Annotated in this window: 58 protein-coding genes, 2 pseudogenes and 1 CRISPR repeat array (2 of these 61 running past the window's edge); of the genes and pseudogenes, 34 read left to right on the top strand and 26 right to left on the bottom strand. The window is 37.7% G+C overall.

What is annotated here, in order from left to right:
* Window positions 1-34, top strand: the end of a protein-coding gene (kdsB, locus tag A1D26_RS05210; protein ID WP_157403011.1) for a 3-deoxy-manno-octulosonate cytidylyltransferase. Its footprint begins 725 nt before the window's first position; 34 of the gene's 759 nt are visible here — the last part of the coding sequence; its start codon lies off the left edge, out of view; its stop codon occupies window positions 32-34.
* 88 nt (window positions 35-122) lie between these two features.
* The gene (locus A1D26_RS05205) at window positions 123-539 is read left to right on the top strand and encodes a YidB family protein (RefSeq protein ID WP_157403010.1); all 417 of its coding nucleotides are present in this window, start codon (window positions 123-125) and stop codon (window positions 537-539) included.
* A gap of 60 nt (window positions 540-599) precedes the next feature.
* On the opposite strand, the gene dsbB is transcribed toward A1D26_RS05205, so the two are convergent.
* Both dsbB and nhaB read right to left on the bottom strand, forming a co-directional pair.
* A complete protein-coding gene (gene dsbB, locus A1D26_RS05200) occupies window positions 600-1,139 on the bottom strand; it encodes a disulfide bond formation protein DsbB (RefSeq protein ID WP_157403009.1) in 540 nt (179 codons plus the stop codon).
* Window positions 1,140-1,151: 12 nt separating this feature from the next.
* On the bottom strand, window positions 1,152-2,693 hold the full coding sequence (gene nhaB / locus A1D26_RS05195) for a sodium/proton antiporter NhaB (RefSeq protein WP_157403008.1): 1,542 nt from the start codon (window positions 2,691-2,693) through the stop codon (window positions 1,152-1,154).
* A 177-nt stretch (window positions 2,694-2,870) separates the two neighbouring features.
* Here nhaB and fadR point away from each other — a divergent pair, with 177 nt between their 5' ends.
* The 7 genes from fadR to A1D26_RS05160 all read left to right on the top strand — a co-directional run bounded on the left by fadR (window position 2,871) and on the right by A1D26_RS05160 (window position 12,551).
* A complete protein-coding gene (gene fadR / locus A1D26_RS05190) occupies window positions 2,871-3,593 on the top strand; it encodes a fatty acid metabolism transcriptional regulator FadR (protein ID WP_157403007.1) in 723 nt (240 codons plus the stop codon).
* 262 nt (window positions 3,594-3,855) lie between these two features.
* Window positions 3,856-5,028 carry a phosphoglycerate kinase gene (locus tag A1D26_RS05185; protein ID WP_157403006.1) on the top strand — a complete coding sequence of 391 codons (1,173 nt, stop codon included), beginning with the start codon at window positions 3,856-3,858 and terminating at the stop codon, window positions 5,026-5,028.
* Window positions 5,029-5,098: 70 nt separating this feature from the next.
* A complete protein-coding gene (fbaA, locus tag A1D26_RS05180; protein ID WP_157403005.1) occupies window positions 5,099-6,178 on the top strand; it encodes a class II fructose-bisphosphate aldolase in 1,080 nt (359 codons plus the stop codon).
* Window positions 6,179-6,586: 408 nt separating this feature from the next.
* A complete protein-coding gene (gene cas9, locus A1D26_RS05175; RefSeq protein ID WP_157403004.1) occupies window positions 6,587-9,754 on the top strand; it encodes a type II CRISPR RNA-guided endonuclease Cas9 in 3,168 nt (1,055 codons plus the stop codon).
* Window positions 9,755-9,807: 53 nt separating this feature from the next.
* The gene (gene cas1, locus A1D26_RS05170; protein ID WP_157403003.1) at window positions 9,808-10,725 is read left to right on the top strand and encodes a type II CRISPR-associated endonuclease Cas1; all 918 of its coding nucleotides are present in this window, start codon (window positions 9,808-9,810) and stop codon (window positions 10,723-10,725) included.
* Window positions 10,718-11,044: a CRISPR-associated endonuclease Cas2 gene (gene cas2 / locus A1D26_RS05165; RefSeq protein WP_157403002.1), complete on the top strand. Its 327-nt coding sequence runs from the start codon at window positions 10,718-10,720 to the stop codon at window positions 11,042-11,044. The genes cas1 and cas2 overlap by 8 nt, the downstream gene beginning before the upstream one ends.
* Before the next feature lie 63 nt (window positions 11,045-11,107).
* Window positions 11,108-11,804: a CRISPR direct-repeat array (repeat unit 36 nt; unit sequence ATTATAGCACTGCGAAATGAAAAAGGGAGCTACAAC).
* Between the two features lie 186 nt (window positions 11,805-11,990).
* Window positions 11,991-12,551: a DUF5358 domain-containing protein gene (locus A1D26_RS05160; RefSeq protein ID WP_157403001.1), complete on the top strand. Its 561-nt coding sequence runs from the start codon at window positions 11,991-11,993 to the stop codon at window positions 12,549-12,551.
* 70 nt (window positions 12,552-12,621) lie between these two features.
* On the opposite strand, the gene manA is transcribed toward A1D26_RS05160, so the two are convergent.
* The 4 genes and pseudogenes from manA to A1D26_RS05145 all read right to left on the bottom strand — a co-directional run bounded on the left by manA (window position 12,622) and on the right by A1D26_RS05145 (window position 15,374).
* Entirely contained in the window at window positions 12,622-13,833 is a 1,212-nt protein-coding gene (manA, locus tag A1D26_RS05155) for a mannose-6-phosphate isomerase, class I (RefSeq protein ID WP_157403000.1), read from the bottom strand.
* Complete coding sequence (locus A1D26_RS05150) at window positions 13,833-14,288, bottom strand: DUF986 family protein (protein ID WP_157402999.1); 456 nt, start codon at window positions 14,286-14,288, stop codon at window positions 13,833-13,835. Before A1D26_RS05150 ends, manA begins: the two co-directional genes overlap by 1 nt.
* Window positions 14,230-14,424 (bottom strand): annotated as a pseudogene (locus tag A1D26_RS09755) (hypothetical protein); the annotation flags it as partial. The pseudogene A1D26_RS09755 and the gene A1D26_RS05150, both read right to left, overlap by 59 nt.
* A 2-nt stretch (window positions 14,425-14,426) precedes the next feature.
* On the bottom strand, window positions 14,427-15,374 hold the full coding sequence (locus tag A1D26_RS05145; RefSeq protein ID WP_157402998.1) for a bile acid:sodium symporter family protein: 948 nt from the start codon (window positions 15,372-15,374) through the stop codon (window positions 14,427-14,429).
* A 177-nt stretch (window positions 15,375-15,551) separates the two neighbouring features.
* On the opposite strand from A1D26_RS05145, the gene A1D26_RS05140 reads away from it, so the two are divergent.
* The 3 genes from A1D26_RS05140 (at window position 15,552) to A1D26_RS05130 (ending at window position 18,395) form a co-directional block, all read left to right on the top strand.
* Complete coding sequence (locus tag A1D26_RS05140) at window positions 15,552-16,364, top strand: 5'-nucleotidase, lipoprotein e(P4) family (protein WP_157402997.1); 813 nt, start codon at window positions 15,552-15,554, stop codon at window positions 16,362-16,364.
* A 103-nt stretch (window positions 16,365-16,467) separates the two neighbouring features.
* A complete protein-coding gene (gene pepB, locus A1D26_RS05135; protein WP_157403042.1) occupies window positions 16,468-17,751 on the top strand; it encodes an aminopeptidase PepB in 1,284 nt (427 codons plus the stop codon).
* Between the two features lie 206 nt (window positions 17,752-17,957).
* A complete protein-coding gene (locus A1D26_RS05130) occupies window positions 17,958-18,395 on the top strand; it encodes a LexA family protein (protein ID WP_157402996.1) in 438 nt (145 codons plus the stop codon).
* Window positions 18,396-18,407: 12 nt separating this feature from the next.
* Here A1D26_RS05130 and A1D26_RS05125 read toward each other — a convergent pair whose 3' ends face one another.
* Together A1D26_RS05125 and nfo are read right to left on the bottom strand one after the other, a co-directional pair.
* Window positions 18,408-18,956: a C40 family peptidase gene (locus tag A1D26_RS05125; RefSeq protein ID WP_157402995.1), complete on the bottom strand. Its 549-nt coding sequence runs from the start codon at window positions 18,954-18,956 to the stop codon at window positions 18,408-18,410.
* 117 nt (window positions 18,957-19,073) lie between these two features.
* Window positions 19,074-19,919, bottom strand: coding sequence for a deoxyribonuclease IV (gene nfo / locus A1D26_RS05120; protein WP_157402994.1), 846 nt, complete (start codon window positions 19,917-19,919; stop codon window positions 19,074-19,076).
* 70 nt (window positions 19,920-19,989) lie between these two features.
* On the opposite strand from nfo, the gene A1D26_RS05115 reads away from it, so the two are divergent.
* Window positions 19,990-20,559 (top strand): TorD/DmsD family molecular chaperone, encoded by a 570-nt coding sequence (locus A1D26_RS05115; protein ID WP_157402993.1) that lies wholly within the window; start codon window positions 19,990-19,992, stop codon window positions 20,557-20,559.
* A gap of 89 nt (window positions 20,560-20,648) precedes the next feature.
* Here the strand turns inward: A1D26_RS05115 and rlmD are convergent, their stop codons facing one another.
* On the bottom strand, window positions 20,649-21,968 hold the full coding sequence (gene rlmD, locus A1D26_RS05110; protein ID WP_157402992.1) for a 23S rRNA (uracil(1939)-C(5))-methyltransferase RlmD: 1,320 nt from the start codon (window positions 21,966-21,968) through the stop codon (window positions 20,649-20,651).
* An 87-nt stretch (window positions 21,969-22,055) separates the two neighbouring features.
* Between rlmD and A1D26_RS05105 the strand changes: the two genes are divergently transcribed.
* Together A1D26_RS05105 and rapA are read left to right on the top strand one after the other, a co-directional pair.
* Complete coding sequence (locus tag A1D26_RS05105) at window positions 22,056-23,396, top strand: anti-phage deoxyguanosine triphosphatase (RefSeq protein ID WP_198303086.1); 1,341 nt, start codon at window positions 22,056-22,058, stop codon at window positions 23,394-23,396.
* 115 nt (window positions 23,397-23,511) lie between these two features.
* Entirely contained in the window at window positions 23,512-26,427 is a 2,916-nt protein-coding gene (gene rapA / locus A1D26_RS05100; RefSeq protein ID WP_157402991.1) for an RNA polymerase-associated protein RapA, read from the top strand.
* A gap of 168 nt (window positions 26,428-26,595) precedes the next feature.
* On the opposite strand, the gene upp is transcribed toward rapA, so the two are convergent.
* From upp to rpmE, 6 genes are all read right to left on the bottom strand, one after another.
* Window positions 26,596-27,222: a uracil phosphoribosyltransferase gene (upp, locus tag A1D26_RS05095; protein ID WP_157402990.1), complete on the bottom strand. Its 627-nt coding sequence runs from the start codon at window positions 27,220-27,222 to the stop codon at window positions 26,596-26,598.
* Window positions 27,223-27,282: 60 nt separating this feature from the next.
* Complete coding sequence (gene ilvY / locus A1D26_RS05090; protein ID WP_157402989.1) at window positions 27,283-28,170, bottom strand: HTH-type transcriptional activator IlvY; 888 nt, start codon at window positions 28,168-28,170, stop codon at window positions 27,283-27,285.
* Window positions 28,151-29,164: a capsular polysaccharide synthesis protein gene (locus tag A1D26_RS05085; protein WP_157402988.1), complete on the bottom strand. Its 1,014-nt coding sequence runs from the start codon at window positions 29,162-29,164 to the stop codon at window positions 28,151-28,153. The genes ilvY and A1D26_RS05085 overlap by 20 nt, the downstream gene beginning before the upstream one ends.
* The gene (locus tag A1D26_RS05080) at window positions 29,157-30,215 is read right to left on the bottom strand and encodes a glycosyltransferase family 4 protein (RefSeq protein ID WP_157402987.1); all 1,059 of its coding nucleotides are present in this window, start codon (window positions 30,213-30,215) and stop codon (window positions 29,157-29,159) included. The genes A1D26_RS05085 and A1D26_RS05080 overlap by 8 nt, the downstream gene beginning before the upstream one ends.
* Before the next feature lie 6 nt (window positions 30,216-30,221).
* Complete coding sequence (locus A1D26_RS05075) at window positions 30,222-30,992, bottom strand: glycosyltransferase family 25 protein (RefSeq protein WP_157402986.1); 771 nt, start codon at window positions 30,990-30,992, stop codon at window positions 30,222-30,224.
* Between the two features lie 63 nt (window positions 30,993-31,055).
* A complete protein-coding gene (gene rpmE, locus A1D26_RS05070) occupies window positions 31,056-31,268 on the bottom strand; it encodes a 50S ribosomal protein L31 (RefSeq protein WP_123956433.1) in 213 nt (70 codons plus the stop codon).
* A 258-nt stretch (window positions 31,269-31,526) separates the two neighbouring features.
* Between rpmE and tkt the strand changes: the two genes are divergently transcribed.
* Window positions 31,527-33,524: a transketolase gene (tkt, locus tag A1D26_RS05065; protein ID WP_157402985.1), complete on the top strand. Its 1,998-nt coding sequence runs from the start codon at window positions 31,527-31,529 to the stop codon at window positions 33,522-33,524.
* Between the two features lie 322 nt (window positions 33,525-33,846).
* Here the strand turns inward: tkt and rluB are convergent, their stop codons facing one another.
* The 5 genes from rluB to rsmI all read right to left on the bottom strand — a co-directional run bounded on the left by rluB (window position 33,847) and on the right by rsmI (window position 39,063).
* Entirely contained in the window at window positions 33,847-34,857 is a 1,011-nt protein-coding gene (gene rluB, locus A1D26_RS05060) for a 23S rRNA pseudouridine(2605) synthase RluB (RefSeq protein WP_157402984.1), read from the bottom strand.
* Between the two features lie 54 nt (window positions 34,858-34,911).
* Entirely contained in the window at window positions 34,912-35,529 is a 618-nt protein-coding gene (locus A1D26_RS05055) for an L-threonylcarbamoyladenylate synthase (RefSeq protein WP_157402983.1), read from the bottom strand.
* A gap of 148 nt (window positions 35,530-35,677) precedes the next feature.
* Entirely contained in the window at window positions 35,678-36,163 is a 486-nt protein-coding gene (locus A1D26_RS05050) for a Dps family protein (RefSeq protein ID WP_157402982.1), read from the bottom strand.
* Between the two features lie 200 nt (window positions 36,164-36,363).
* Window positions 36,364-38,169: a monovalent cation:proton antiporter-2 (CPA2) family protein gene (locus A1D26_RS05045; RefSeq protein ID WP_157402981.1), complete on the bottom strand. Its 1,806-nt coding sequence runs from the start codon at window positions 38,167-38,169 to the stop codon at window positions 36,364-36,366.
* Between the two features lie 27 nt (window positions 38,170-38,196).
* Window positions 38,197-39,063, bottom strand: coding sequence for a 16S rRNA (cytidine(1402)-2'-O)-methyltransferase (gene rsmI, locus A1D26_RS05040; protein ID WP_157402980.1), 867 nt, complete (start codon window positions 39,061-39,063; stop codon window positions 38,197-38,199).
* Between the two features lie 92 nt (window positions 39,064-39,155).
* On the opposite strand from rsmI, the gene A1D26_RS05035 reads away from it, so the two are divergent.
* From A1D26_RS05035 to murA, 11 genes are all read left to right on the top strand, one after another.
* Window positions 39,156-40,907, top strand: a complete 1,752-nt coding sequence (locus A1D26_RS05035) for a penicillin-binding protein activator (protein WP_157402979.1) — start codon at window positions 39,156-39,158, stop codon at window positions 40,905-40,907.
* Window positions 40,882-41,253: a YraN family protein gene (locus tag A1D26_RS05030; protein WP_157402978.1), complete on the top strand. Its 372-nt coding sequence runs from the start codon at window positions 40,882-40,884 to the stop codon at window positions 41,251-41,253. The genes A1D26_RS05035 and A1D26_RS05030 overlap by 26 nt, the downstream gene beginning before the upstream one ends.
* Before the next feature lie 10 nt (window positions 41,254-41,263).
* Complete coding sequence (locus tag A1D26_RS05025; RefSeq protein ID WP_157402977.1) at window positions 41,264-41,857, top strand: D-sedoheptulose-7-phosphate isomerase; 594 nt, start codon at window positions 41,264-41,266, stop codon at window positions 41,855-41,857.
* Window positions 41,858-41,867: 10 nt separating this feature from the next.
* Complete coding sequence (gene dolP / locus A1D26_RS05020) at window positions 41,868-42,458, top strand: division/outer membrane stress-associated lipid-binding lipoprotein (RefSeq protein ID WP_157402976.1); 591 nt, start codon at window positions 41,868-41,870, stop codon at window positions 42,456-42,458.
* 137 nt (window positions 42,459-42,595) lie between these two features.
* A complete protein-coding gene (gene mlaF / locus A1D26_RS05015; protein WP_157402975.1) occupies window positions 42,596-43,396 on the top strand; it encodes a phospholipid ABC transporter ATP-binding protein MlaF in 801 nt (266 codons plus the stop codon).
* Entirely contained in the window at window positions 43,393-44,169 is a 777-nt protein-coding gene (mlaE, locus tag A1D26_RS05010; RefSeq protein WP_157402974.1) for a lipid asymmetry maintenance ABC transporter permease subunit MlaE, read from the top strand. The genes mlaF and mlaE overlap by 4 nt, the downstream gene beginning before the upstream one ends.
* Window positions 44,170-44,280: 111 nt before the next feature.
* The gene (gene mlaD, locus A1D26_RS05005) at window positions 44,281-44,787 is read left to right on the top strand and encodes an outer membrane lipid asymmetry maintenance protein MlaD (RefSeq protein ID WP_157402973.1); all 507 of its coding nucleotides are present in this window, start codon (window positions 44,281-44,283) and stop codon (window positions 44,785-44,787) included.
* 100 nt (window positions 44,788-44,887) lie between these two features.
* Window positions 44,888-45,523 carry a phospholipid-binding protein MlaC gene (gene mlaC, locus A1D26_RS05000; protein ID WP_157402972.1) on the top strand — a complete coding sequence of 212 codons (636 nt, stop codon included), beginning with the start codon at window positions 44,888-44,890 and terminating at the stop codon, window positions 45,521-45,523.
* A 7-nt stretch (window positions 45,524-45,530) separates the two neighbouring features.
* Entirely contained in the window at window positions 45,531-45,869 is a 339-nt protein-coding gene (locus tag A1D26_RS04995; RefSeq protein ID WP_157402971.1) for an STAS domain-containing protein, read from the top strand.
* On the top strand, window positions 45,869-46,126 hold the full coding sequence (locus A1D26_RS04990; protein WP_157402970.1) for a BolA family protein: 258 nt from the start codon (window positions 45,869-45,871) through the stop codon (window positions 46,124-46,126). Before A1D26_RS04995 ends, A1D26_RS04990 begins: the two co-directional genes overlap by 1 nt.
* A 77-nt stretch (window positions 46,127-46,203) precedes the next feature.
* The gene (gene murA, locus A1D26_RS04985) at window positions 46,204-47,478 is read left to right on the top strand and encodes a UDP-N-acetylglucosamine 1-carboxyvinyltransferase (RefSeq protein WP_157402969.1); all 1,275 of its coding nucleotides are present in this window, start codon (window positions 46,204-46,206) and stop codon (window positions 47,476-47,478) included.
* Between the two features lie 40 nt (window positions 47,479-47,518).
* Here murA and A1D26_RS04980 read toward each other — a convergent pair whose 3' ends face one another.
* Window positions 47,519-47,737, bottom strand: a complete 219-nt coding sequence (locus A1D26_RS04980) for a YgjV family protein (RefSeq protein WP_157402968.1) — start codon at window positions 47,735-47,737, stop codon at window positions 47,519-47,521.
* Window positions 47,738-47,909: 172 nt separating this feature from the next.
* Here A1D26_RS04980 and A1D26_RS04975 point away from each other — a divergent pair, with 172 nt between their 5' ends.
* Both A1D26_RS04975 and A1D26_RS04970 read left to right on the top strand, forming a co-directional pair.
* Window positions 47,910-48,845, top strand: coding sequence for an ABC transporter permease (locus tag A1D26_RS04975; protein WP_157394530.1), 936 nt, complete (start codon window positions 47,910-47,912; stop codon window positions 48,843-48,845).
* Window positions 48,846-49,643: an ABC transporter ATP-binding protein gene (locus tag A1D26_RS04970; RefSeq protein WP_157402967.1), complete on the top strand. Its 798-nt coding sequence runs from the start codon at window positions 48,846-48,848 to the stop codon at window positions 49,641-49,643. It begins immediately after the preceding gene.
* A 109-nt stretch (window positions 49,644-49,752) separates the two neighbouring features.
* Here A1D26_RS04970 and bioB read toward each other — a convergent pair whose 3' ends face one another.
* The 4 genes and pseudogenes from bioB to A1D26_RS04950 all read right to left on the bottom strand — a co-directional run bounded on the left by bioB (window position 49,753) and on the right by A1D26_RS04950 (window position 52,503).
* Window positions 49,753-50,757 carry a biotin synthase BioB gene (bioB, locus tag A1D26_RS04965; RefSeq protein ID WP_157402966.1) on the bottom strand — a complete coding sequence of 335 codons (1,005 nt, stop codon included), beginning with the start codon at window positions 50,755-50,757 and terminating at the stop codon, window positions 49,753-49,755.
* Between the two features lie 221 nt (window positions 50,758-50,978).
* A pseudogene (locus tag A1D26_RS04960) lies at window positions 50,979-51,181 on the bottom strand (hypothetical protein); the annotation flags it as partial.
* A 123-nt stretch (window positions 51,182-51,304) separates the two neighbouring features.
* Window positions 51,305-51,742: a DNA polymerase III subunit chi gene (locus tag A1D26_RS04955; RefSeq protein ID WP_157402965.1), complete on the bottom strand. Its 438-nt coding sequence runs from the start codon at window positions 51,740-51,742 to the stop codon at window positions 51,305-51,307.
* A gap of 308 nt (window positions 51,743-52,050) precedes the next feature.
* The gene (locus A1D26_RS04950) at window positions 52,051-52,503 is read right to left on the bottom strand and encodes a DIP1984 family protein (protein ID WP_157402964.1); all 453 of its coding nucleotides are present in this window, start codon (window positions 52,501-52,503) and stop codon (window positions 52,051-52,053) included.
* Between the two features lie 103 nt (window positions 52,504-52,606).
* Between A1D26_RS04950 and lysM the strand changes: the two genes are divergently transcribed.
* From lysM to A1D26_RS04930, 4 genes are all read left to right on the top strand, one after another.
* Window positions 52,607-53,050 (top strand): peptidoglycan-binding protein LysM, encoded by a 444-nt coding sequence (lysM, locus tag A1D26_RS04945; RefSeq protein WP_157402963.1) that lies wholly within the window; start codon window positions 52,607-52,609, stop codon window positions 53,048-53,050.
* A 332-nt stretch (window positions 53,051-53,382) separates the two neighbouring features.
* A complete protein-coding gene (manX, locus tag A1D26_RS04940) occupies window positions 53,383-54,363 on the top strand; it encodes a PTS mannose transporter subunit IIAB (RefSeq protein WP_157402962.1) in 981 nt (326 codons plus the stop codon).
* Between the two features lie 10 nt (window positions 54,364-54,373).
* Window positions 54,374-55,174 (top strand): PTS mannose/fructose/sorbose transporter subunit IIC, encoded by an 801-nt coding sequence (locus tag A1D26_RS04935; RefSeq protein WP_157402961.1) that lies wholly within the window; start codon window positions 54,374-54,376, stop codon window positions 55,172-55,174.
* Between the two features lie 13 nt (window positions 55,175-55,187).
* Window positions 55,188-56,024, top strand: a complete 837-nt coding sequence (locus tag A1D26_RS04930) for a PTS mannose transporter subunit IID (RefSeq protein WP_157395390.1) — start codon at window positions 55,188-55,190, stop codon at window positions 56,022-56,024.
* 86 nt (window positions 56,025-56,110) lie between these two features.
* Here the strand turns inward: A1D26_RS04930 and lexA are convergent, their stop codons facing one another.
* Window positions 56,111-56,746: a transcriptional repressor LexA gene (lexA, locus tag A1D26_RS04925; protein ID WP_157402960.1), complete on the bottom strand. Its 636-nt coding sequence runs from the start codon at window positions 56,744-56,746 to the stop codon at window positions 56,111-56,113.
* Window positions 56,747-56,888: 142 nt separating this feature from the next.
* Between lexA and plsB the strand changes: the two genes are divergently transcribed.
* Window positions 56,889-57,552, top strand: the 5' end (the start) of a protein-coding gene (plsB, locus tag A1D26_RS04920; RefSeq protein WP_157402959.1) for a glycerol-3-phosphate 1-O-acyltransferase PlsB. Its footprint extends 1,826 nt past the window's final position; only the first 664 of its 2,490 coding nucleotides appear in the window; its start codon is at window positions 56,889-56,891; its stop codon lies off the right edge, out of view.

Below are 57,552 nucleotides of genomic sequence, written 5' to 3'. Positions count from 1 at the left end.
AGAACGAGTACGCCAGATTTTATCTGAGCAGTAATATCAACCCAAGCGGTGAGAACAGCATAAACATTTGCAAATGTTGATTGGAAACTCACCGCTTATTTTTGTAATTTTTAGGAGCATTTATGTTAGGAAACATTTTAGGATCTGTTGCATCATCTGTATTAGGTGGCGGAGAAGGTCAAACCAAAGCATTACAACTGATTCAAGCATTATTACAATCACAAGGTGGAATACAAGGCTTAATTGAAAAATTCCAACAAGGTGGATTAGAGCAATTAGTGAAGTCGTGGATTAGTACAGAAGAAAACCAACCTATTTCAGCTTCACAGATTCTTGATGTTTTTGGTCAAAAGAATATTGATTCTGCTGCCGAAGAAGTCGGAGTAGCACAGCAAGAAGCACCTAATTTATTATCTGAGTACTTGCCTAAGATTGTTGATTCTCTTAGTCCAAATGGAGAATTAGATCTCAAAAATTTAGATACTGGTGCCTTACTACAACAAGGTGCGAAAGCGGTATTAGGTAAATTATTTAGTTAATTGAATTTAGGTGTGATGGATAGAATATAGCAACTATTTAGCACACCTAAATCCTTGAAATTAAGAAAATAAATTACGTTCTCTCATTCCTGAAGAGCGTTTAAACTGGCTTAATACAAGGCAAGCAAATAGCACAGTGTAAACTGCAAAAATAGCAATTAACCATTGTGGCATACTCAGCCCCCAAAATTGCCATACAATTTTTCCGCAATTACCAGATGCCTCGAAGATAGATGGGAACCAAACATTTAATGGTAAGGTTTCAGGAAATTCAACAAAAGGCGAGCATTGGTTCCAAGGTGCAGGGTTAAGTTGATAATCAGTATGTTTAATTGCAAGAGTTAACCCTTTGACTGCACCGTATGAACCAAGTAAAAGAGCAATCCAACGTGTAAGTATAAATCTAGGTGCTAAAAAACCTATCATTCCCGCCACTAAAATAGCGAGTAATGCCAGACGTTCATAAATACACATTACACAAGGGTTCAGACCCATTCCATGTTGGAAATATAGAGCAGTTGCTTCTAATGCAACACAGCTTGTTGTTAGGAGCAACCAAGCCCCTCTTGTGAATGAAAGCTCTTTTAAGTAATTGAACATAGCGGTTCCTATTTAACGGGTTACAATCCAACCCCATTCTAGTAGTAGTTCTGTAAATGGTTGGAGTAAAAATTCCATTGAAATGAAACCAACCACAGATAACACAATGGTATAAGGCAGTGCCATATAGACCATTCTACCATAAGATAAACGAATTAACGGAGCAAATGATGACGTTAATAGGAATAAAAAGGCGGCTTGTCCATTGGGTGTTGCAACAGAAGGTAAGTTTGTACCTGTGTTGATCGCCACAGCAATTAAATCAAATTGTGAACGTTCAATTGCACCAGACATAAGTGCTGATTTGGCTTCATTGATATAAACAGTCCCCACAAACACGTTGTCTGATATGCTTGAAAGCAACCCATTGAAGACATAAAACAGGGCGAGTTGCGAATCTTTTTCTGCCGCAAGAACTAGCTGAATGATAGGGTCAAATAATTTTAGATCGACAATTACAGCGACAACAGAGAAGAATACAACTAATAACGCAGTAAATGGGAGAGATTCTTGAAATGATTTTCCAAGTGCGTGTTCGTCATTGATTCCACAAAATGCAGTGCAGATAATAATAATCGTCAAGCCGATAAGTCCGACATCCGCAAGATGCAATGCTAAGCCGATAATTAACCATACGCCTGCTACTGCTTGAACGGCTAGTTTTAAGCGATCTTGTTTTGTCATTTTTCGCTCTTTTTGGATATTGTAATGTGCTAAAACAACCCAAACTTTGCGTGGTAAGCGGTCTCCATATCCAAATACTTTGTATTTTTCTACAAGGTAACAAGTGGCTATGCCGCAGAGTAATACAGTTATGCTGATGGGTGAGACTCGTAGGAAAAACTCACCGAATCCCCACTCTGCCTGTGCTGCAATAATTAAATTTTGCGGTTCACCCACCATTGTCATTACACCACCTAGAGCACTCCCCACCCCCGCGTGCATCAGTAAACTACGTAAAAAACCGCGAAATTGCTCTAAAATTGCTTTATTGTTCGCAATCTTGTCGTCATTGGTAATATCTGTTGAATCTTCAAAGCTATTACCAGAGGCTACTTTATGATAAACCCCATAAAAGCCTACCCCAACACTAATAATTACCGCAATAACCGTTAGTGCATCTAAAAATGCGGATAGAAATGCAGCACTTAAACAGAATGATAGGGAAAGTATTTTCTTAGAATGGATTGCAATGATCAATTTAGTAAATGCATACAAAAGAAGTTGTTTCATAAAGTAGATACCTGCCACCATAAACATCAGTAGCAGAATAACATCAAAATTTGCCACAATTTCGTGTTTGATATGGTGTGGGCTTGTCATTCCAATTGCAACAGCTTCGATAGCAAGTAAACCACCAGGTTGGAGTGGATAGCACTTTAATGCCATTGCGAGTGTAAAAATAAATTCCGCAACCAGTACCCATCCTGCGATAAATTCACTGATAAAGAAATAAATCAGTGGATTAATGATTAAAAATGCCAAAATAGCAATTTTGTACCATTCTGGCGAATTGCCTAAAAAATTTTTGAAAAAAGCGTCTAAATTCTTCATAAGATTTTCTTCTCGAAAGGTAATCAAAACAGATGAATTGTAATATACTTTAGATTGAACGATAATAGAGAATGTTATGATTTAGTTTTAGTAATTTTGATTTTTGATAACTAAGTCGCAAATTTTAATCTTAAGAGTGGAGTTCTTCTTCATTTTCCCAATTTGGAATACGCATCAATGGATAAATCTGAAATTTTAAAGGCTCAAAGCCCAGCAGCTCTCGCAGAAGAGTATATTGTTAAAAGTATTTGGAATAACCGCTTCCCTGCGGGATCAGATTTGCCAGCAGAACGAGAATTAGCTGATATTATTGGCGTAACCAGAACAACGTTACGAGAAGTGTTACAACGCCTAGCTAGAGATGGTTGGCTAAGTATTCAGCATGGTAAACCTACTCGAGTCAATAACGTGTGGGAAACTGCAGGCCCAAATATTATTGAAACTTTGATTAAGCTTGATCGCTCTACTATTCCAATGATTATTGCCAATGTTGTTTCTCTACGAACTCGAATGGCAGAATACTATATTCCTGAAGCAATTCGTTTAGATACAAAAAAATCATTAACACTATTCGAAGGATTAGATGAACTCGTAGATAATCCAAAAGCTTATGCGGAATTCGATTATAACCTATACCGTAGCTTTACTTTTGTGGCGAATAAACCAGTTTATGGGCTAATTCTAAATAGTTTTAAAGATCTCTACTATCAAGTTGCGACACTCTTTTTTTCAGAAGCACAATCTCGTCAATTAACCTTTAATTTCTATCAGTCTCTTAAGCAAGCTTGCCAAACAGGTGAATACGAACAAGCAGTAGAGTGTATGGCTCGTAATAGACAAAGTAGTACTGTGATTTGGGCTGAAATGCTAAAAAATTTACCTGAGCATTTTGGGGAATGAATTTCTGAAAGGAGGCCTTTTTAAGCGCTTTATTAATTAGCCTTCAATTTCACACTTAATTTTCCTTATTACAGTAATTTAAGCCCAAAACAAATAAAAAAACAATGTGATAATATTCGATATGGCATATTCTAGAATTCTGATAAAAGGCTGAAAAAACAGAGAAAATTGCAGAATAATTTGATCTATATTCGCCCAAATAAATGGGAAACTGATATAATCAATCCGTTTTTAATTTTTAAAATCAAAAGAGGAAATCACTATGTCTGTAAAAAAAATGGCAGATCTTGACCTTGCAGGTAAACGTCTTTTTATTCGTGCTGACCTTAATGTACCAGTAAAAGATGGCAAAGTAACGTCAGATGCTCGTATTCGTGCGACTATTCCAACACTTAAACTTGCTTTACAAAAAGGGGCAAAAGTGATGGTGACTTCTCACTTAGGTCGTCCAACTGAAGGCGTTTTTGAAGAAGCAAACTCTCTACAACCTGTGGTTGATTATTTAAATGAAGCACTTGATGTACCAGTTCGTTTAGTACGTGATTATTTGGATGGCGTAGAAGTCAGTGAAAATGAAATCGTTGTGCTTGAAAACGTACGTATTAACAAAGGTGAAAAGAAAAACGATCCTGAGCTAGCGAAAAAATATGCGGCACTTTGTGATGTATTTGTAATGGATGCATTTGGTACGGCTCACCGTGCAGAAGGCTCAACTTATGGTGTAGCTGAATATGCGCCAGTTGCGTGTGCAGGCCCATTATTAGCAGCAGAATTAGACGCGTTAGGTAAAGCATTAAAAGAACCGCAACGCCCAATGTTAGCGATTGTGGGTGGTTCAAAAGTATCAACCAAATTAACCGTTTTAGACTCTCTTTCTAAAATTGCTGACCAGTTAATCGTTGGTGGTGGTATTGCCAATACCTTTATTGCTGCTGAAGGTCATAATGTAGGCAACTCATTATGTGAAGTAGATTTAATTCCTGAAGCTCAACGTTTATCAAAAACAACAAGCATTCCAGTACCTGTTGATGTGCGTGTAGGAACAGAATTTTCAGAAGTGGCACCAGCAACTCACAAATCAGTAAATGAAGTTGCTGAAGGTGAATCAATCTTTGATATTGGCGATAAATCTGCGGAAGAATTAGCAGAAATTATTCGTAATGCGAAAACGATTCTTTGGAATGGTCCAGTTGGCGTATTTGAATTCCCGAACTTCCGTAAAGGGACTGAAATTGTTGCAAATGCAATCGCAGAAGCAACCGCTAATGGAGCATTCTCAATTGCGGGTGGTGGTGATACATTAGCAGCCATTGACCTATTTGGTATCGCAGACAAAATTTCTTACATTTCAACAGGTGGCGGTGCATTCTTAGAATTTGTGGAAGGCAAAATATTACCAGCAGTTGAAATTTTAGAAAAACGTGCAAATGACTAATTGCTCAAGGGGCGTATCATATACGCCCTATTTTTAACCTTTGATTTTTTAAATATATAAGGACTCCAAAATGGCTAAATTATTAGATATTGTAAAACCAGGCGTAGTAACTGGTGATGATGTACAAAAAGTTTTTGCATTTGCAAAAGAACATAATTTCGCAATTCCTGCAGTAAACTGTGTGGGTACAGACTCAGTAAACGCAGTCTTAGAAACAGCAGCTCGCGTTAAAGCTCCAGTGATCGTACAGTTCTCAAATGGTGGTTCACAATTCTACGCAGGTAAAGGTATCAAACCAGCAAGCGGTGTTCGTGCCGATGTTTTGGGTGCTATTGCAGGTGCAAAACACGTTCACGAATTAGCGAAAGAATATGGTGTTCCAGTTATTCTTCACACTGACCACGCAGCAAAAAATTTATTACCTTGGATTGATGGAATGTTGGATGCAGGTGAAAAATTCTTTGCAGAAACAGGTAAACCATTATTCTCTTCACATATGATTGACCTTTCTGAAGAGCCGATGGAAGAAAATATGGAAATCTGTAAAAAATACCTAGAACGTATGAGCAAATTAGGTATGACGCTTGAGATCGAAATCGGTATTACAGGTGGTGAAGAAGATGGTGTGGATAACAGCGATGTTGATGAGTCTCGCTTATACACCCAACCTGAAGACGTATTATTCGTGTACGATTCATTAAACCCAGTTAGCCCTCGTTTCACTATTGCTGCAGCATTCGGTAACGTACACGGTGTTTATAAACCAGGTAATGTAAAATTAAAACCTTCAATCTTAGGTGCATCACAAGAATTCGTTTCTAAAGAGCGTAACCTTCCTGCCAAATCAATCAACTTCGTATTCCACGGTGGCTCAGGTTCAAGTCGTGAAGAAATCCGTGAAGCAATCAGCTATGGTGCGATCAAAATGAATATTGACACAGATACTCAATGGGCATCTTGGGATGGTATTTTACAATTCTACAAAGCAAACGAAGCATATTTACAAGGTCAATTAGGTAACCCAACAGGCCCTGATGCACCAAACAAAAAATACTACGATCCACGCGTATGGTTACGTAAAATGGAAGAATCTATGTCTAAACGTTTAGAGCAATCTTTCGAAGATTTAAACTGCGTGAACGTATTATAATTTGTAAAATTTTGCATAAAAAAGACCGCTTATACGGTCTCACATTACTAACAAACCTCTAGACCTCTGGCTAGAGGTTTGATCTAATATGCATATAGAAAAAGCATACTAGAGAAATAGTTTCTAAAAAGTGCGTTAAGGTATTCTAGCAATAGACTACACATTTTTTAGTAGCCATTTTGTCCATTACCCAATAGATTAAGAATGAAAAAACGATGCCCCTTGAAACCAAAGTTCCAAGGGGCAGAGCGTTGCGAGAAATTCATCTCTTATTGTAACAACGTTTTTCATTTCGCAGTGCTATTACAACGCTGTAAATTTTAATCTCTCATTTTTTTATCGTCAATATTCTTTTTATTATAAAAATTGCTAAAATTTGCTCAAAGGCTAAATGATAGGAGAAACATTATGAAAACTTCATTATTAAATTATGTTTTAGGTCTTGACTTGGGTATTGCTTCTGTTGGTTGGGCAGTTGTGGAAATTGATGAACAAGAAAATCCACAACGTCTAATTGATGTGGGTGTTCGTACTTTTGAGAGAGCTGAAGTCCCTAAAACCGGCGAAAGTTTAGCATTAGCTCGTCGTTTAGCTCGCTCTTCTCGCCGACTAGTGAAACGTCGTGCACAACGAATTAAAAAAGCGAAACGTTTATTAAAAGCAGAAAATCTTTTACTTTCAATAGATGAGCAACTACCGAATGATGTTTGGCAATTACGAGTTAAAGGGTTAGATCAAAAGCTTGAACGCCAAGAATGGGCTGCAGTATTGTTACATTTATTAAAACATCGTGGTTATTTATCGCAACGAAAAAATGAAAGCAAAAGTGAGAATAAAGAACTCGGTGCATTGCTTTCGGGTGTAGCAACTAACCATCAAATTCTAAAAGACTCGAAATATCGTACACCTGCAGAAATTGCGGTTAATAAATTTCAAGTAGAAGATGGACATATTCGCAATCAACGAGGTGCTTATACACATACATTTAGCCGTTTAGATTTGTTGGCGGAGATGGAATTATTGTTCACTCGCCAATCTGAACTAGGCAACCTTAACACCTCTGCAAAATTATTAGACAATTTGACCGCTTTATTGATGTGGCAAAAGCCTGCTCTCGCAGGTGAAGCTATTTTGAAAATGTTGGGTAAATGTACCTTTGAACCAACGGAGTATAAAGCGGCGAAAAATAGCTATTCTGCTGAGCGTTTTGTATGGCTAACAAAATTGAATAATTTACGCATTTTAGAAAATGGGATTGAACGAGCTTTAACTGATAATGAACGTTTAACCTTACTTGAACAGCCTTATGAAAAAGCCAAATTAACTTACTCTCAAGCTAGAACAATGCTTACTTTATCGGATGATGCCATTTTTAAAGGTGTTCGGTATCAGGGGGAAGATAAAAAAACGGTTGAAACGAAAACCACTTTAATGGAAATGAAAGCCTATCATCAAATTCGTAAAGCATTAGAAGGTGCGGATTTAAAAATAGAATGGCAAACACTTAAACATAATACTGGGTTGCTTGATGAAATTGGTACAGCATTTTCACTGTATAAAACTGATGAGGATATTTGTCGTTATTTAGAGGGGAAACTATCAGAAAGCATGTTGAATGCATTGCTAGAAAATCTTAATTTTGACAAATTTATTCAACTCTCCCTTAAAGCATTACAACAAATTTTGCCATTGATGTTGCAAGGACAGCGTTATGATGAAGCAGTTTCCGCAATTTATGGTGATCATTATGGTAAAAAATCAGAAGAAATTCACCGCTTGTTACCGAATATTCCTGCTGATGAAATCCGAAACCCAGTCGTATTACGCACATTGACACAAGCCCGTAAGGTAATCAATGCTGTAGTTCGATTGTATGGAACACCCGCTCGCATTCATATTGAAACAGGGCGTGAAGTCGGTAAATCTTATCAAGATCGTAAGAAGCTAGAAAAGCAGCAGGAAGACAACCGTAAGCAACGTGAAAATGCTGTGAAAAAATTCAAAGAATATTTCCCAAATTTTGTAGGCGAGCCAAAGGGTAAAGATATTCTTAAAATCCGTTTGTATGAATTGCAACAAGCGAAATGTTTATATTCAGGCAAACCTTTGGAATTACATCGTTTGTTAGAAAAAGGCTATGTAGAAGTTGATCACGCTTTGCCGTTTTCTCGCACTTGGGACGATAGCTTTAATAATAAAGTGTTGGTTCTTGCTAACCAAAACCAAAATAAAGGTAATTTAACCCCTTATGAATGGCTAGATGGTAAAAATAATAGTGTTCAGTGGCAACATTTTGTTGCTCGTGTACAAACTAGCGGTTTCTCCTATACCAAAAAGCAACGTATTTTAAGCCATAAATTAGATGACAAAGGGTTTATCGAACGTAATTTAAATGATACTCGCTATGTTGCCCGTTTCTTATGCAATTTTATTGCTGACAATATGTTACTGACAGGCAAAGGCAAGCGCAAAGTATTTGCGTCAAATGGGCAAATCACAGCTTTATTGCGTGCTCGTTGGGGCTTACAAAAAGTACGAGATGATAATGATCGTCATCACGCTTTAGATGCTGTGGTAGTCACGTGTTCAACGGTAGCGATGCAACAAAAAATTACGCGCTTTGTGAAATATGAAGAAGGTAATATATTTAGTGGTGAACGTGTTGATCGTGAAACGGGGGAAATTATTCCATTGCATTTTCCAACCCCCTGGGCATTTTTTAAAGAAAACGTCGAAATCCGTATTTTTAGTGAAAATCCAAAGTTAGAGCTCGAAAATCGTTTACCTGATTATCCGCAATATAATCACGAATTTGTACAACCATTGTTTGTTTCTCGTATGCCAACACGAAAAATGACAGGGCAAGGGCATATGGAAACCATCAAATCAGCTAAACGTTTAAGTGAAGGGTTAAGTATATTAAAAGTACCTTTAACACAGCTTAAATTGAACGATTTAGAACGAATGGTTAATCGTGAGCGTGAAATAGGATTGTATGAGACCTTAAAAGCACGTTTAGAGCAATTTGGTAACGACCCTATGAAAGCCTTCGCTGAACCATTCTATAAAAAAGGTGGCACATTAGTAAAAGCCATTCGAGTGGAACAAACACAAAAATCAGGCGTATTAGTGCGAGATGGTAATGGTGTGGCAGATAATGCTTCAATGGTTCGAGTTGATGTCTTTACTAAAGGCGGAAAATATTTCCTAGTACCGATTTATACTTGGCAAGTGGCAAAAGGAATTTTGCCTGATAGAGCGGTTGTCGCAAATACACCTGAAGATGAATGGGAATTAATGGACGAAAGTTCACAATTTTTATTTTCTATGTATTCGAATGACCTGATAAAACTTAAAACGAAGAAAACAGAAATTTTAGGTTATTTTAATGGGCTAAATCGAGCTACTGCGGCTATTGATATTAAAGAACATGATCTAGAGAAATCAAAAGGAAAAAATGGTATTCATCAAAGTGTTGGTGTAAAACTCGCCCTTTCTCTTGAAAAATACCAAGTCGATGAACTTGGAAAAAATATTCGACCTTGTCGCCCGACTAAACGACAAAATGTACGTTAATTCAGTCCCTGCACTTATTGAGTGCGGGGATTTGTTTATTTAAGGATTTATCTATGACGTGGCGGAGTATTTTAATCAGTCAGGGCGGTAAACTTTCACTTAAACAAAATCAAATGCTAATTCAGCAAGATGGTAACGAGTTTACTGTACCTTTAGAAGATATTGCTATTGTTGTGGTGGAAAGCCGAGAGACAGTCATCACTGTTCCGCTACTTTCTGCTTTTGGTTTGTATGGTATTACTTTTTTAACTTGTGATGAGCAGTTTTTACCCTGTGGGCAGTGGTTGCCATTTAATCAATATCATCGACAACTCAAAACCTTAAAATTACAGCTAGAAACGAGCTTGCCACAAAAGAAACAGCTGTGGCAGAAAATTGTGCAACAGAAAATTCGTAATCAAGCAAAAGTATTAAGTATTTGCAACTTTTACGCAGAATCTACCCGCTTGTTGAAAATGGCAATGCAAGTAAAATCAGGCGATAAAGATAACCTAGAAGCACAAAGTGCGGTCATTTATTTTCAAACTTTGTTTGGTAAAGGTTTTAAACGCACCGAAGATGAAAATAGGGTAAATATTGCATTGAATTACGGCTATACTGTGATGCGTTCAGCAGTTGCTCGTGGGCTAGTACTATATGGTTGGTTGCCCCAAATCGGCTTGTTTCATCACAGTGAACTTAATGCTTTTAATTTGGCTGATGATTTTATTGAACCTTTTCGCCCGTTGGTCGATCTACTTGTAGTTGATCTTGCGAATAAAGATAAGTTGTCTTTCAATTTATCTCCTATTTTAAAGCAACGCTTAATTAAGGTCTTGAATTATCAACTGTTATTTAAGCAAGAAAAAGTGAATACCTTAACGGCTATTGAGCGAACAATTAGCACATTTCAGTCTGCATTAAGTCAACGAAATGCGGATTTGCTAAAATTGCCCGAAATTCTACCGCTTGCGGAGCATCAATATGAGTGAGAATGTATTTATGCGTATGATTGTATTATTTGATTTACCTGTCACAACGAAAGCCAAAATGCGAGCGGCAAACCAATTTCGGCAGTTTTTATTGAAAGATGGCTACCAAATGTTGCAACTTTCTATTTATACCCGAATTATTCGAGGGCGTGATTCAATGGAAAAACATCATAAAAGATTAGTGGAACATTTGCCTGAAGAAGGCTCAATTCGTTGTATTTCTATCACGGAAAAGCAATTTTCCAATATGGAAATTCTTGTTGGGGAGAAAAAATTGCAAGAAAAAAATGTTAATTCGAACCAACTTTTGTTGTTTTAAAGCGATTTTTTCAGCAATAAAAAAGCCTTGAACCATTACATTTCAAGGCTTTTTAGCATCCCTATTATAGCACTGCGAAATGAAAAAGGGAGCTACAACCATTTGTCTTTAGGTAATGTTATCTTTTCCATTATAGCACTGCGAAATGAAAAAGGGAGCTACAACTCGCTTTGGTTTCCTAAATTAATCAAATTAATTATAGCACTGCGAAATGAAAAAGGGAGCTACAACGTGCCTGTTGTATTGTTCGCTAATCCGTTAAATTATAGCACTGCGAAATGAAAAAGGGAGCTACAACGCAGCGACTGCGGCAGTGCGAGGAGCGGAAATTATAGCACTGCGAAATGAAAAAGGGAGCTACAACTCATTCGAGGTCTGCTAGGTGGTCTGTAATATTATAGCACTGCGAAATGAAAAAGGGAGCTACAACGATTGAAGGTGCATTAAGTGCAGGAAATGGATTATAGCACTGCGAAATGAAAAAGGGAGCTACAACTGGTTGCTTTAACAATACGTGGAATATATTATTATAGCACTGCGAAATGAAAAAGGGAGCTACAACAACTTGTTTAAATGCCTCATCTCTTACACGATTATAGCACTGCGAAATGAAAAAGGGAGCTACAACCTGTACAACGATATGCTCACAATCACCGCAATTATAGCACTGCGAAATGAAAAAGGGAGCTACAACTAAAAAGTGAATAATAAATTTAATTTGAAGATTATAGCACTGCGAAATGAAAAAGGGAGCTACAACAAAGATTTATATTAGCTGCTGAACCAGCAGTCACTCGGTCACTTATAGTACGAAAATTCAAGCAATCTCATTTTTATAGGTTAACATACTTGCTAATCTAATACAGATCCATTATTTGTATAACGCCTTTATTAACAATATCCTTCTTGTTAGAATTCAAACAAAATACGCAATAGGAATTCAATAATGACTAAACAATTACTCCTAACGGGATTACTTTTATCCCTTACTGCTTGCGGTAATCCACAAAAAACCAAAGAAGAAGCATTTCCCGGTCAATTTATTGGGGCAGATTATCTTTTATCTGAACAAGATGCTCAGCGTTGGGCAAATGCAAGCCGTCAAGCAGAACAATGCATCTACCCAAATTTAACTCGTATTCAGAAACAACATTTCTCTAAAGAGGATGCTTACATTCACGCACAATATGTGTTCTTTTATCCCCTTGAAAAAATTATTGGTGAACAGTACGTCAAAATGATTCAAGATGATGAAAAATCAATGGGTTATGCACAACATCAATTTAAAAAATACAAAGCAGATAATGTTGAAAAGCTAGGCGCTGATGAATGCCGTCTTTTGCAAGAAAATGCTCGTAACGACTTAGCTGTAGTCAAAGGACAATACAAAAGCGGTATGGTTGAAGAGATCAAAACAGATACCAAGAAAGATCCTGATGGTGTAGCAACTAATGAAAATAAATTCTTCTTTGATATTATCAAATGGGGTACGGCATTACTGTTGTAATTCAGTGAAGATTTAAACCAAAAGCGGTCAAATTCGACCGCTTTTTTTCTATTTATACAACAAACCTTATTTACGGCAAAGTCGCTACAACCGCATAGCCATTTTGCTCGCCAATGCTTTCTACTTGCGTATTAGCACTAATAAAGACTGATTCGCCTTGTTTTAGATGAATGGCGTTATTGCCTAAATCTAAATATAGGCTACCCTCCATCACTAGTAAAATACTCGCACTTGAGCTGGTAAATCTTTCTTCACTGAACGCTTTAAAATCTAGACGTTGCAATGCGAAATCTTGGGCTAATGGAGTAGGATACAAAAAGAGATTGCTTTCTTGCTGTTCAGGGTGGTAACAAGGGATTATTTTCGGTACCACTTCACTATAATCAATAATGTTTAATAATGCAGGAATATCAACGTATTTAGGTGTTAATCCACCACGAATAACATTATCAGATGCTGCCATTAACTCAATATTTTGTCCGCGTAAATAGGCGTGGGGTAAGCCTGCACCTTGATAGATTCCTTCGCCTTTTTCAAGATGGACGATATTAAATAGATAGAAACAAAGCAGCCCTGCATCCAGTTTTGTCAATGGAATGTCCATTGCTTCTAACGTATAAAGCACCCAGTATTCTGCTTGGTTTAAAGACAATTTTCCTTGCTGATAATCAGGGCGATATTGCTCAATAATCGGTAAAAGCCACTGTTCCAACTGGGGTTGATCGGCTTGCATAATCTCCGCATAAACCTTTGGCAAACCTTGATGTTGAATACGTTCTGCAAGCGGTGCTAAAGAGGCTATATTTTGCAAATCTTGTATGATCTGCGTAAGAGGTTTAAATCCGTGAAGTAGCCAAAAGTCCGATAATGCAATCATCATTTCAGGCTTATGGTTGCGATCTTTATAGGTTCGATGGCTAGCGGTTAAGGGAACTCCCTGTTGTTCTTCTTGTAGAAAGCCTTGTTCTGCCTGTGATTTTGTGGGATGGAGCTGAATAGAAAGCGGTAACTTAACGTCTAAAATTTTCAAAAGATAAGGCAGTTCATTGCCAAATTTCGCGCGACCTTCATCACCGAGTAATTCAGGGGCAGTATCTAATAGACGGTCTAAAGGGAGCCATTTTTGTTCAAATTCAACTAAAGAAGGTGCTGAACGATGAGCACCAAGCCAATATTCTGCATAAGGCTGTCCATTGTTATTCTCTAATTTCAACCAAGTAGGGATAAAATCTGCTCCCCCCCAGTTATAGTGTTGATGCTTGCCCATTAATTTAAAAATCATTATTTGTATCCTCCAAAGAAATTCACAACTTTTATAACATCTTGCGAATGTTTGATTGGAATAAATAAACGGCGACCGTTGGTTAAATCAATCACTAATTTTTGCTTGTCCGCTAAGTTAATTTGTGAAATACGTTGATAATCAATATAGAATGCACTTAAGAAAAAACCACGGTCTTTCAACAATAATTTGGGTTTGCGTAAAAAACTACTATACACAACCAAAATGACCGACATGCCTAACAGAAACAGTGTGAACGCTTGAATACCTGTTTGTAAACCTTGTGCAATGGTTAACCCTATTAGCCCAATTAAAATCCAAGAGTCAATTTTTGCTTGTGGTTGTAGCTCAATCGCTAACTTGGTTTGTCCATTACGTTTAGGGACTATCACTTGTTCATAGATGGCATAAGAAAGTGTAATAAAAAGTCCGATAATAAGAATAAAGTTTGTCATAAAAATACGGTTGAATACATTTTAGGGGCTGTCTTAGAAGTGTCACAAAATTAAACCGAAATTCACATTCTTTCAAGAATAAAGGAAAATTTTTCCTGCTCACTTCCGTAATACCATAGCCCCTAACTAAATGCTTATCTATTTATGATTTTTATCTGACTTCATTGCACTGAAAATCATCGCTAAAATTGGACCTGAAATGTTGTGCCAGAAACTAAATACTGCACTTGGTACGGCAATTAATGGATTCGCTTTAAAGTGAATGGCGGCTAATGCTGCTCCTAAACCAGAATTTTGCATACCTACTTCAATAGATACAGCTTTGCTATCGACTAAAGGCAGTTTGAATAAGCGAGCAACCCCATATCCAACTAGGTAACCTAAGCCATTATGCAACACAACAACACCAAAAATCAGTAAACCTGACTCAATAATACGATCTTTACTGACTGCCACAACCGCCGTTACGATTAACACGATCGCAACAACAGAAATTAATGGCATTGTTTGACTAAACTGCTCAATTTTTTCTTTGAAAATAGCACGAATGACTAAGCCAATAAAAATAGGTAAAAGCACCATTTGTAGCACAGAAATAAACATGGCACTTGCATTAATATCTAACCATTGGCTTGCAAATAGGTAGAACACTGCTGGCGTTAAAACTGGAGCAAGTAAGGTTGAAATTGTTGTACAAGCAACAGAAAGCGCGGTATTTCCTTTCGCTAAAAAGGTCATTACATTTGATGATGTACCACCAGGGCAAGCACCAACTAAAATGACGCCAATAGCAAGATCAGGCGGCAGTTGGAATAATTTTACAAGTAAGAAAGCAATACTTGGCATTACAACGAATTGTGCAACTACACCAATCATTACCGCTTTAGGATTACGCGTTACTTCGGCAAAGTCTTTAAATGTAAGGGTTAAACCCATTCCTAGCATTACAATACCGAGTAAATAAGGAATCCACGGTACAAACATTTTAAACGTTTCTGGAAATTGTGCGGCAATAAAGGCAAAAACAATTACCCAGAGGGCAAAGGTTTTGCTCACAAATTGAGTAAATTTGAGTAAAAAAGACATTGTGTTTCCTTTCAAGTGAATAATATTAGTTATCGATATACTGAAAGTTGCATAAACTTTCGGAAAGGTAAGATAATAGAAATCCACTAAAAATCAATCTCTTTACTCGTTCTTAACAAATTTTAGCAGTATAATAACCGAGATTCTGACATTTCTTTACATAGAAGGAGACAACCAATGAAACCTATGATCAAACTTTCTACTCTTGCAATCTGCTCTATTTTTGCCCTAACAGGCTGTGCAACACAGCAACCAAATGGCGAAGAAAAACTACAACAACACGCAGTATTAGGGGTAAACTGGGTGCAAGAATCTGGGGAATACCAAGCGCTTGCTTATCAAGCATTTAATGCTGCACAAGTTGCTTTTGATAAAGCCAAAGTTGCGAAAGGCAAGAAAAAAGCGGTTGTCGTTGATTTAGATGAAACAATGATGGATAACAGCGCTTATGCCGCTTGGCAAATTAAAAATAACAAAGCCTTTGATGGTAAAGATTGGACTCGCTGGGTAAATGCGCGTGAAACCAAAGCCATTGCAGGTGCAGTAGAATTTAATAATTATGTGAATAGCCACGGCGGTACAATGTTCTATGTATCTAATCGTAAAGACGATGGCGAAAAAGCGGGAACTTTAGATGATATGAAAACTTTAGGTTTCAAGGGGGCAAGTGAGCAAACTCTATTCTTGAAAAAAGATAAATCAAATAAAACCCCTCGTTTTGAAGAAATTGAAAAACAAGGCTATGAAATCGTACTTTACATTGGCGATAACTTAAACGATTTTGGCGATGCTTTCTACAAAAAATCGAATGCAGATCGCCGAGCATTAGTCGCTGAAAACCGCCAGTTATTTGGTAAGAAATTTATTGTGTTACCAAATCCAAACTACGGCGATTGGGAAGGTGCAGTGTTCAATTATAACTACAAATCAAGTGCAGAAGAAAAAGCCCAAGCTCGTGATAAAGCATTGCGTGCGTGGAGTGGTCAATAATTTATTTTCATCTAAGCGGTGAGATTGTGCTAAAAATTTGCAAAATTTTCTGCCTAACTGACCGCTTATCATTTTTATAACATAAGGACACATTATGTCAGCAATGCAAATCATACTATCAACACAGCCTGCCGCAGAGCAGTGGGGAAAAGATGCCCTACTTTCGGCAAATCAAAATAGAATGACTATTCATTTACAGAAAGACCCTTTAGTGAGTATTCAAAAAGCCGCTCGTAAAATTAAAAATCAAGGTATTTTAAATGTTGCATTGGTTGGCGAAGGCTGGGGATTAGAAGAAAGCTGGGCGTTCCAACAAGGCTTTGTGAGCGTAAAAAGTACAGGAGAAATCACATTCCCTGCATTAAATAGCGATCAGGCTGAATTTGATGCTCGTTTAGCTTGTTCAACTTTTACTCGTGAAATTATCAATGAACCATCTGATGTATTAACTCCTGAAGTATTAGCTCACAAAGCGGCTGAATTTATTGTCCATCAAGCGGATAAATATGCAGGCAAAGGTAAAGTATCTTTTGAAATCATCTCTCGTGAAGCAGTAAAAGATCGTGGTTATTTAGGTATTTGGACCGTTGGTAAAGGCTCTGCTAATATGCCAGCGATGTTACAGCTTGATTTCAACCCAACAGGAAACCCTGACGCACCTGTGTTAGCTTGTTTAGTTGGCAAAGGAATTACATTTGATTCAGGCGGATATAGCATTAAACCGAGTGATTCAATGTCCACAATGCGTACAGATATGGGTGGAGCAGCATTAGTAACGGGTGCTCTAGGCTTAGCGATTGCTCGTGGTTTGAATCAGCGTGTCAAACTTTATCTCTGCTGTGCTGAAAATATGGTAAGTAGCCGCGCATTTAAACTAGGGGATATTATTCATTATCGTAATGGCGTGACTGTTGAAGTGCTTAATACCGATGCCGAAGGACGATTAGTCTTAGCTGATGGTTTAATTGAAGCAGATAAACAAAACCCACAATTTATTGTGGATTGTGCCACTTTAACAGGGGCGGCAAAAGTTGCCGTAGGAAATGATTACCACGCAGTACTCTCAATGGACGAACAATTAGTATCAGATTTATTACAATCAGCAAAATCTGAAAAAGAACCATTCTGGCGTTTACCATTTGAAGATTTCCATCGTAATCAAACCGCTTCTTCCTTTGCCGATATTGCAAACGTAGGCTCTGTGCCTGTACCAGCAGGAGCAAGCACTGCAACGGCATTCTTATCTTATTTTGTGAAAAATTATCAACAAAATTGGTTGCATATCGACTGTGCAGCAACATTCCGTAAAACCGCAAGTGATTTATGGGCAACCGGCGCAACAGGGATTGGAATTAAAACCTTAGCAAATTTACTTTTATCCAAATAAGATAACTTGATGTGAATATAAGCCATAGTCATTAACTTGACTATGGCTTTTTATTTGGATCTGATTTATGGCACTGTATAAATTTACAAAAAAAATCGATCTTTTTATTGACACTGTTTTTTTGAACAGTAAAATAACCTGTATAAACACACAGTTTACTGATCGTATTGAATAAAAATCAGACTGTAAAACAGCAGGAGCAAAATATGGCACATCTTAGAACATTAACACGTGAATTATCTTATCAACCAATACCGTTATATCGTGATTTTAACGCCCAGCGTTCAATTAAATTAGATCTCAATTCACTTTGTATTCGTAAACCAACAGATACCTTTTTTATTCACGTTAAAAATCCAAATCTGATTGCGTGGGGCATTGAGTTAGATGATCTTTTAATTGTAGAGCAAAGTGAGCAGATCTTAATTAACGATCTTTTTGTGATTGAGAAAAATGGTGAATATAAGTTTTACCAGTTTTTTAATCAAATTGGTCAAGAAAAGATCTTATTTTCACTTGATGTAGCTGAACCTAATTTACGCATTTCAGATTGGAATGAAGTTCAGGTTGCGGGTGTCATTACAAATGTGGTTCACCAAATAAGAAACCGCACATCTCATCATCAAACAAGATATGCGGCTTAAAACTAGAACAGTTTAAAGTACTCGGCGTGATTGTGTGTAAGTTTTTGCCCAGTATTTTTCAGATAAAGAACTGGTTATAACGCCTCGACTAGAGCTTGCGTGAACAAATTTGCCACCGCCAATATAAACACCAACGTGATTATTCTTGCGGAAGAAAACTAAATCGCCTGGTTTTAGGTCTGATTTTGAAATCGATTTTCCAGCGTGTCTTTGTTCTGCTGTAGAGCGTGGAAGATGAATATTAAAGGCATTACTCATTGTGGTTCTAACAAATGCAGAACAATCAATACCGGCTTTAGTTGTGCCACCTAAACGGTAGCGAGTACCTGCCCATTGGCGATAAGTTGAGAGAACTTTGTTAGCGTTGCTTACGGTGTGATGATTTGACGTATCCTTAGCTAAAACCTTATTTTTCACTGTAACTTGTTGATTGAGAATTTGGTTTGGTGTTGCCGCTTTAGTACTTAAACTTGCATTTGCTAACGAAGAATAAGTCGCTAATGTAATCAAGCTCATCATAATGAAAACTGATTTTGTCAGTGTGAAAAATAATTTTTGCATAATAAATTTGTCTCGCCAGAACAGAAAAGCGAAGCACTCCTAAAAAATTGAATAAATAAACGGTATAAAATAATTGGCTCAGATAATTACCTGAGCCAGTCGTCCGACAAGTATAACTTACTTTTGTTCCAACGAACGTAAAAAATTTATCTCATCAGCCCAGATTTCTGGTTTGATTGTTTCTAAAATGAGCGGAATGCGGTCAAAACGTGAGTCTTGCATAATAAACTGAAACACATCTGTTCCAATTGTGCCTTCTCGTAACGTATCGTGTCTATCTACTCGGCTGGCTAATGGCGTTTTAGATCCATTGATGTGCATACCACGCAAATAGTCAAAACCTACAACATCAGAGAATTCACTAAAGACTTGCTCACAGCTTGCTAATGAACTGATGTCATAACCTGCAGAAAATAAATGACAAGTATCTAAACAGACTCCGACTCTCGATTTATCTTCTACTTGTTCAATGATTTCAGCCAAATGTTCAAATCGCCAACCTAAGTTTGAACCCTGCCCTGCGGTATTTTCCAGAACTGCAATCACATTGGGTACAGTATCTATTGCGATATTGAGCGATTCAGCAATACGAGCCAAACATTCTTTTTCTGAAATCTTATTTAGATGGCTACCCGGGTGAAAATTAAGTAATTTTAAACCAAGTTGATCGCAACGTTGCATCTCATCAATAAAAGCTTCACGAGATTTTTCTAAATTATCCACTTCAGGATTACCCAGGTTAATCAAATAACTATCGTGGGGCAAAATTTGATCGGCAGAAAACTGATGCACTTGGCAAAAACGTTTAAATTTTTCAATAGTCTCTTGTTTAAGTGGCGGAGCTTTCCATTGACGTTGGTTTTTCGTAAATAATGCAAAGGCATTTGCGCCAATTTCAACCGAGCGTAGCACTGCATTTTCCACACCGCCAGAAGCACTAACGTGTGCACCGATATATTTCATCCTATTTTCCTTTTCGTTTCTGCTATGGATTCGTGTAACATAGCATTTTTATTTCAATTGATTACACATAATGAACCAAACAATAATTAACGATTTTTCTCTACTTTGCCGTTTATTTGGCAATCTATTTTACCGTTCACCTACTGATCCTATTTTAGCAGGCACTTTTGCGTGGTTGGCACAAGGTGGACTTCGTAGCAACTGGGCATTATCCACCGACACTCAAAGCGACCAAGCTCTAACCACCCTTGAGAAGGGTGCTAACCCTACGCAACTAGCGGTGAGTTATCAAGATCTTTTTGCAAATAACGGTGCTATTGCTACAACAATTTCTGCCTATGGATTAAACGTAAATGATTTTGTCGCCTTTCGCCAACAGCGTGGAATGCCTGAATTAGACACCCCTGATCATATTGCATTATTACTGCTTACAGCATCTTGGATTGAAGACAATCTAGCTTCAACCCAAGCCCAACAAACACTTTTTGAAACCTTTTTATTACCTTGCTTGAGTAAATTTTTAGGCAAAGTGGAAGCCTTTGATACCGGCTTTTACAAAGCCCTTGCTCAATTAACGCGTGATGCACTCAGTGCAATGGCTGATGAATTGGAAGAAAGTGAAGAAGAATTGCACGACTAATACCTAGTCGTTATTTGTATTAAGCGGTAGGTTATGTAGTGAATTTTGTAAAAAATGGTAATAAACTGACCGCTTAACTTATTTCGTATTTATGCCTTAACAAACAACGAAATCGACTCTAAATGCCCTGTGTGAGGGAACATATCGATCATTGCACATTTTTCGAGACGATAACCTTGTTGGATTAGTTTTTCCGCATCTCTCACTAAGGTGGCAGGGTTGCACGAAACATACACAATCCGCTCTGGCGAGAGCTGACAGAGATGGTCGAGAGCAAATAATGCACCGTTACGAGCAGGATCAAGTAGCACTTTATTAAAGCTTTGCTTTGCCCAAGGCTTATCGACAAATGGTTGGTCTAGGTCGGTTTGGAAAAATTGTGCATTTTCAATTTGATTGAGTTCAGCATTTTGCCTTGCTTGCTCAACCATTGGTTCAACTCCTTCAATCCCTACAACTTGTTGGGCAAATTTTGCCATCGGCAAGGTAAAATTGCCCATTCCACAAAAGAGATCTAACACACGATCTTGTTTAGAAAGTGCCAGCCATTCGATTGCTTGATTGACCATTTTCTGATTTAAAGCTGCATTGATTTGAATAAAATCACGAATTGAAAAACGCAAGGATAAGCCATTGATTTCATAGTAAGGTAGATCGCCACGCCACTGTTCAATCTGCTCTTTATCTAGCATCACAAATAACAATAAATGATGTTGCTCCGCAAAATCTCTCAAGGCTTTTTCATCATCAAGGTGTAATTTCCCAAGATGACGCAATAACAGGGCAACGCCATTATCCGCTCGGACTAACTCAATATGACCAAGTAATTTTTTCTGTTTCCAGTTAGCAAAACATTGTTGTAAATAGGGAAGAAGTTGTGCAAGTTCAGGCTCTAACACATTGCAATACTCAAGGGGAATAACCGTTTGAGAATTTGCTTGGCGGAAACCAAGAGATAGTGCATTTTTAGTTAAGCTAATATGTAATTTAGCTCGGCGGCGATAGCCAAACGCCGAACCAACAAGCATTTCGTGGTGCTGAATGGGTTGAGATTGTAGTTTTTGCAAACGTTGAAATAACGCCTTTTGTTTGGTTTCTCGTTGTAGTTCTACAGGCAAATGTTGCATCTGGCAACCGCCACACTGACTGTAAATTGTACAAGCTGGCAATTGTCGAGTTGCAGATTTTTGCAAAAATCGTACCGCTTTGGCTCGTCCATATTGGCGTTTTTCTTCCAAAATCGTGGCTTCTACTTGCTCATTCGGCAAGGCATTTTCCACAAACCACGTTTTACCATTTAACTTTGCAACACCTAAACCTTGATAATCTAAATCTTGAATATCAAAGCGTTGTAAAGCGGTTAGTTTAGTGGATTTTTTTGCAGATTTATCAGTATAAAAAAGTGCCATTTGGATAATGATTGAACAGAAATAAAAAGAGCGTATTATAGCTGAAAAGTACTAAATGCCGTAGATCTATTACGATAAGGACGCATAATGACAGATACACAAATCAAAAATAGCATTTGGACAGCACGCTTTTTAGGGGATAAACAGCGAGAGCAAGATCATCGTTCGCCATTTCAACGAGATCGTGGGCGGATTTTACACTCTGAAGCCTTTCGTTGTTTACAAGCCAAAACGCAAATTCACGCGGTTGGGGAAGATGATTTTTATCGTACACGTTTAACTCACTCTCTTGAAGCTGCTCAAATCGGCAGCAGTTTGAGAGCTAAATTAAATGAAGACAAAGTAGGATTTCAAGCGGTCTGTTCTCTGCAAAAATTTGCAAATTTTGGGCAAGATCTCACCGCTTTACTTCCTTCTCGTAGCCTAATTGAATCGCTCTGTTTTGCTCACGATATTGGGCATCCGCCTTTTGGACACGGTGGCGAGATGGCGTTAAATTACAAAATGCGAGAACTTGGCGGATTTGAAGGGAACGCCCAATCTTTCCGTATTGTGACACAGTTAGAGCCTTATACTGAAAACGCAGGAATGAATTTAACTCGCCGAACCTTACTCGGCATCATCAAATATCCTGCATTGCTGTCAAAGACTTTCCCCCAAGAGCCTAAAGTCATTCCAGAAAACCGTTACATCAACTTGCATCAAATGAAAACGAGCAAAGGCTTATTCGATGATGATAAACACTTTTTCGACTGGGTACTTGAGCCATTATCCGAACCAGATCGCATTTTATTTACAACGGTAATGCTAAATCCAAATCCGCAGTTGCCGAATACTACGCGGTATAAATCCCTTGATTGCAGTATTATGGAACTTGCCGATGATATTGCTTATGGCGTACACGATTTAGAGGATGCGATTGTGGGGGGAATGGTAACACCACAGTCGTGGCAATATGCCGAAAAAGCCTTATTGGAATGTGAATCGGAATGGCTACAAAAACGCTTACCTGAAATTAGCCAGAAATTATTCTCATCTCACCGCTATGAACGAAAAGATGTGATTGGCGGATTGGTCAATTATTTTGTCACTAACGTAAAATGGCACGAAACGGCAGATTTTGATGAGCCATTACTGCGTTTTAACGCCTGTTTGCCAAAAGAAGTCAAACAAGTTTTAGATGTGTTAAAAGCGTTTGTTTATCAATATGTGATTTGTGATGTCAAAACGCAGCGGGTGGAATATAAAGGGCAGAGAATTTTAATGGAATTATTTGATATGCTCAGTTGCGACCCAACCCGCTTGCTACCAAAAAGTGTAGCAGAACGTTGGAAACAGAACGAAGAGAGTAAGCGTCCAAGAATTATTTGTGACTATCTTGCGAGTATGTCCGACGGACAAGCGTTTAAACTCTATCAGAGTTTGTAATCGCCATAAAACTAAACAGTCGCACGAGATTTGCAAAAGTTTCGGCAAATCTTGCCGCTTACCAAAAGAAAAATCAGGTAAAATAACCACTTAAAGAAAATAAAAAGAGGATATTATGAGTTTTGTTGTTGGGCAACGTTGGATCAGTGAATCGGAAAATAATTTAGGTTTAGGAATAGTACAAGCGGTTGATAATCGCACAGTAACCATTGATTTTCCTGCATCAGATGAACAGCGTGTGTATGCGGTGGCTGTTGCACCATTAACTCGTGTGCAATTTCAGCAAGGGGATCGTATTACGAGCCTTGAAGGTTGGCAACTTGATATTGATGATGTGGTTGAAAATCAAGGCGTTGCGATTTATCTTGGCAAGCGAGTAGATTCTGGCGAAGATGCGGTTCTACCAGAGATGATGTTGGAGCATAAAATTAGTTTCAGCAAACCGCAAGATCGTCTTTTCTCTGCACAGATTGATCGCAGTGATCGTTTTGCCTTACGTTATCGTGCTTTCCAATTTCAGCAAGCACAATTTCAATCTCATCTGCGCGGAATGCAAGGCATTCGAGCCAGTCTAATTCCACATCAATTACATATTGCTAAAGAAGTTGGGCAGCGTGTTGCTCCACGAGTATTACTTGCCGATGAAGTTGGTTTAGGTAAAACCATTGAAGCTGGTATGATCTTACAGCAACAGCTTTTCTCAGGGCGAGTTGAGCGAGTGTTAGTGCTTGTACCTGAAAGTTTGCAACACCAATGGCTTGTAGAAATGCTTCGCCGTTTTAGTCTTAATTTCTCATTGTTTGATGAAGAACGTTGTGCGGATTTCAACAAAAAAGATGATGACGACAATGATATCAGTGAAAACCCTTTTGAAACGGAATCTTTAGTCATTTGTTCTATTGATTGGTTATCGCAAAGTCCGCAACGTGCAAAACAGATTCTTGAAAGTCAATGGGATATGCTAATTGTTGATGAAGCCCATCACCTAGAATGGAATGAGCAAAATCCAAGTTTGGCATATCAATTTGTGGCGGAATTAGCAAAACAAATTCCTGCGGTGTTATTATTAACCGCCACACCAGAGCAATTAGGGCAAGAGAGCCACTTTGCTCGCTTGGCATTATTAGATGCCGATCGTTTCTATGATTACAATGCTTTTGTTGAAGAGCAAAAACAGTATCAGCCGGTGGCAGATGCCGTTGCGACCTTATTGAATGATAAACCGCTCAATACGCAAGAACAGAATAGTATTAGCGAGCTACTTGCAGAAGAAGACGTTGAGCCAATGTTACGAGTTATCAACGCTCCTGAGTGCAGTGCGGAGCAACGTTTAGAGGTTCGCCAAGAGTTGATTAGTGAACTGATTGACCGTCACGGAACTAGCCGAGTATTGTTCCGTAATACTCGTCAAGGCGTCAAAGGTTTCCCACATCGTCTTTTCAATCAAATTACCCTTGAAATGCCAAAACAGTATGCGAATGCGTTGAAAGTAATGGGGATAATGAAGGGAAATACAAAAGAAGATTTGCTTTACCCAGAACGTCTATTCCAACGAATGAACCCTGATGCAAAATGGTTTGAATTTGATCCTCGGATTGAATGGTTGATGACATTCTTAAAAAACCATCGTGATGAGAAAATTTTGGTTATTTGTAAACACGCGGATACCGCTATTCAACTTGAGCAAGTATTGCGAGAAAAAGAAGGGATTCGTTCGGCGGTGTTCCACGAGAAAATGTCGATTGTCGAACGTGACAAAGCATCAGCGTATTTTGCTCAGCAAGAAGACGGCGCCCAAGTTTTAATTAGCTCTAGCATTGGCTCTGAAGGACGTAACTTCCAATTTGCACGAAATCTTGTATTGTTTAATCTACCTGATAACCCTGATTTACTTGAACAGAGCATCGGGCGTTTAGACCGTATTGGGCAGAAATATGATATTCAAATTCATGTTCCTTGTTTTGAACAATCTGCTCAAAGTGTGTTGGTGGATTGGTATCATAAGGGTTTGAATGCATTTGAAGAAACTTGCCCTATGGGAGCAACGCTATTTCGTGAGTTCGGCGAAAAACTGGAACATTATTTGGTTAAGCCTGAACATTCGCCTGAGTTTGAGCAATTTATCGAGCAAACGTATAAACGCCAACAGCAACTAAAATCAGAATTAGAGAAAGGCCGAGATCGTTTACTTGAGCTCAATTCTAACGGTGGCGAAAAGGCCCAAGAGTTAGCACAAGCCATAGCAGAGCAAGACAATAACCCGCAATTAGTCAATTTTGCCCTAAAACTATTTGATGTGATTGGCTTAGAACAAGAAGATTTAGGTGAGCAAAGTATCGTAATTAGCCCAACAGGGCATATGCTTGTTCCTGACTTCCCAGGTCTTGCGGAAGATGGTAGCACTGTAACATTTAATCGTGAGTTAGCGTTAATGCGAGAAGATGTGCTCTTCTTAACGTGGGATCACCCGATGATTCGTAACGGCATTGATCTCATTACATCAGGCGATATTGGTAAAAGTGCAGTCTCTCTATTAGTTAATAAGAATTTACCGGCAGGAACGCTGTTATTAGAAGCGATTTACATTGTTGAAGCACAAGCACCAAAAGGCTTGCAACTGACCCGTTTCTTACCCCCTACGCCAGTGAGAGTATTGCTTGATAGCAAAGGAAATGATCTTGCCGAACAAGTCTCTTTTGTGGGGCTGGAGAAACAACTTAAGCCGGTTAATCGTCAAATGGCCAATAAGATTGTGAAGATGGTAAGAAGTGAAATCGAAAAATTGATTAGCTTTGGAGAACAGCAAATCACCCCAAAAGCTCAAGCTTTGATTACAGAAGCAAAACAGAATGCGGATCATACACTTAGTGCTGAATTACATCGCTTAACCTCGTTACAAGCAGTGAATAAAAATATCCGAAATGATGAAATTCAAGCTCTTGAGCAGATTAAAACTGATTCACTCACACAGCTTAATCAAGCCACTTGGCGTTTAGACAGCTTGAGAGTGATTGTGAGTAATAAGGAATAGAGTTGAAAATAGCATCTGGGGAATATGTGTAGAAGATCAGCTTTGATCTTCTACATCTTCTACAATTGATGGATTTAGCGATGAGCCGTCACCTCGTAGAAAGCTGCACTGCACATCGTCTTCCTGAATAGTTACTAACAAGTAACCATTTTATTATTGCTAAATCAATTATTTCGTACCAAAAATTTTATCGCCTGCATCACCTAAACCAGGGATAATATAACCATTCTCATTCAAGTGGCTATCAATAGATGCAGTATAGAGTTCAATATCAGGGTGAGTTGCTTCTAATGCTTTAATACCTTCAGGGGCTGCAACCAGTACTAATACTTTAATATGCTTACAACCTGCTTTTTTGAGTAGATCGATAGTAGCAATCATTGATCCTCCCGTAGCGAGCATAGGATCTACAATGATAGCTAAACGTTCCCCAACATCATTCGCTAATTTTGTGAAATAAGGGACAGGTTCTAACGTCTCTTCATTACGATAGATCCCCACTACGCTAATTCTCGCACTCGGAATATGTTCTAACACCCCATCCATCATACCAAGACCTGCTCTTAGAATTGGAACAACGGTTACTTTTTTACCTTTAATGCGATCAATCTCAACAAGTCCATTCCAACCATCAATGGTGACTTTTTCAGTTTCTAAATCGGTTGTTGCTTCATAAGTAAGCAGGCTACCCACTTCTGTTGCAAGTTGGCGGAAATCTTTAGTATTCACATCAGCAGCACGCATTAAGCCAATTTTATGTTTAATAAGCGGGTGTTTAACTTCAATAACTTTCATTTTTTATCCTCATTATGATTTTGAACTGGTGCTATTTTAACAGAAATTCTGCGATTGCTTTTAATTTAGATCAGATAACAATGCCCAAAATGCCTGAATTATCGGTTCTTGCAAACGTCTTTGTTGTACACAAATACCCAACTCAAAAGGCTGAATAGGGAGGGTTAAATTAAAATAAGAAATCTGGTTACTAACAGGACTATGCTGTACAACAACATCTGGCAATAAAGCAACACCACAACCAACAGCCACCATCGGTACTATCGCCTCGTGCCCTTCAACTGTGGCATAAATTTTCGGTTCTTTGATTTTTTGCAATTTAAACCAATGATCTATCCGCTTACGAGCAGGCCCTTCTACGGGTAAGATAAAAGGTACATTCTGCCAATCAATTGGTGATTGTTGTAATAACTGTGTTGCAGAGCAAGCAATTCTAGGCACAATGAGCGATAAGGTAATATTATCAATAAAATGAAAAGCGATATTAGGGGGGAGTGTTTCAGGTTTGCCAGTTAAGGATATGTCTGCCTGTAAAGATTGTACGTTATGTAACGCCTTGGCGGGATCGCCTGTACTGAGTACGATTTCAATTTTAGGATAGCGTTTACGGAATTTTTCTAAAATGGTCGGCAAATGGCTATATGCAGCGGTAACAGAGCAAAATAATTTTAGCTCTCCTTCCAGCTCTTTCTGATCGGGTGATAAATCACGCTGTATTTGTTGCCAATTTTCCCAAGACTGTTTTGCAAAAACAAGAAAACGTTGTCCAGCATCCGTTAAGCAAACCTGGCGATTATCACGCAAAAAGAGCGGTTGCCCAATCTCGTCTTCCATTCGCTGAATTTGACGAGAAAGGGTTGATGCACTCATATAATTCTTTTCAGCAGAGCGAATAAAACTTTTCGTCTGAACAATATCAAGAAAAAGTTTAAGGTTTTGGAAGTTCATTATTGTTAAGAAACTCTTTTTTTAAATAAGAAAAATAAGAATTTTCCTTATATTTCTTAATGTAAGTTAATTTATGTATACTACTTAATCTTGTTATTTCTATAAAATCATCTTTGTTAAATTTATCATAAATTTTATTTTGTAATAGATGTGGTAAAGCGTCATCTATTCTTAACATTTTTTGGGTGGGTTCATGATGAGATATTATGTATTCAAATAATATCTGAAAAAAGAAATAATGTGGAATCTTTTCTTGTGTTCTCCAAAAATATAGTAATAAGTCTAGGAAAATTGTAATCGTTTCGTTTTCTGGTTTAGAAATCATAAAGCTACTGAGACATTTTACTTTTTGTTTTGAAGAATATGAAAAATAAGAATTGTATTTTCCCCATTTATTCTTATAAGGGGAGTCTTCATCTCGGTAGAACATGAAATAATCTTGTTTTTTCAATTCATCTGGTATTGGTGATGTAATCAAAACAGTCGCATCAATCCATATTCCTCCATAGTTTTTTAATAATGCTAGTCGTAGCAGATCGGAAAAGAATACATATCTAAAATGACCATTTTTCCTCTTTTCATAAATAAAATCTGGAAACTCAATATATTCATTTATATTCTGATCACTAAGGCGAATGACGGTATAATCACCTTTATGTTTTTCTACTGAATTAAAACTAATTTGAACAACTTCAGGTAAGTCGATAAATTTTGTTGTTTGTCCCCAGTATTGCCATATAATCTTTTTACCTATTAGTTCTTTTTTATGGGGAGAGATCTCAAATTTTTCTAGGTTATTAGAAGAGTATAAGTTATACAACACCCTCCAACTATTATAGATGATTTCCTGTTTATTATAATCTAGATTATTTTCGATTTTTTTTCTAATAAATCGCGGAAATAGTCCGCGATATATGATCCTATATGGATATTTATGATTAAGAGTGTGTGTAATTTTATTATATATATTATCCACATCAAATAAATTACTCATTGTTTTTCCTTATAGAAATAATTATACTCTTTAGTATATTTATGTGATTGGATAGTGTTGGATCATAATTAAGAATCTTATAAGGATCTCGAATTCTGTGCGTATTATTCTCTTTATGTTTTATAGAATAATTTATTGCCTTATCTAACGAAAATTTATCATTTTTTCTAAAGCACAGGTTTAGATCATCATCTAATGTTTCAAGACATGCCATATTTTTTGAGAAAATGATTGGTGTACCAGATAAAATAGATTCAATACCCACTAAACCAAAAGGCTCATAAATTGATGCCATTATAGTAAAATCCGCAGCTCTATATAATTCAGGCATATCATTACGATAACCTAAATAGCGTATTTTTTTACTTTCTTCTACAGGAGAGCCGACAACGACAAGTTTTATTGGAAGATCAGTACTTTCAAAAAATGCTTTTAATTCTTCAAAACCTTTTCTATAGTGTCCAGTCGATGGAAATAAATAGATGATTTCATTTTTTGAGAATCCTAATTTATTTCTTAGTCTATCTCGTTCAGAATCCGAAACAACATAGAATCTTTTCGTATCGACAGGAGGATATATAACTTTTATTTTTTCTTGCTCAATATTATATAACTCTACTAACTCATTTTTCATTAAATTTGAATGAGCAATAATTAATTTTGCTTGTTGAAAGCATTTTTGTTCGTTAGCAATTTTGAAGCTATCAAGAAGTGTTGGTTTTTTATTTATTGCTCTGAGGTACCCTTTATGTTGTCCACCACAAATAGTAATATCGTTATAGGTGTGGGTCATGGAGAGAATAATTTCATCATTTTGCTTATTTTTTTTTATAAAATTGGATAGAAATGGTAATCTCAGTCTTTTAGGAATGAAACTCAAATTTGCTTTTTTAGGTGTAATAAGTTTATATTCTTCAAGTTTGGAATCAAAATATGTTGAATAAACATTACATTTAATGCCCTGTTGGTAAAAGCCATTTATGATATCTAATACATATCTTTCACTTCCACCACCTTTTTTAAATTTAAAACAAGCAATCGAGATATTCATTTTATGTTACCTATTACATAGTAAAAACTTCTTTTTATTAACTTTATCTATAATTGTGTAATATTCTCTTATTAATTTTTGCAATAATGTTCTTTTCTGTTTATCTTTTAATGACTGGATATTACTTTCAATGGCTGTATTAGGTCTTACACAAGCAGGAAATATACCGTATAAATTTATTTTATGTTCCCAAAATCTATCCATTACAATATCGACTTCATAAATCCATTCTTGACTACTATTTAGTAATGCTTGTGCAGCCTTAGGTGTAATAAAGTAGCCTGTGGCGTTATCATAAGGAATAGTAACTTTGGATAAATAAGTCTCGGTATTCTCTATATTAAAAACAGGATCTACATCTAGTGTCTTAAATGTTGGGGGAGAAAGCCAAATGAAATCAACGCTATTTTGTTCTGACGATGTAAATTGATAAACATCTATAAAGTTATCTTGTAGTAAAGAATCATCTTCTAACACAATAATAGGGTGATTCAATTCAACACACTTTTCCCATAAAAGATAGTGACTAGCCCAACAACCAAGCTGTGATAAGCTCATATAATTACCCTTACGAGTAAAACGTTTTTGTTTATTATATTTTTTAAAAAGGTAGAAATCTGGGTTGTCATTCCCATTGATAGCTGAGAAAAAATTATACTGAATAGGACTCTGTAATTGTTTATTAAGCTGTTCAAATTGTTCTATGATAAATTGCTTACGTTCTACTGACTTAGCTAAATTGATGATAAAAATAGGTGTTGAATTGGTATTTTGCATATCACTATTCCGTATAGACAAAACCCCACAGTTGTGGGGTTTTTAAATTTAATCATTAGTTGATTATTTTTTGCTTGGAATGCTGAAACGTTTGTTAAAGCGTTCAACACGACCACCAGTATCAACAACACGTTGTTTACCAGTGTAGAACGGGTGGCAGTTACCACACACATCTAAGTTTAAATCTTTACCCACTGTTGAGCGAGTTTTAATTACGTTACCGCAAGAACAAGTTGCAGTAATTTCTACATAGTTAGGATGAATACCTTGTTTCATTATAGAAAACCTCTAAAGAAGCCATATCGCCATCAGAGCATACAACTCGGCTGTCTGATACCATATGTATGAATATTCGCTGAGAATCTCAGCACCAAAAGAATTCGCATTTTACTCTAACTTTTTCTTAAATTCAATCTTTGGTATTGTGAAATAAATCACATTTTTAAGCTGATATAAATAGCGAGCTTTATAGAAAAATAGTGTAGAATCATCCGAAATTTTTATGCTTTCTCAATTACATTTTAAGGAGTCAAAATGACAGAACGCAAAGTTTTAGCCAATGCAATTCGTTTTTTATCAATGGATGCCGTTCAAAAAGCTAATTCAGGACACCCTGGTGCTCCAATGGGAATGGCAGATATTGCCGAAGTATTATGGCGTGATTTCCTTTCTCATAATCCAACTAATCCAGCTTGGGCAAATCGTGACCGCTTTGTATTGTCAAATGGGCACGGCTCAATGTTAATTTATAGTTTGTTACATTTAACAGGTTATGAGCTTTCAATTGAAGATTTAAAACAGTTCCGTCAATTACACTCAAAAACACCAGGCCACCCAGAATATGGCTATGCACCTGGTGTAGAGACCACTACGGGTCCATTAGGTCAAGGGATCACGAATGCAGTAGGTATGGCATTAGCAGAAAAAACATTAGCCGCACAATTCAACCGAGAAGGACACGATATTGTCAACCATTATACTTATGCATTCCTTGGCGATGGTTGTTTAATGGAAGGGATTTCTCACGAAGCTTGTTCATTAGCAGGAACCTTAGGATTAGGTAAGCTGATCGCATTTTATGATGATAATAATATCTCTATTGATGGTCACGTTGATGGTTGGTTCTCAGATGATACCGCATTACGCTTTGAGTCCTATGGCTGGCAAGTGATTCGTAATGTCGATGGGCACGATGCAGAGCAAATCAAATTTGCGATTGAAAATGCACAAGCAGAAACAGAACGTCCAACTTTAATTATTTGTAAAACCATTATTGGTTATGGCTCACCAAACAAATCTAATTCTCACGATTGCCATGGTGCACCGCTAGGTGATGCTGAAATCGCAGCTGCTCGCGAATTTTTACAATGGGAACATGCCCCTTTTGAAATTCCAGCAGAGATTTACGCCAAATGGGATGCTAAAGCAAAAGGGCAAGTTGCAGAGAAAGAGTGGAATGCAAAATTTGCTGCTTATCAAACCGCTTACCCTGAACTAGCAGCAGAATTTGAACGCCGTGTAAATGGCAACTTACCAACAAATTGGGCTACCGAATCTCAAGCATTTATTGAGAAATTACAAGCAAATCCAGCAACTATTGCAAGCCGTAAAGCTTCTCAAAATGCGATTGAAGCCTACGCACATATTCTTCCTGAATTTTTAGGAGGTTCGGCAGACTTAGCAAGTTCTAACTTAACATTATGGTCAGGTTCTAAACCAATTCGTGCGGATTACAATGTTGATGGCAACTATGTAAATTATGGCGTGCGTGAGTTTGGTATGTCTGCGATTATGAATGGTATTGCATTGCACGGTGGATTTATCCCTTATGGTGCAACATTCTTAATGTTTATGGAATATGCACATAACGCTGTGCGTATGGCTGCATTGATGAAGCAACGTGTTCTTTTTGTTTATACCCACGATTCTATCGGTTTAGGTGAAGATGGTCCTACTCACCAACCTGTTGAGCAAACATCGGCTTTACGTCTAATTCCAAATTTAGATACTTGGAGACCTTGTGACCAAGTCGAATCAGCAGTTGCGTGGAAAGCTGCCGTTGAGAAGAAAACTGGTCCAAGTGCATTAATTTTTACTCGTCAGAACTTGGTGCAAATGGAGCGTAATGCGGAGCAATTAGCGAACGTTGCTCGCGGTGGCTACATCTTAAAAGATTGTGATGGCACACCAGAGCTTATTTTTATTGCAACAGGTTCTGAAGTTGAGCTAGCAGTAAAAGCAGCAGAACTCTTAACAGGAGAAGGACGTAAAGTTCGCGTCGTGTCAATGCCAAGTACCAATGTATTTGATGCTCAAGATGCATCTTATCGTGAGTTTGTATTACCAAGCTCAGTGACTAAACGTGTTGCAATTGAAGCGGGTATTGCGGATTTCTGGTATAAATATGTTGGTTTCGGCGGTCGAATTGTTGGAATGAACAGCTTCGGTGAATCTGCTCCTGCTGGCGAATTATTTAAACTCTTCGGCTTTACCGTTGAAAATGTAGTTGCAAAAGCAAAAGAGATTTTATAAGCACATTGATTATTTTAAATTACTTCTAAACTAACAACATGAAAAAATGGTGCACTCGGAATAATATTGGTGCATCATTTTTTATGAACAAGCAGAAAGTACAGATTATGACGGAGTGGTACATAAATGTCCTGAGTTAAAACGGAAATTTGAGCTATTATAAAAGGCGGTTATGCTTAAGATAAGTTTTAACTAGAAAGACGACAAATCAAAATTGTCGTCTTGTTTATTGTAGTATTAGTTGGAATAGGATTTATATAACTGCTACATAATAGCAGTTAGTTTGATAATTCAAGCCTTAAAAATACCTAGCTCTATTTTATTAGTTTTTACGATATTTAGAATGCTGTTTTACCGCTTTTCTAATTTGTCTTGCACTGGTACGACGACGGTTTTTGGTGACATCCACTTTAGTTTCTGTTTCTGCCGGTAAGCCAACTAATTCTCGTAGGTAATTGACTTGTTCTAATCCCATTTCTTCCCAGCCACCACGCGGTAAGCTTTTTTCAAGTTTAATGTTGCCATAACGGATACGGATCAAACGGCTCACTTGAATACCTTGAGATTCCCATAAACGACGGACTTCGCGATTACGTCCTTCGGTTAAGGTAACATCAAACCATTGGTTAAGCCCTGTACCGCCAACAACTTTAATTTGTTTGAAACTTGCTGGACCATCTTCCAGTTGAACGCCTTTGCGTAAGCGTTGTAGCATCGCATCATCAACGTCCCCAAAAACGCGTACTGAGTATTCGCGTTCAACTTCACGACTTGGGTGCATTAAGCGGTTGGCTAATTCGCCATCGGTGGTAAATAATAGTAAGCCTGATGTGTTGATATCTAAACGTCCGACTGCAATCCAACGAGAGCCACTAATGCGAGGTAAGCGGTCAAATACTGTTGCTCTCCCTTCAGGATCAGAACGAGTACAAAGTTCTCCTTCTGGTTTGTAGTACATCAATACTCGACAAATTCCTTTCTGTGTCGAGATTAAATTGACTAAATGCCCGTCAATACGAATTTTGGTACTTGAGCTGACTTGAACTCGGTCGCCTAAAGTTGCAATTTTGCCATCAACACTGACTCTTCCTGCTGCAATTACTTCTTCAATTTCACGGCGAGAACCTTGACCAGCTCTAGCTAACACTTTTTGTAATTTCTCGCCAACGATTTTGGTTATTTTTGCCACATTTACTTCACTGATAGCGGTAGGTTTCTCAACTTTTTTTGCAACCTTTGGGCGTTCAATCGTTTGGCGATTGGAGCGTGTATATTGTGTGTTTTTTGTAGAATCTGACCGGTTAGGGCTATTTGAATTACGAAATGTTGTCATTTTTGTTCCTTATTGTCGCTTTCACAAGCGTCGATTATTTAGGTTAATGGGGTATTAGTTAAATGGAGTCGGATCACCTGAGCCAACTCGAATAATTTCAGGGCTGTCTTCGGTTAAGTCAATAACCGTTGTCGGATCTTGACCTAAATAGCCACCGTGAATAATTAAATCTACTTGATGTTCAAGATAATCTCGAATTATATCAGGATCGGATTGGGTAATGTCTTCATCAGGAAGCATTAATGAGCAAGAGAGAATTGGCTCTCCTAGTGCAGCAATTAATGCTAAGGCAATCGCATTATCAGGTACTCGGATACCGATGGTTTTCCGTTTGTTCAGTAAACGGCGTGGAACCTCTTTCGTTGCAGGCAAAATAAAAGTGTAAGGGTTTGGTACATTATTTTTGATTAAGCGATAAGACTGATTTGTTACCAACGCATAAGTCGAAAGCTCAGATAAGTCGCTACATACTAAAGTAAAATTATGATTTTCAGGCAATTTACGAATCGCTACAATTTTATCCATTGCGTGCTTTTCACCTAATCCACACCCAAGCGCATAGCCAGAATCTGTCGGATAAACAATCACACCGCCTTTTTTGATAATTTCAACCGCTTGATTGATCAAACGAGGTTGAGGATTATCTGGATGAATATAAAAAAATTGACTCATTATATTGCTCTTTGACTTATCTAGAAAATGAAGACAAAGATTATACGCTGTTTATCTTTTTAGGGGTAGGATTTCTCAGCATTTACGAAGTTTATAAAAAAATAGCACCACAAGGGTGCTATTCTTAGTTTATATCTTCAATTTTGGATTATTGTTGGCAAACGCCACAAGTTGCTGCTGCAGAGAACATCCAAACAAGTTTTTCTTGCTCTTTGATGTAGTCGCTCATTTGTGATGCGGTACCTTCGTCATCTAATTCATTAGCGAATGCTAAAATTTCACGTTGTTGTTTTAATAATGTTTTTAAGCCTTCAACTGTGCCTGTTAAGCATTCTTGTGCAGAGCTAATACCAATATGTTCTTTAATTAAAGATGCTTGTAGGTATTGACTGAATGCGTTAGCTGGAACGTGGCCTAAAGTTAAGATACGTTCTGCGATTTCATCTACTTTTACAACTAAATCATTATAAATTTCTTCAAATTTAGCGTGTAATTCAAAGAAACTAACGCCTTTGATATTCCAGTGGTAACCACGTACGTTTGTGTAAAATACTTGGTAGCTTGCTAATAATTTATTAAGTTCTGCAGCTAATTTTTCAGATGATACAGTGTTTAAACCAATTGAATTTTTCATTACTTTTCTCCTATATGTGTAACTGAATTATTTCAACCAAGCAAAGTATAAATAAAAAAATCTTCGTTGTGAAATGAATATAATTTATCCTTTGAATAGAAAATATCTATCAAATAAACAATATTGATTTGCATTAACTATTACAATTGAGAATTTTTCTTATTTACTTTTACAAAATATAACTAAAATCCTACCGCTTATTAGTGCTCTTTATTCATAATTTGTTGAATTTCTAGCATTGTTTCTTGATCGTTTTCTAAAGCGAGTTTCAATAGTTCTTCATTTTTGAAACGCTCAATTTTGGGATTATAAACTTCAGCCATTTGTTTGATGGTATGGCGGTCTCGATAAAAGTAAGCGGTACCAATCTCTTCTACTATTTCTTTGTCCATTCCCATTGCTAATAACACTTTCTTACCAGTACGCAGTGCTGAATCAAAGGTTTCACGTACTTGAATATCTGCACCTGCATTATAGAGATCAAAAACATGCAGGCGGTCATAAGCGCGAGCAATAATTTTGATTTGTGGATTCATTTTACGAGCCAACTCCACAATATGAGTGGCTTGTGCTTTGTCATTGATTGCCACAACGAGCAATTCGGCACTTTCAATTCCTGCAGCATGTAGCAATTCTGGACGAGTTGCATCACCATAGTAGCTTTTAATTCCACGCTTTTTCATGCCTGCAATCAGATTTGCATCTTTATCAATTACCGTTGGGTGACAGCCTGTCATCATCAATAAGTGATTAACAATTTGTCCATAACGCCCCAAGCCGATAATAATCGTTGGGTGCAGAGCATCAATATGGTCGTGTTCTTGCTCTTCTTGAACATAAGTTTGGCGTGGGATAATGTATTTCTTATGAATGATGATAAATAAAGGCGTTAGTACCATTGATAACACCACAATAGCGGTCAGATTTGCTTGAATTTTTGCATCAATAACACCTTGTCCAGTCGCTGCTGAGAAAAGAACAAAGGCAAATTCTCCCCCTTGAGCCATAATAATAGCGCGATCTAGCGCATTTGGGTGTTTTTTCTTCGTTAAACGTGCCACGATATAGATACAGAATCCTTTAGCGAACATAAATGCTATCACGCCAGAGAGAATCAGTATCCAATTCTCAAAAACAACTGAGAGATTGAGAGACATCCCAACGCCAAGGAAGAATAAGCCTAATAATAAGCCTCGGAAAGGTTCAATATCAGCTTCAAGTTGGTGGCGGAAACTCGATTCAGAAAGCAATACGCCTGCCACAAATGCACCCATTGCCATTGATAAGCCACCATATTCCATCAATAATGCTGCACCAAGTACGACTAATAAAGCCGCCGCAGTCATTACTTCTCGAGCTTTGGTTTTTGCGAGTATTTTGAATAAGGGGTTGAGTAGCCATAATCCTGCTGCCACAAGTACAGCTATTGAGCCTGCAGCTAATCCAATAGTCTGCCAAATAGGTACGCCTGAAGCGGTCTTATTTGGCGAAAGAAATGCAACAGCAGCCAGTAATGGTACGATCAATAAATCTTCAAATAGTAGAATAGAGACGATTTGTTGTCCACGTGGTGAAGTAATATCACCACGATCATTTAGCTCTTGCATCACAATCGCAGTTGATGTCAGCACAAAACCTGATGCCGCAACAAAGGCAACTTGCCAGCTTAAACCATAGAGTAAGCCAATTCCCATTAAGGCAGCTATTGCACTAAAAATTTGAAATGCACCCAAACAGAAAATGTGATTACGCAACCCCCAAATATGCGAAGGTTTCATTTCTAAGCCGATGATAAATAAAAACATCACCACGCCCAGTTCAGCAATATGGATGATTCCATCGGGATCGCTAAATAAACCTAACCCGAAAGGTCCAATCACTAAACCTGCGGCTAAATAACCTAAAATTGATCCTAAACCTAAACGTTTAAATAATGGCACTGCAATCACTGCAGCTGCTAACAATGTTACAACACTAATCAGTGGTGTTGCCCCTTCTGCTGCCATAAAATCTTCCCCAACATAAAATGATAGTTAATTTTTAAAATGTGCTAAACCGTATTGATAGAGCGTATTCTTCTTATATTCAAAACATTCCGCCACAATCGCTGCGGCTTTTTTTAAGGGCAACTCTTGTGCAAGTAACGTAAATAATTTCAGTGCCTGCGGTGAAATTTCATCATCGCTAGACTCAGCTGTTTTTCCTTCGACAACTAAAACAATTTCGCCTTTAATGCGGTTACTATCTTCTGCTAACCAAGCAATCAGCTCATTTAATGATGCACCATAAATAGTTTCCCAAGTTTTTGTTATTTCTCTCGCCATTACAATATAGCGTTCTCCGCCAAATACTTGTTGCATATCTGCGAGTGTATCCAGGATGCGATGAGTTGATTCATAGAAAATAAGCGTTCTAGGTTCATCAAGTAATGCAGCCAGTTTATCGCAACGAGCTTTTGTTTTAGCTGGCAAGAATCCTTCAAAGCAGAAGCGGTCAGATGCGATACCTGAACTGCAAAGGGCGGTAATTGCAGCACAAGCGCCCGGTATTGGAACAATTTTAATTCCTGCTTGTCTGCAATGGCGAACAAGATGAAATCCCGGATCGCTAATTAGCGGAGTGCCTGCATCAGAAACTAAAGCAATATTTTGACCTTGTTGTAATTTTTCAACTAATACCGCTGCTTTTTGTTGCTCGTTATGATCGTGTAAAGCAAAAAAAGGTTTTTTAATACCATAATGGCTAAGTAACAAACCGCTATGGCGGGTATCTTCTGCTGCGATAAGATCAACTTGTTGAAATATATTTAACGCGCGTTGTGTAATATCTTCTAAATTTCCAATCGGTGTCGCAACAATATATAATACGCCAGATTGTTCTGGTATAGAGCTGTTTTTCATTTGATTTTCACTTGTTTGATAAGTAAGATTCCGCGCTATATTCGTTTAATGAATACATAGCATTATTAATTTTTCCAAAATGGAGCAATAAGATGTCCACTATTTTAGTACAAACTCGCACCTTTAGCCAAAAAATGAAAATGGTTTTTGTGCCAACTGCATTAGCGCTCTTTTTATCCGCTTGTACTGGCTCTAGCCTGTTTAAAAATGAGGTAACGGAATCCTTAAAAAATGAAGCCTATGCAACATCTGAATTTTATATCAATAAGGCAGAGCAAAGTAGCAAAGAAACTCAACAAAGCTACCGCTTACTTGCAATTCGTAAATTGATTGACGAAAATAAAGTCGTTGAAGCTCAAAATACGATGGCACAAATTAATCAGCCAGAATTAAATGATATTCAACGTGTTGAATTTAATCTTCTCAATGCTCAACTTGCAGCATTACAAAAAAATAGCCAGCAAGCTACTTTACTGCTAAACCAATTACCTAAAGCACAATTGAGTTCATCGCAATTGTTACGAGTTTATCGTACACAAGCACAAATTGCAGAAAGTAATAAAGATGTCATTGAAATTGTTCGAGCAAGATCATTATTAGATAGCTATTTAGGTGATAATCGTGCTCGCCAAGAAAATAACGATAAAATTTGGGAAACGTTACGCAATGCTAATCGTGGGATGTTGGAAAAGGCAACGGCGGGAGTGGGGGAAGCTGCGGTTGCAGGTTGGTTAGCATTAGCGGTGGCTTATAACCAAAATATTGCAAATCCTACACAACTTCCACAAGCCATTGAAAGCTGGAAACAGCAATATCCAAACCACAGTGCCGCGCAATTATTGCCAACAGAATTACAAAATGTCACGTCTTTCCAACAAACACAACTAAGTGGCGTTGCTTTATTGTTACCATTAAGTGGTGATGCCAAAATTTTGGGTGATATTATCAAGCGTGGTTTTGATGATGCCAAAGGGCAAGATGCAACAGCTATTCAAGTCTATGATACGAATGGAACAACGATTTCTGATATTTTAGCCCAGGCAAAACAGCAAGGGACACAAACTATTATTGGTCCATTATTAAAAGCTCGTGTTGATGAGATGTTAGTCAGTCCAGAAATCAGCGATTTAAATGTGTTAGCATTAAATGCTACTCCAAACTCAAGAGCATTGGGTAAAGTTTGTTACTATGGCTTATCGCCAGAAGCGGAGGCTCGTTCCGCAGCTGACCGTTTTCATCAAGACCGAATTGAGAATGCGGTAGTTGTTGCTCCACAAGATGATTTTGGTCAGCGTTCAGCAGATGCTTTCGCACAACGTTGGCGACAACTGACGAACAAAGACGCTGATATTCGCTATTATCACCAACCATTAGATAGTATTAGTGCGATCCAAACTGTAGGTGCTGCACCAAATAGTGGCTTGTACTTATTAGGTAATGCAGAGCAATTAACAGAATTAAAACAAGGGCTAGATAGTTCATCATTAGCTGGAAAATTTGCGTTATATTCTTCTTCTCGCAGTAATTCACCAAATAATGGGCCAGACTTCCGTTTAACAATGGAAGGGGTAAAATTTAGTGAAATTCCATTACTTGCCGATACAGATTCTGAGTCTTATAAGAAAGCAGAAACCTTAGCAGAAAGTGATTTCTCAATGATGCGTTTATACGCAATGGGGTCAGATTCGTGGTCTATTGCCAATAAATTCAATGAGTTCCGTCAAATTCCTGGTTATAAAGTCTCGGGCTTAACTGGAGTATTAAGTGCAGGAACAAATTGCTTAATTGAACGTGAAATGACCTGGTTAAAATACCAAAATGGTTCAGTGGTTTCAGCACAATAGTCCGCGAGCTAAAGGGGCTCTGTTTGAGCAAAAAGCCCGTTCTTTTTTAGAGCAACAAGGATTATCTTTTGTTGCTCAAAACCAAGTATTTAAAGTTGGTGAACTAGATTTAATAATGAAAGATCATTCTACTTTCGTTTTTGTTGAAGTTCGCCAACGAAAAAATAGCCATTTCGGGTCGGCATTAGAAAGTATTAACTATAATAAGCAACAGAAATGGCTGAAAGCAGCCAATTTATGGTTAGCTAAACTAAATCAAAGTTTAGATACAGCAGATTGCCGTTTTGATGTTGTGGTATTTGAAGGAACTGATGAACCTATTTGGTTGAAAAATTTTTTAGGGTAATATTTGGAAAATGTTAGAAAAAATTCAAGATAGGTTTGCTGAGAGTATCCAAATTCAAATTGCGGCAGCCGATTTATTGCCCACAGTATTAAATGAAGCAGCCCAAAAAATTGTGGCTTGTTTGTTGCAAGGTGGCAAAGTTATTGTGTGTGGTGATGGGCGATCTTATCCAAATGCACAATTGTTTGTAAGTAATTTGCTGCATCGCTATGATTTACAACGCCCAAGTCTAGCGGCTCATCTTTTACATTGTGATGGTGTACTCACGGGGTATTTATCTCAAGATTCGGAGTTAGAACAAATATATCGCAAGCAGTTACAAGTGATTGCAAAACAGGGTGATATTTTTATTGCTTTTTCACCATTAGGTAATGAAAAAGCTATTTTGAATGCTATTCATTGTGCGAATAATGAAAACTTAACAATTTTAGCCTTTACTGGTAATCGTAATGATCATACACGAGGGTTATTATCCGATGATGATTTGGAAATCTCAATGCCATCAAATAATGAAATGCGAGTGATTGAAGGGCATCATTTTTGTATAAATTTATTATGTGAATTAGTAGATAGTCTACTGTTTAATCCCACTTCTCAAGTTTAAGGAGAATAGAATGTCAATGTTGATCAAAAAAGTAAGTTTAATTGCGCTTTGTTCACTTTCATTAGTTTCATTACAAGGTTGTATTACCGCCGCTGTTGTTGGGACTGCTGCGGTAGCCACTAAGGTTGCAACAGATCCTCGTTCGACAGGCCGTCAAATTGATGATGAAACCTTAGAAGAAAAGGTGGCATTTAACCTCAATAAAGATGCTCAATTACAACAAGAAGCAAGAATTAATGTGGTTGCTTATAATGGGAAAGTTTTATTGATTGGGCAAGTACCTAATGAATCGGCAAAAGAGAGTGCAAAAAGTGTTGCCGCAGGAGTTGAAGGGGTAAATGAAATTTACAATGAAATCCGCACAGGCGAAAAGATTAGTGTTGCTCAAATTGCTCAGGATAGTTGGATAACAACGAATATTAAATCAAGATTGTTGCTTAATTCTGAGGTTAAAGCAACAGAAGTTAAAGTCATTACTGAGAATGGCGAAGTCTTTTTAATGGGGCAATTATCTAATTCTCAAGCTAATGCTGCCGCTGAAGAGGCTCGTCACGTTCGTGGTGTATCAAAAGTAATAAAAGTTGTCACCTACGCAAAATAATGTATTTAAAGGCATTCTATCAGTAATTGGTTGAATGCCTGTTTTTTCATAATTTTGTCAAATTACTTAAAGCTAATTGACTTTATCTATCCCTTCATAGAAGATCCGCAACTATTTTTATAAATTAAGAAGATCCAATGCATAATGCGAAAAACTTAGTTGAAGTAAAAAATCTCACGTTTAAACGAGGGGAGAGAGTAATTTACGACAACTTAAATTTACAAGTACAAAAAGGCAAAATCACTGCGATTATGGGGCCTTCTGGGATTGGTAAAACCACTTTATTACGTCTAATTGGTGGGCAAATTTTACCTGAAGTCGGCGAAATTCTGTTTGATGGTGAAGATGTTTGCAAAGCCTCAAATAAAGAACTCTACAAAATCCGTCAAAGAATGGGAATGTTGTTTCAATCAGGAGCGTTATTTACTGATCTTTCTACCTTTGATAATGTTGCATTTCCTATTCGTGAGCATACACGCTTACCTGAAGAGCTTATCCGAAAATTAGTTCTGATGAAATTAGAAGCGGTTGGATTACGTGGTGCCGCCAATTTAATGCCATCGGAATTGTCTGGCGGTATGGCTCGGCGTGCGGCATTAGCAAGAGCGATTGCATTAGATCCTGATTTAATTATGTATGATGAACCTTTTACGGGACAAGATCCGATTAGTATGGGAGTTATCGTCAGTTTAATTAAAAAATTAAATGAAGCACTTGAATTAACTTCCATTGTTGTTTCTCACGATGTTACCGAAGTGCTAAGTATTGCCGATTATGCCTACATCATTGCGGATAAACGGATTATTGCTGAAGGTACGCCTGAAGAATTAAAAGCGAGCAAAGATCCTCAAGTCGTCCAATTTCTTGCAGGAAAAGAAGATGGCCCAGTTCGTTTCCATTACCCTGCGGAAGATTACACCAAGGAGCTTTTTCAATGATTCAATTTATCTCATCGTTGGGAGCATCCATCATTCATTTTATACGAGCATTTGGTCGATCTAGTTTTATGTTATGGGGAGCGTTAATTGGCAAACCAGAATTTCGTAAACACACTCCATTATTCATCAAGCAACTACACGTTTTAGGGGTGCAATCATTACTGATCATTATGCTATCAGGCTTATTTATCGGTATGGTTCTTGGATTACAGGGCTACGTTGTTTTAGTCGATTTTTCTGCTGAAACCAGTTTAGGTCAATTAGTTTCTCTTTCTCTATTACGCGAATTAGGTCCTGTAGTCACAGCTTTATTATTTGCAGGTCGAGCAGGATCTGCTTTGACAGCTGAAATAGGCTTAATGAAAGCGACCGAACAACTCTCAAGTCTTGAAATGATGGCAATCGATCCGCTCAGACGCGTGGTTGCTCCTCGTTTTTGGGCTGGTGTTATGGCAATGCCAATGCTAGCTGTTATCTTTACTGCAATCGGAATTTGGGGTGGTTCATTAGTTGGTGTAGATTGGAAGGGTGTTGATTCTGGTAGCTTTTGGTCTGTCATGCAAAATAGCGTAACCTTAAGTGATTTAATCAATGGCTTTATTAAAAGTGCCGTATTTGCTCTTGCTGTTGTTTGGATTGCGTTATTTAACGGATATGATGCAGTGCCAACATCAGAAGGTATTAGTCAGGCAACAACAAGAACGGTAGTTCATTCATCATTAGTTGTTTTAGGATTAGATTTTATTTTAACTGCCATAATGTTTGGTGGTTAAGAAATTATTGCCATACAGTAACATAAGAACAAATAGTTAAAATTAATTTGCAAAAAATAGGTCAAATCAGACCGCTTACGATAAGCAGCTTTCTATCAATAAGGAAAAAATATGCGTCAATCAATTAAATATGAATTTTGGGTTGGGTTATTTGTATTACTCGCACTCGGAGCATTGGTCTTTTTAGGATTAAGAGTTGCCAATGTTCAAGGATTTTCGTCAGAGAAAACTTACACTCTTTACGCAACTTTCGATAATATTGGTGGACTAAAAGTCCGTGCACCAATTAAGGTTGGTGGTGTTGTGGTTGGGCGAGTTGCTGATATTCAGTTAGATGCTCAAACTTATACCCCTAAAGTAACCTTAGCGGTAAATCAGCAATTTAATAAAATTCCTGATACCAGTTCACTTTCAATCAAAACCGCAGGTTTATTAGGTGAACAATATATTGCATTAAATGTAGGCTTTATTCTTGAAGGCGAGACAGAAATGCTCAAAGCGGGAGATACTTTTGCAGATACTAACTCTGCGATGGTTCTTGAAGATTTAATCGGTCAGTTCTTATATGGTGATAAGAAATCTGACAAAGACGATTCTGCCGAGCCAAAAGCAGAATAAGTCAGTATTTTACTTAAAAATAGTAAGATGAATGTGTCCAGCTATTTTTATTTACATAGTTAGATCGATAATATTTTTCGATCGATATTTGGAGATCAAAATGATTAAAATTGTAAAAAAATTCTTTGTTGCTAGTGTAGTAATGCTTTCAACTCTATTTTCTGGTATGGCTGTAGCTTCAACAAGTCCATATGTTTTAATGCAACAAACGGCAGATAAGCTATTTGGTGATATTAAAGCTAATCAATCAAAAATTAAGCAAGATCCAAATTACTTACGTACTATTGTTCGTAATGATTTAATGCCACATGTTCACGTTAAATACGCAGGACAATTGGTATTAGGTAAAAACTTGTCTTCAACAACAGATGCTCAAAAAGAAGCATTTTTTAACGCATTTGGCCAATTTATTGAACAGTCTTATGCACAAGTATTAACCCAATATTCAAACCAAAAAGTTGAAATTGAATCAGAGAAACCTGTTGGTGACAAAACTATCGTAAGTATTCGTGTGAATGTTTTACAATCTGGTAATGCACAACCAATTAAACTTGATTTTAAATGGCGTAAGAATAGTAAAACAGGTGAATGGCAAGCTTACGATATGGCTGCGGAAGGTGTAAGTATGGTCGCAACCAAGCAAAATGAGTGGAGCGGTATTTTACGCCAAAAAGGCATTGATGCTTTAACTGCTCAAGTGGCACAATCAGCAAAACAACCAATTACTCTTAAGTAAAGATTCTATGCAAGACAAAAATCCATTACAATGGAACATCCAACAAAATAGTGAAAGTGTGATCGTTCAATTGTTTGGTGAATTAACTCGTGACACGTTGCTACCATTATGGAAGCAACGTGCTTCTTTTTTATCACCAAAAATAAACCAGCATATCTATTGGGATTTGAAATATCTTCAACATGTAGATTCTGCTGGTTTTAGTTTATTGATTGAATTACTAAACGATTATCAAAAACAGAATTCAAACTGTATGATCAATGTGCCTGAAGTTGTTAATAATTTGGCAGAGCTATTTGATCTATCAGATTGGTTACGGTCTTTTTTATATTGTGAGAATAAATAATGGAACCAAAACAAATTGAAGAAATTTTAAAAAACACCTTAGAACTGGATGAAGTTTATGTACAAGGTGAAAATTCCCATTATGGAGTGATTGCTGTGAGTGATGTATTCGCTACCTTATCAAAGGTTAAACAGCAACAAACGATTTACGCGCCATTAACTGAATATTTTGCGACTAATGCCATTCACGCATTAACCATTAAAACATTCACAAAAGAGCAGTGGAAAAGAGAACGTTTACTCAATATGCCTAGCTAGGTGCTACATTTTACAAAAAATGACTTAAATCTCACCGCTTCTTTTATTGTGTTTTTATAAGCTATTAAGGAATCAAAATGGAAAAATTTCGTGTTCACGGTCCGTTTAATTTAAGTGGAACTGTTGAAATTTCAGGGGCGAAGAATGCTGCACTTCCTATTTTATTTGCAGCCATTTTAGCGGAAGAACCCGTTACATTAACTAATGTACCTAAACTTAAAGATGTGGATACTACTTTTAAAATTTTACGTCAGTTAGGTGTAGTTGTTGAGCGTGATGAGCAAGGTGCAGTACATTTAGACGCGAGTAAAGTTGATCACTACACAGCTCCTTACGAACTAGTTAAAACAATGCGAGCATCTATTTGGGCTTTAGCACCACTTCTTACACGTTTTCATCAAGGCCAAGTTTCTCTTCCTGGTGGTTGTACTATTGGTGCTCGCCCTGTTGATATGCATATTGCTGGTCTAGAAAAAATGGGGGCACGTATTACCTTAGATGAAGGCTATGTAAAAGCAGAAGTCAATGGTCGATTAGTCGGTGCAAGAGTACTAATGGATAAAGTCAGTGTGGGTGCTACTTTATCAGTTATGATGGCAGCAACTTTGGCAAAAGGAAAGACTATTATTGAAAATGCCGCTCGTGAGCCAGAGGTAGTTGATACAGCTGTGTTCCTTAATAAAATGGGAGCTAAAATCAGCGGTGCAGGTACGGATATGATCACAATTGAAGGAGTTGAACATTTAGCTGGTTGCCAACATCATATCGTACCAGATCGAATTGAAACTGGGACGTTCTTAGTAGCAGCCGCTATCTCTGGTGGAAGAATTACTTGTAAAGGTACTAAAGCGGATACGCTTGATGCCGTCATTGAAAAATTACGGGAAGCGGGAATGCAAGTTGATGTTACTCAAGATACTATTACCCTAGACTCTTTAGGTATCCGCCCGAAAGCGGTAAACATTCGTACTATGCCACATCCTGGATTTCCAACAGATATGCAAGCTCAGTTTACTTTATTGAATGCTGTTGCATCGGGAACGAGTAAAATTACGGAAACTATCTTTGAGAACCGCTTTATGCACATTCCTGAATTGATTAGAATGGGAGCAAAAGCAGAGATTGAAGGAAATACTGCGATTTGCTACGGGGTGGAAACACTTTCAGGTGCGGAAGTAATGGCAACCGATTTACGAGCATCCATTAGCTTAGTGCTTGCAGGCTGTATTGCGAATGGTGAAACCATTGTAGATCGGATTTACCATATTGATCGTGGTTATGAACATATTGAAGCCAAACTTCAAAAACTTGGTGCAAGAATTGAACGTTTCGATGCCCCTTTTCAAGAATAATGGCATATAGGAACAAGTAAGTTGCTAATAATTGTTGGGGCTAATCTACTTCAGCCCCTTTTAAAATGTAATAAGTATTTACACATACAACAAAAATATTTAGCCCAGCTACAGGTAATGAACCTATTACCAATCCATATATAACAAAGCAAACGCCGCCGATAGCATTGACTAAACGTAGTTTAATCACATCTTTTAATAGGAATGATCCTGCGACAAGTAGCATTGCAACATAGCCTAAAATTTCAATATAGTTCATTTTCTTTTCCTTGTTTAACAATGAGTTCATTTATTCTAATCAGAATTTTTCTTTTTGTCGGTAGCTGTTTTTAACGCAAAGGTTTGCGTCAAAAAAATTTACAAAAAAACTGTTTTTTTACGCAAAATAGCGTAGAATCACCCTATGTTTTTGTACTAGTAAAGTAGTATTAATGGATTCCTTATTACAATTTTTGAGTTTATTTTTAACTAATATTACCTGGATAGGTGCATTAGAATTAGGGCTTATTTATGCTTTAGTTGCGTTAGGTGTGCTGATCTCTTATAAAATCTTAGATTTCCCAGATTTAACTGCAGATGGTAGCTTCCCTCTTGGCGGTGGTGTTTGTGTGTTATGTATCCTTAACAACATTGATCCTTGGGTTGCAACGTTATTTGGTATGTTTGCTGGGGCGATTGCAGGAGTTATCACTGCAAGTTTGCACATTGGCTTTAAGATTGAAAAATTATTAGCCAGTATCTTAATGATGATTGCTCTCTATTCAATAAATCTACGCATAATGGGGAAACCAAACGTTTCTCTGTTAGGCGATCCAACGGTTTACGATAGTATTTTTGCTAGTGATGACTTACAACTAGCGATTGTTCGCCTACTGATTGCAATCTTCGTGGTGATTATTGCCAAATTATTATTTGATCTCTTTTTTGCTACTCAAGTCGGTTTAGCGGTACGAGCAACGGGAACAAACGCTCGAATGGCTAAAGCACAGGGGATTGCGATCAATAAAATGACTTTACTGGGAATGGCAATTTCAAATGGGCTTATTGCACTTGCAGGTAGCTTATATGTGCAAAGTAACGGTGGTTTCGATATTTCTATTGGGGTAGGGACAATTGTTATTGGGCTTGCCGCTGTGATTATTGGCGAGGCGATTTTCTCTGCTAAACGTATTATTTGGCTGACCTTTGCGGTTATTGTAGGTTCTATTTTATACCGTTTCTTTATTGCACTTGCTCTTAATAATGAAACACTGAACGGTATTGGTTTAGGTCCACAAGATCTTAACCTGATCACTGCATTATTGGTTGTTGCTGTATTAGTGATTCCTAAATTTAAACAAAAGTTTTCAATGAAGAAGGGGCAATAAATGATTGAACTACGCAACCTGTTTATTACCTTTAATAAAGGAACTGCTATTGAAAACCCTGTTTTACGAGGATTATCACTTGATGTTGCCGAGGGTGAATTTGTCTGTGTCATTGGCAGTAATGGTGCAGGTAAATCGACACTGCTAAATGCAATTAGTGGTGAATGTCGTGTTGATTCTGGCAACATTCTTATTCAAGGTAAAGACGTTAGTCAAACAACAAGTTGGCAGAGAGCAAATTTAGTTGCTCGAGTATTTCAAGATCCAATGGCTGGTACTTGCGAATCGCTCACGATTGAAGAAAATATGGCTCTAGCGTATCAACGTGGACAAAAAAGGGGATTCGGCTTTGCTTTAAATCGCCAATTGCGTGAGCATTTCCGAGAAAAACTATCATTATTAGGGCTAGGGCTAGAAAACCGTTTAACCGACCAAATGGGGCGTTTATCGGGTGGACAACGTCAGGCAGTGAGTTTACTGATGGCATCTTTACAACCTTCTAGTATCTTATTACTTGATGAACATACCGCAGCTCTTGATCCTAAAACCACCGCTTTTGTACTTGAACTGACAAATAAAATCGTTAGAGAGCAGAAACTCACCACTTTAATGGTAACTCACTCAATGCGACAAGCTCTCGATTATGGCGACCGTACAGTGATGTTACATCAAGGACAGGTGGCCTTTGATGTTTCTGGTGAAAATCGTAAACAGATGGACGTACCTGATTTACTTCGCTTATTTGAGCAAAATCGTCACGAATCATTAAGTGATGATGGGCTACTGTTGAGTGGTTAGTTACAAAAAGCTGGAAGCTGACCGCTTACATTATCAATACAAAGAGAAAAATCGCTCAGTATCTTTAGTATAAAGAAAGTAAGCGACTTTAGTATTTATGCTTGTAAAATTATGCGGCTTGATAGCTTAATGGATAGAGATCCAATTTATCCATCAATTGTCTATCGTGATCTTCTTCAGGATTTTCAGTAGTGAGAAGTTTATCACCATAGAAAATAGAGTTTGCTCCCGCCATAAAACAGAGTGCCTGCATTGCTTCAGGCATATTGCCACGTCCAGCAGATAAACGAACATAGCTTGTTGGCATAGTAATGCGAGCTACAGCAATGGTGCGAACAAATTCTGTCCAGTCAAGATCTTCCGCTTCTGCTAGTGGCGTACCTTCAACTTTAACGAGTTGGTTGATCGGAACACTTTCGGGTTGTGGGTCTAGATTGGCAAGACTTGCAATTAACCCCGCTCGTTCAGGGCGAGTTTCATTCATTCCTACAATACCACCACAACAGACTTTTAAGCCCGCATTGCGTACTTTGCCGAGCGTATCCATTCGATCATCGTGGCTACGGGTATGAATCACTTTATGGTAACGCTCAGGATCAGTGTCTAAATTATGGTTGTAGTAATCTAATCCTGCATTTTTGAGATCTTCCGCCATTCCATCTTCTAACATACCAAAAGTGCCACAAGTTTCTAAACCCAGATCTTTCACCGCTGAAATGATTTTGGAAACGGTATTGATATCTTTTGGTTTTGGTCCTCGCCACGCAGCACCCATACAAAAACGGCTTGCCCCACGAGCTTTTGCTATTTTGGCTTTTTCTAAGATCTCTTCAACATCAAGTATTGTTTGGCGTTCTAGCCCTGTATCATAGCGGGCAGATTGCGGACAATATTCACAATCTTCAGGGCAACCACCTGTTTTGATTGAGAGCAAGGTAGAAAGCTGAATTTCTTGTGGATTAAAATGCTCGCGATGCACTTGAGCTGCTTTAAAAACTAGCTCCATAAACGGCATTTCAAATAATTCTTCGACTTGGCATTTACGCCAATATTGTGCCGTTGGATGTGGTGTTAATTCACTTTTAGCTTTTAAGCGAAGATTAAAGGTCGTCATTGATTATCCTTTGAATTTACAATCTAAGTGCAATAATTAAAAAGTTCCGAGAAAGAAACGATATAATTTGTAAAGCACAGCGAAAGCAATACACTCTATGAATACTTACGAGCATCTTAACTTATTTGAACGTGAAAAAATAATAGTTTTACACATTCAGGCAAAATCAATCACTAAAATAGCCCACTTACTCAATCAACATCAATTCTAGAAGAGCAAACTTAAATTGAAAAAAACTGTTTAAAATTACAGTTGTTGTCAGATTGATTTGAGCTTAACTTTTCCACCCAAATACGTTTTCCATCAAGTAACATTGCCATCGTTGTTCTTTCACAGCACATTTTCCCTGAAGTGTCCGATAATGGTTATAATAACTTGACCATTCATTTAAATCAGCTTGCAATCTTGCTAAATCCGTATAAATTTAGAGCTAATCTACTACAGCTCTTAAAATTTAATTACTGCACTGTATATAAATTAGGCAAAAAAACTATTTACTTTAGCAAAGATGGATTAAGGGAGATTTGTATATTTATTTTATTTTTTATCACACCTGCTCCGTACTCAGCTGCCATCCGAGTTGGCGATACTGTTTGTAGCGTTCTCTTGCTAGGGCTTTTTCGTTTTCTGAAACAGGGACAAAATCAATAATATGCGTGAAACTGTTAATAAATTCAGGGAGTTGCGATTGTAATGAAATCAACACATCTCGACGTTGAGCATTACGTTTACCTTGCCACGAAATTTCAATTGGGGTGGCATAAGTTGTAGCTTCACCCGATAGATTATGGGGGACAAATTGTTCAGGGTCTCTTGCCCATAACGCTTCATCAATCGTTAAGGCTTGTTGTTCTGTTTCACAAGTGATTATAACTCTTTTGCCTGCTCGCCACGCATTAGCGGCTAAATCACAAGCTAAGGCTTCGCTTGAAAGTAGCTCTCCTGAATGTTCTTGGCTTAGAAGGTAAAATTGGACTTGTTTCACGTTTTTCCCTGTTCAAGTAAATTTATATAGACGATGAATTCTAGCGGAATAATCAACAAATGGAAAATTTAAGCGGTAAGATTTGCAAATTTTTTTACTTATCTGACCGCTTAATCCCCTTTCCCACCCTCATTTTTAAATCAATCAATACTCGGTTGTACATTTTACAGCATCACATTACCGCATAACTTGTATTGGGCTACACTGTTCATCAAAATGAAACTGCCCTTCGTTTCTGCATAAATTAGTGCTTTAATCTCAAGCAGAGAGTGTATTCGCCTTGATTTAAAAACTACCAAATTTGATAGTTAAAGCTCGTTCAACCAGTTTGCCTGCTGAATTTGGGTGTCAAGCTGACGATGTTGTTTTGCAATTTCATCGGCTTTTTGACGGGTTTGTTTCACATTCACAGCTGAGAGCATTTTTATTTCACTACGGCTGTAACGATTTTGTTCGGGAGTTGCTGTGTCAGCTAACCCGATTAACATCGAATGTGTCGCTTTGAGATGATCTCTTTCCGCCAAAGCTTCAATCATTTTAGTGCCATTTGCCAAACTTACTCGCTGATTGGCTAAATTGATTTTAACAATCAGCTCTTTTAGTTGTTCTGCGACTTGATGATACTCAACCAATAAAGTCTGTGGATCTTCACTAGGTTGCTCACCTTCTTGATATTGCGCATTTTGATGTAGGCGTTGTTGTAATTGAGCGAGGCGGCGTTGTAAATCTGCTCGCTCAATTAAGGCTTCGGCTAATTTCATTTTATTTCTCTTGTTGAACTTCTTTAAGTTGCTGTAATCTAACCGACAGATTGAGCAATTTCAATCTAAAACATCAACTTTTTATTTTTTAGAGGACTTTACAATGGGTTTATTTGATTTCGTTTCTGACATTGGTAAAAAATTATTTAACAAAGAAGAAGATGCATCAAAAGCAGTAACAGAGCATTTAGCAGAAGATAATCCGGGCGTGGAAGATGTGCAAGTAACTGTGGAAAATGGCACAGCAAAAATTAGTGGTGTAGCGTCAAGTGCCGCAGCAATTGAGAAAGCGGTATTAATGGCAGGTAATATTGCAGGGATCACTAACGTGAATATTGATGAAGTACGCATTGCAAATGGCGAGCAAGTTGCCAATGATGATGAATTTTATGTAATCCAAAAAGGCGATACTTTATGGAAAATTGCAGACAAAGCGTATGGTAATGGTGCGAAATATACGGCTATCGTTGATGCAAACAAAGAAGTGATTAAAGATGCGGATAAAATCTTCCCAGGGCAGAAAATCCGTATTCCAAAAAGTTTATAATTCTTGTGCCAATTTCTAACTCTAAGTAACCGCTTTTAAAAACAAGCGGTTATTTTTATTTAGCTTTACTATTTTTCCTTTTAATCCTTGTCTTTCATTTCATTACTCAGACACAAAAATGTAACCTTATTGTTAATTATTTTTATTTATAAAAAAATTACGAAATTAAATTGTTCTTTTATTGTACAAAATTTACATAAAAATGAGATCTTTATCTCATTTTTATGTAAATTCAGTTGTTAAAATCTGTCTTTATTCTACAATTCATTTTTTATTCGCTCTATTTGAGAATAAATTCAACATTTATTTTTATTATAAAAAGGAAAATGCAGATGAGTATTGCAATTATTATTGCAACCCACGGGGTAGCAGCAGAGCAACTTCTCAAGACGACTGAGATGTTGATCGGCGAGCAGGAAAATGTTGCGTCTATTGATTTTGTTCCAGGTGAAAATGCCGAAACAATCATCGGTAAATACCAAGCAAAGTTGGCAGGCGAATTGGCTCATTGTGATCAAGTTCTATTCTTGGTTGATACTTGGGGCGGAAGTCCGTTTAATGCAGCCAATCGTGTGGCTGATGGCAACGAGAATATGGATATTGTAACAGGTGTCAATGTGCCGATGTTAGTCGAAACCTTTATGGCTCGAGATGACAACCCAAGTTTACAAGAGTTAGTGGAAATTGCACTTGAAACTGGTCGTGGTGGTGTGCGTGCATTAAATTTTGCAGAAAAAGAGCCAGAAGTTACCGCTTCAGAACCTGTTGCACCTACTAAACCTTCAGAGCCAGCTGTAGTTACTGCTAACGGTGTGGGGCATTTAGAGATTGGTCTTGCCCGTATTGATGACCGTTTAATTCACGGTCAAGTCGCAACACGTTGGACAAAAGAGAGTAAGGTTAGTCGTATTGTGGTGGTTAATGATGATGTTGCCAAAGATTCGGTACGTTCAACAATGCTGAAAAGCGTTGCTCCACCAGGGGTAACAGCTCACGTTGTGAATGTTGAAAAGATGGTGCGTGTGTATAACAACCCTGAATATGCAGGCGAGCGTATGATGTTACTCTTCACTAACCCAACAGATGTGCTACGTTTATCTGATGCGGGTGTGGATTTCAAATCTATCAATATTGGCGGTATGGCATATAAAGATGGTAAGAAAATGATTACCAGTGCGGTAGCCGTTGATGAGAAAGATATTGAAGCATTCAAAGTATTAAATGAACGAAACATTGAGCTTGATGTGCGTAAAGTATCAAACGATAGCCGTCAATATATGATGGATTTACTCAAGAAAAATAACTTAATCTAAGGAAATCAGTATGGAAATTTCTACTTTACAAATCGTCCTTGTCTTCCTTGTTGCCTGTGTATCAGGTATGGGATCAATTTTAGATGAATGGCAAACCCACCGCCCGTTAATTGCTTGTACCCTAATCGGTATCGTATTAGGTGATATCAAAACAGGGATTATTGTGGGTGGTTCATTAGAATTATTAGCTCTAGGTTGGATGAATATCGGGGCAGCACTTGCACCTGATGCAGCATTAGCGTCTGTGGTTTCAACCATTCTTGTTATCGTTGGTGGGCAAGATATTCCAACTGCGATTGCTCTTGCAATTCCACTTGCTGCAGCAGGTCAAGTACTCACTTATGTTGTACGTGCGATTACCGTTGGTTTCCAACACGCTGCAGATAAAGCCGTTGAAACAGGGGATCTAAATAAATTAGATTGGATTCACCGTTCAGCGCTATTACTTCAAGCGATGCGTATTGCAATTCCTGCGTTAATTGTTGCAATGACAGCAGGTACAGATACCGTACAATCAATGTTAAGTGCAATTCCTGATGTAGTAACAACAGGGTTAAAAATTGCAGGTGGCTTTATTGCAGTTGTAGGTTATGCGATGGTCATCAATATGATGCGTGCAGGACACTTAATGCCATTCTTCTACACAGGTTTTGTTGTAGCAGCGTTCACTAACTTCAACTTAGTGGCACTTGGTGTGCTGGGTACAGTAATGGCAATTCTTTATATTCAACTTCACCCTAAATACAACCAAAGTAAACAAGTGGTGCAAGTACAAGCAACAAACAATGACCTTGATAACCGTTTAGACTAAGAAGGGTAGTAATATGACAACTGAAATCAAAAAAGTAACGCAAAGTGATTTAAATGCGGTCGTACGCCGTTCAAATCTATTCCAAGGTTCGTGGAACTTTGAACGTATGCAGGCATTAGGTTTCTGCTATTCAATGGTGCCAGTGATTAAACGCTTATATCCAGATCCAAATTCACAAGAACGTAAAGATGCAATTAAACGCCACTTAGAATTTTTCAATACGCAACCTTTCGTTGCAGCACCTGTATTAGGTGTAACCATTGCAATGGAAGAAGAGCGTGCTAATGGTAAACCGATTGATGATGCAGCAATCAACGGGATCAAAGTAGGTTTAATGGGGCCTTTAGCGGGCGTTGGCGACCCAATTTATTGGGGAACGGCACGTCCTGTATTTGCGGCACTTGGTGCTGGTTTAGCGCTTACAGGAAGTATTTTAGGTCCATTACTGTTCTTTGTACTATTTAACCTTGTTCGTCTTGCTACACGTTACTATGGCGTAACTTATGGTTATAAAAAAGGCTTAGATGTTGTACAAGATATGAGCGGTGGTTTATTACAAAAACTAACGGAAGGTGCTTCAATTCTCGGCTTGTTTATTATGGGAGCTTTAGTTCAAAAATGGACGAGCATTAACGTTCCGTTAGTAGTTGCAACCATTGAGAAACAAGACGGCACAACCGAAATTACAACGGTACAATCTATTTTAGATAGTTTAATGCCAGGTTTATTACCGCTACTATTAACTTTCGCTTGTATGTGGTTATTACGTAATCGTGTCAATGCGTTATGGATTATCGTTGGATTCTTCGCTATCGGTATTCTTGGTGCGTGGACAGGTGCATTAGCTTAATGTGCAAATAATCTACTGAATTTGACCGCTTGTGGTAAAATACAAGCGGTCAAATTTGACCGCTTATTTACCTATTTATTACTACTCTACATCCACGCATTACTACGAATTACACCAACAGCAATGCCTTCAATTTCAATAAAAGATGTTCTTGGATCAACAACAATCGCTTGTAGTTCATCATTTTCAGGGTGTAAGTAAATAAGTTCCCCTTTCTTTTCTAAGCGTTTAACTGTGACTTCATCATCAACTCGGGCAACAACAACTTGTCCATTACGCACTGATTGAGTACGATGAACAGCGAGTAGATCGCCATCTAGAATACCTATTTTTTCCATTGAGTTGCCACTGACCTTAAGTAAATAATCCGCCTGTGGCGAGAACATTGCTCCATTAACAGGATAGCGGTTTTCAATATGTTCTACCGCAAGGATTGGTGTACCTGCGGCAACTTTGCCAATCAGCGGTAAGCCTTCTTCATCATTGGCGGCAACCTCTTCATCTTCAACAAGGATACGAATACCGCGAGATGTCCCTGATAACATTTCAATATACCCTTTACGAGCTAAGGCTTTCAAATGCTCTTCTGCCGCATTTGGGGATTTAAAACCAATTTCACGAGCAATTTCTACCCGAGTTGGTGGCATTCCGGTGCTTTCGATATGTTGTTTTACAAAATCAAAAATTTCTTGTTGGCGAGCGGTTAAATGTTGGCGCTTCATAAATCCTCACTGTCTTTATATACAGAAAATAGTGTCATTATATACAGTAAATGTGGATTTGTAACTAACAAATACCATTTTCTATAAGAATTTATGCTAAAATTCGCGTAATCCGACCATAATTATTCAAAAGGATACAAAAATGTCAGCATTAATTAACATTTATCGTAAGTTTTTAAATATACCACTCTCTTTATTGGTAAAATCTCGTTCTATTCCTACGAACCCAATTGAAGAATTAGAGCTGAATCCTGAACAACCGTTCATCTATGTATTACCTTACACTTCACAAACCGACCTTTTAATTTTACAGAAAGATTGTTTAGCCTTAAATTTACCCGATCCATTACAGCCAAATGAGATTGAAGGACAAATATTACCACGCTATGTTTTTTTAGATGAAGGCAGACGCTTTTTTAAGTCTAAAGGGGCAAAAAGTGAAACGGAAACAGTATTCTATCGCTATTTAGATCTTCATCGGGTGAATAGTCAATTAGATGTTCAGCTTATTCCTGTTTCTGTGCTATGGGGGAGAGCACCAGGGAAAGAAAAAGGCTTACCTGTTTTACGTCTGTTAGGACCATTACAACGTTTAATAACAATGATTTGGTTTGGTCGTGACAATTTTATCCGTTTTTCTCAAGCGGTTTCGTTACGTTATATGGTAGAAACTCACGGTGCTGATCAAGGTATTGCTCAAAAATTAGCTCGTGTTGCCAAAATGCACTTTTCTAAACAACGTTATTCAGCGACAGGGCCTCGTTTGCCTGATCGTGAGGCGATGTTCAATAAATTACTGCAATCTC

It is taken from the genome of Ursidibacter maritimus (assembly GCF_009761395.1).
GTDB lineage: Bacteria > Pseudomonadota > Gammaproteobacteria > Enterobacterales > Pasteurellaceae > Ursidibacter > Ursidibacter maritimus.
Note: the sequence above shows the minus strand (reverse complement) of the source record. Positions and strands in the feature narration are given on the sequence as shown.

Excerpts from the sequence above, each read along its gene's own strand:
- A1D26_RS05205 (WP_157403010.1), top strand. The coding sequence starts at position 123 with ATGTTAGGAAACATTTTAGGATCTGTTGCATCATCTGTATTAGGTGGC.
- dsbB (WP_157403009.1), bottom strand. The coding sequence starts at position 1,139 with ATGTTCAATTACTTAAAAGAGCTTTCATTCACAAGAGGGGCTTGGTTG.
- nhaB (WP_157403008.1), bottom strand. The coding sequence starts at position 2,693 with ATGAAGAATTTAGACGCTTTTTTCAAAAATTTTTTAGGCAATTCGCCA.
- fadR (WP_157403007.1), top strand. The coding sequence starts at position 2,871 with ATGGATAAATCTGAAATTTTAAAGGCTCAAAGCCCAGCAGCTCTCGCA.
- A1D26_RS05185 (WP_157403006.1), top strand. The coding sequence starts at position 3,856 with ATGTCTGTAAAAAAAATGGCAGATCTTGACCTTGCAGGTAAACGTCTT.
- fbaA (WP_157403005.1), top strand. The coding sequence starts at position 5,099 with ATGGCTAAATTATTAGATATTGTAAAACCAGGCGTAGTAACTGGTGAT.
- cas9 (WP_157403004.1), top strand. The coding sequence starts at position 6,587 with ATGAAAACTTCATTATTAAATTATGTTTTAGGTCTTGACTTGGGTATT.
- cas1 (WP_157403003.1), top strand. The coding sequence starts at position 9,808 with ATGACGTGGCGGAGTATTTTAATCAGTCAGGGCGGTAAACTTTCACTT.
- cas2 (WP_157403002.1), top strand. The coding sequence starts at position 10,718 with ATGAGTGAGAATGTATTTATGCGTATGATTGTATTATTTGATTTACCT.
- A1D26_RS05160 (WP_157403001.1), top strand. The coding sequence starts at position 11,991 with ATGACTAAACAATTACTCCTAACGGGATTACTTTTATCCCTTACTGCT.
- manA (WP_157403000.1), bottom strand. The coding sequence starts at position 13,833 with ATGATTTTTAAATTAATGGGCAAGCATCAACACTATAACTGGGGGGGA.
- A1D26_RS05150 (WP_157402999.1), bottom strand. The coding sequence starts at position 14,288 with ATGACAAACTTTATTCTTATTATCGGACTTTTTATTACACTTTCTTAT.
- A1D26_RS05145 (WP_157402998.1), bottom strand. The coding sequence starts at position 15,374 with ATGTCTTTTTTACTCAAATTTACTCAATTTGTGAGCAAAACCTTTGCC.
- A1D26_RS05140 (WP_157402997.1), top strand. The coding sequence starts at position 15,552 with ATGAAACCTATGATCAAACTTTCTACTCTTGCAATCTGCTCTATTTTT.
- pepB (WP_157403042.1), top strand. The coding sequence starts at position 16,468 with ATGCAAATCATACTATCAACACAGCCTGCCGCAGAGCAGTGGGGAAAA.
- A1D26_RS05130 (WP_157402996.1), top strand. The coding sequence starts at position 17,958 with ATGGCACATCTTAGAACATTAACACGTGAATTATCTTATCAACCAATA.
- A1D26_RS05125 (WP_157402995.1), bottom strand. The coding sequence starts at position 18,956 with ATGCAAAAATTATTTTTCACACTGACAAAATCAGTTTTCATTATGATG.
- nfo (WP_157402994.1), bottom strand. The coding sequence starts at position 19,919 with ATGAAATATATCGGTGCACACGTTAGTGCTTCTGGCGGTGTGGAAAAT.
- A1D26_RS05115 (WP_157402993.1), top strand. The coding sequence starts at position 19,990 with ATGAACCAAACAATAATTAACGATTTTTCTCTACTTTGCCGTTTATTT.
- rlmD (WP_157402992.1), bottom strand. The coding sequence starts at position 21,968 with ATGGCACTTTTTTATACTGATAAATCTGCAAAAAAATCCACTAAACTA.
- A1D26_RS05105 (WP_198303086.1), top strand. The coding sequence starts at position 22,056 with ATGACAGATACACAAATCAAAAATAGCATTTGGACAGCACGCTTTTTA.
- rapA (WP_157402991.1), top strand. The coding sequence starts at position 23,512 with ATGAGTTTTGTTGTTGGGCAACGTTGGATCAGTGAATCGGAAAATAAT.
- upp (WP_157402990.1), bottom strand. The coding sequence starts at position 27,222 with ATGAAAGTTATTGAAGTTAAACACCCGCTTATTAAACATAAAATTGGC.
- ilvY (WP_157402989.1), bottom strand. The coding sequence starts at position 28,170 with ATGAACTTCCAAAACCTTAAACTTTTTCTTGATATTGTTCAGACGAAA.
- A1D26_RS05085 (WP_157402988.1), bottom strand. The coding sequence starts at position 29,164 with ATGAGTAATTTATTTGATGTGGATAATATATATAATAAAATTACACAC.
- A1D26_RS05080 (WP_157402987.1), bottom strand. The coding sequence starts at position 30,215 with ATGAATATCTCGATTGCTTGTTTTAAATTTAAAAAAGGTGGTGGAAGT.
- A1D26_RS05075 (WP_157402986.1), bottom strand. The coding sequence starts at position 30,992 with ATGCAAAATACCAATTCAACACCTATTTTTATCATCAATTTAGCTAAG.
- rpmE (WP_123956433.1), bottom strand. The coding sequence starts at position 31,268 with ATGAAACAAGGTATTCATCCTAACTATGTAGAAATTACTGCAACTTGT.
- tkt (WP_157402985.1), top strand. The coding sequence starts at position 31,527 with ATGACAGAACGCAAAGTTTTAGCCAATGCAATTCGTTTTTTATCAATG.
- rluB (WP_157402984.1), bottom strand. The coding sequence starts at position 34,857 with ATGACAACATTTCGTAATTCAAATAGCCCTAACCGGTCAGATTCTACA.
- A1D26_RS05055 (WP_157402983.1), bottom strand. The coding sequence starts at position 35,529 with ATGAGTCAATTTTTTTATATTCATCCAGATAATCCTCAACCTCGTTTG.
- A1D26_RS05050 (WP_157402982.1), bottom strand. The coding sequence starts at position 36,163 with ATGAAAAATTCAATTGGTTTAAACACTGTATCATCTGAAAAATTAGCT.
- A1D26_RS05045 (WP_157402981.1), bottom strand. The coding sequence starts at position 38,169 with ATGGCAGCAGAAGGGGCAACACCACTGATTAGTGTTGTAACATTGTTA.
- rsmI (WP_157402980.1), bottom strand. The coding sequence starts at position 39,063 with ATGAAAAACAGCTCTATACCAGAACAATCTGGCGTATTATATATTGTT.
- A1D26_RS05035 (WP_157402979.1), top strand. The coding sequence starts at position 39,156 with ATGTCCACTATTTTAGTACAAACTCGCACCTTTAGCCAAAAAATGAAA.
- A1D26_RS05030 (WP_157402978.1), top strand. The coding sequence starts at position 40,882 with ATGGTTCAGTGGTTTCAGCACAATAGTCCGCGAGCTAAAGGGGCTCTG.
- A1D26_RS05025 (WP_157402977.1), top strand. The coding sequence starts at position 41,264 with ATGTTAGAAAAAATTCAAGATAGGTTTGCTGAGAGTATCCAAATTCAA.
- dolP (WP_157402976.1), top strand. The coding sequence starts at position 41,868 with ATGTCAATGTTGATCAAAAAAGTAAGTTTAATTGCGCTTTGTTCACTT.
- mlaF (WP_157402975.1), top strand. The coding sequence starts at position 42,596 with ATGCATAATGCGAAAAACTTAGTTGAAGTAAAAAATCTCACGTTTAAA.
- mlaE (WP_157402974.1), top strand. The coding sequence starts at position 43,393 with ATGATTCAATTTATCTCATCGTTGGGAGCATCCATCATTCATTTTATA.
- mlaD (WP_157402973.1), top strand. The coding sequence starts at position 44,281 with ATGCGTCAATCAATTAAATATGAATTTTGGGTTGGGTTATTTGTATTA.
- mlaC (WP_157402972.1), top strand. The coding sequence starts at position 44,888 with ATGATTAAAATTGTAAAAAAATTCTTTGTTGCTAGTGTAGTAATGCTT.
- A1D26_RS04995 (WP_157402971.1), top strand. The coding sequence starts at position 45,531 with ATGCAAGACAAAAATCCATTACAATGGAACATCCAACAAAATAGTGAA.
- A1D26_RS04990 (WP_157402970.1), top strand. The coding sequence starts at position 45,869 with ATGGAACCAAAACAAATTGAAGAAATTTTAAAAAACACCTTAGAACTG.
- murA (WP_157402969.1), top strand. The coding sequence starts at position 46,204 with ATGGAAAAATTTCGTGTTCACGGTCCGTTTAATTTAAGTGGAACTGTT.
- A1D26_RS04980 (WP_157402968.1), bottom strand. The coding sequence starts at position 47,737 with ATGAACTATATTGAAATTTTAGGCTATGTTGCAATGCTACTTGTCGCA.
- A1D26_RS04975 (WP_157394530.1), top strand. The coding sequence starts at position 47,910 with ATGGATTCCTTATTACAATTTTTGAGTTTATTTTTAACTAATATTACC.
- A1D26_RS04970 (WP_157402967.1), top strand. The coding sequence starts at position 48,846 with ATGATTGAACTACGCAACCTGTTTATTACCTTTAATAAAGGAACTGCT.
- bioB (WP_157402966.1), bottom strand. The coding sequence starts at position 50,757 with ATGACGACCTTTAATCTTCGCTTAAAAGCTAAAAGTGAATTAACACCA.
- A1D26_RS04950 (WP_157402964.1), bottom strand. The coding sequence starts at position 52,503 with ATGAAATTAGCCGAAGCCTTAATTGAGCGAGCAGATTTACAACGCCGC.
- lysM (WP_157402963.1), top strand. The coding sequence starts at position 52,607 with ATGGGTTTATTTGATTTCGTTTCTGACATTGGTAAAAAATTATTTAAC.
- manX (WP_157402962.1), top strand. The coding sequence starts at position 53,383 with ATGAGTATTGCAATTATTATTGCAACCCACGGGGTAGCAGCAGAGCAA.
- A1D26_RS04935 (WP_157402961.1), top strand. The coding sequence starts at position 54,374 with ATGGAAATTTCTACTTTACAAATCGTCCTTGTCTTCCTTGTTGCCTGT.
- A1D26_RS04930 (WP_157395390.1), top strand. The coding sequence starts at position 55,188 with ATGACAACTGAAATCAAAAAAGTAACGCAAAGTGATTTAAATGCGGTC.
- lexA (WP_157402960.1), bottom strand. The coding sequence starts at position 56,746 with ATGAAGCGCCAACATTTAACCGCTCGCCAACAAGAAATTTTTGATTTT.